Consider the following 57,671-nt stretch of genomic DNA (forward strand, 5'->3'; position numbering starts at 1 on the left):
AATCCCCTGCCCCACGCCCGGCGTTGGGCGAGAGCATCGGCGATCCATCCCGCCAGCCCGGCAGCGGCAAGCACGAGGAGCAGTTGCACCCCGGCGAACGAGCCTGCGAGGGTAATTGCGAGCAGCGACTGTCCCGCGACAAGAAGGAACAACGCGAACAGCAGCGTCCGCCGCCGGTCGGCTGCGGGAGCGTCACGTTGCCACCAGCCGAGCAACAGCATGGGAAGCATCAGCAGCGGCACCGCGAGCGCCGGATCGATCCGGCCGAGCAGCGCCTGCCCGCCCGCTGTCCACGCCAGCAACGCAGCCAGCACGGCGACGACGACAGCGCGCAGCATCGGCGGCCGCCAAGCCGCCATCACTGCTTCGACTGGCGCGCGCGTTCGAGGGTGGGATCGGGCTCGAGGTCAGGCACGGTCGAGGTGGTTGCCGGCGCAGCCTGCGGCACCTTCACCGATGTGACGGCATTTTCGTCCTTGGATACGGGCTGGACGCCCAATTCCTCCAGCGGCGTGCCGCTACTCTTTTGTTCGGCGCCGGGCATCTTGACCTCTCCCGTCGCCACGGCTTCGCTCGTCGCCCGTTCGCGCGCGCGATCGCCGATCAGCCCCGCCATGCCAACGAGCAGCAACACGGTCAGCACGCCGGCGATGCCGATCTGCAATCGCCGCATCGTGTCATTGACGGGCGCCGGCGCAGGCTGCATCGCCGCAGCGGACGGAACCTCCGCCTTTCCGTTCGTCATGCCGCCGTCTCCGCCAAGCCTTTGCTCGCCAGCCATTCGGGGTTGTAGAGCGTCGAGAGATAGCGAAACCCGCTGTCGCACAGGATCGTTGCAATACGCTTGCCCGGCCCCAATTGCCGCGCCAGCGCCATGGCCCCGGCGACGTTGATCCCCGACGACAGGCCAAGGCACAGGCCTTCTTCGTCGAGCAGGCTGCGGACGACCGCCAGCCCCTCGGCATCCGAAATGCGAAACTGGGTGTCGATCGGCGCGCCTTCGAGATTGGCGGTAATGCGATTCTGGCCGATGCCTTCGGCGACGCTCGATCCTTCGGGCTTCAACTCGCCGCACTGATAATAATTATAAAGCCCCGCGCCGTACGGATCGGTGAGCGCAATGGTGATGTCGGCGTTCTTCGCCTTCAGCCCCAGCCCGGTTCCCGCGATCGTGCCGCCCGTGCCGGCTGCACAGGTAAAACCGTCGATACGGCCGCCCATCTGGTCCCAGATTTCCTCGGCAGTGCCGTACACATGCGCCTTGCGGTTGGCGATATTGTCGAACTGGTTGGCCCAGATCGCATTTTCGGTTTCCTCGGCTATGCGGCGCGAGGTGTGGACGAAATGGCCGGGGTTGGCGAAGGGCGCGGGCGGAACGAGCACCAGTTCGGCGCCCAGCGCGCGGATCGTCGCCATTTTCTCGGCACTTTGATTATCGGGCATGACGATGATCGTCTTGTACCCCAGCGCGTTGGCGACAAGCGCGAGGCCGATTCCGGTGTTGCCAGCCGTGCCCTCGACGATCGTGCCGCCGGGCTTCAGGCTGCCGTTCGCCTCGGCATCGCGGACGATATAGAGTGCCGCGCGATCCTTCACCGATCCGCCGGGGTTGGCATATTCGCACTTGCCCCAGATTTCGCAGCCCGTGGCCTCGCTCGGGCCGCGCAGCAGCACCAGCGGCGTGTTACCAATCAGCTCGAGGCTGTTTTCAGCAATAGTCGTCATGCCCCTGATCTAAGGCCGCACATGGGACGCCGCAAGACAGCTTCGCTTGCCGCGGCCATGTTCGGCCTTTGTCGACCAACAGCATCCTGGCTCCGACCAACGCCTTTGAAGCGGCGTTTCGGGGCTTGCCATTGTAACAGTATATCATTACTGACCCCGGCAATATCTTATCCAACTGACAGGATTTTCCGCCGATGCGACTCCTCTCCTCCGCCGGTTTCACGCTTGCCATCCTTCTTTCCGCCCCAGCTTTCGCCCAGGATAGCGGCACGACGGGTAGCGAAGACGATGTCCATGGCGGCGGGCCGATCGTCGTCACCGCCCCCTATGTCCGCAGCCTCGACATTCTCGGCAATGTGTCGGTGCTGGAGGGCGACGAGCTGGCGCGCGACATTCGCGGACAGATTGGCGACACGCTCACGCGCCAGCCCGGCGTCTCGGCGACCAGCTTTGCGCCCGGCGCCTCGCGCCCGGTACTCCGCGGTTTTTCGGGCGAGCGCGTCCGCGTGCTGACCGACGGCATCGGATCGATCGACGTGTCGAACACGTCGGCGGATCATGCCGTCACGATCGACCCGCTGACCGTCGAGCGAATCGAAATATTGCGCGGCCCCGCCGTGCTGCTGTTCGGCAGCCAGGCCATCGGCGGCGCAGTCAACCTGTTCGACCGCCGCATCCCGCGCAAGGTTCCCGCCGACCATGTCCATATCGACGCGATCGGCGGCTATGCCACCGCGGCCAATGACCGCAATGTCGGTGCATCGGTCGACGTCGCGCTCAGCCCGCAGATCGTCGCGCATGTCGACGGCAGCTGGCGCAAGAGCGGCGACGTCCGCGCGGGCGGCTATGTCTTTGCCCCCGAAATCCGCAGCGACCTGCTCCACCTCGCCGAACATGCGGTCGAGGACGGTCATCAGGACGAAGCCGACGAACTCACCACACAAGCCAATTCGCGCGGCAAGGTCGCCAACACCGCCAGCGAAACCTGGACCGCCGGCGGCGGACTGTCGCTGATCAACGACGGCGGCCAGCTGGGTATCTCGATCGGCTATTTCGACAGCAAATATGGCGTGCCGAGCCGCCCGAATACATCGCACGACCATGGCGGCGAAGAAGGCGAAGAGGGCGGCCACGACCATGGCGAAGGTCCGGTGACGATCGGCCTGAAGCAGTGGCGCGCGGATCTTCGCGGCGAAGTCGAACTGGGCGACGGTTTTTTCAGCAAGCTGCGCCTGCGCGGCGGTTTTGCCGATTATGAGCATACCGAGTTTGAAGGCGACGAGGTCGGCACCGTCTTCACCAACCAGGGCGTCGAAGGCCGGCTGGAACTCGCGCAGAACGACCGCGGCGGCTGGCGCGGCGCGAGCGGCGTACAATATAGCCACCGCGATTTCAACGCGGTCGGCGCCGAAGCCTTTGTCCCGCGCAACCTGACCGACCAGTTCGCGCTGTTCACTTTGCAGGAATGGACGCTGGGATCGCTCGGCCTCGAGGCCGCAGCGCGCTTTGAAACCACTGACGTGCGCGCGCCGACACTGGGCATCGCGCGCAAGTTCGACACCTTCTCGGGCGCGCTAGGCGCCAATTACGAGATCGCCGACGGTATGAAGTTCGGCGTGTCGCTCGCCCGCGCAGTGCGCGCACCGTCGGCCGAAGAACTGTTCTCGAACGGCCCGCATATTGCGACCCAATCGTTCGAAGTCGGCAACCCCGACCTCAAGCGCGAGGCGAGCTGGGGCGGCGAAGCCTCTTTCAAATATGCAAGCGACGCCTTCAATCTCAGCCTGACCGGCTATGCCAACTGGTTCGACAATTTCATCTATTCGGAGGCGACGGGCGCCGAAGAGGATGAGCTGCCCGTCTTCCAATATTTTCAGCGCGACGCGCGCGTCTATGGCTTTGAGGCCGAGGCGAGCGCGCGACTGGCGCAGATCGGCGGTTTCAACATCGTCGGCGACCTCACCGCCGACATGACGCGTGCCAAAATCAAGGGCGGCGACCATGTTCCGCGTATCCCGCCGCTGCGCGTGCTGGGCGGGATCGAGGCACAGGGCGAACGGATCGATGCGCGCGCCGAGGTCGAATGGACCGATGACCAGAACCGCAATGCCGCGTTCGAAACCCCGACCAAGGGCTTTACGCTGGTCAATGCGTCGATCAGCTGGCGGCCGCTGCCCGATACGAAGAATCTGACGTTGTCGCTCGCCGCGAACAATATCTTCGACGTCGATGCCCGGCGCCACGCCAGCTTTACCAAAGATTATGTGCCGCTGGCAGGCCGCGACTTCCGCATCACGGCTCGGGCGAGCTTCTGACCTCAGCTGACGGAGCGGGCTCCGGTGATGACACCGGGGCCGCTTCGGCCGGTGGCGGCGTGACGGCAACCGGTTCGGGCGTCGGTTCCGGCACGGGAGCCGGGCTCGCTTCGGTCGGTGGCGGCGGAGCAATGGTCGGCTGAGACACTGGCTCCGGCGCTGGTTCGGGAACCGCCTCCGTCGGCGGCGGCGCGGCGATGACCGGTTCAGGCTCCGGCACGGGGGCATCGACCGCTTCAACCGGCGGAGGAGCCGGAATAACCGGTTCGGGCGCAGACACTGGCGCCGGAGCCGCCGGTGAAGGCGATGGTGCAGCGACGACGGGCTCGGGAACCGCTGGCTGTTCGGCACGGGCAGGCTTCGCCGATTCCGGCACGGCAAGCAGCGAGAGGGGCATCACCGTCCATGCGGACAAGGCCTGCCGCTGGCGCCAATAGATCGACGACACCGCTGCATAGGTGCCGACGCTTTCCCACGCCGGCGAGCTCAGACTTTCGGTATCGACCCCATTTTCCATGAAGGCCTGAACCAATATCTTGACCTGATCTTCGCTCATTTCGCCCGACAGGCGCGGGTTGCTGCGGCCCGGTCCGAAATCGAGCGCTGTGTCGATGGCCGTGGCAGAAAGGCCATAGCTGGCCAACCGCCTGATCAGCCATTCGTGCAAGACGCTGCTGACTCCATAGTCGAGATAGGCTTTTTTCTGCGCGACATCGAGCGTGAAGCCCGCGGCACAGCTGTCGGCGATGGTCGAAAACTGGCCCAGAAGCAGTTCAAAGCCCAGATTGTCGCCGTCGCCGATCAGCGCCTCTGCCAGCAGATTCTTGAACGGCGGCTCGGCCCTCTCGACCGCGCAATCGAGTTTGTCCCCCAGCTGCGCCGACGCCGCGACCGGCATCGCTGCCGTCGCCAGCGCCGCACCGCACACCCAGAATCTGATCATGCGCTTCCTCCCCCACCGGGGCCTTCGCCCCATCTGGCTCAGGACAGCATGGCCATCCCGCCGTTCACATGCAATGTCTGGCCGGTGACATAGCCTGCTTCCTTCGAAGCAAGATAGACGACTGCGGCAGCGATGTCGCTCCCCTCGCCCATCCGGCCGGCGGGGATGCGCTGGTTCAGCGCTTCCTTCTGCGCATCGGGCAGGTCATCGGTCATCGCAGTGGCGATAAAGCCCGGAGCGACGCAGTTGGCGGTGACGCCGCGGCTCGCAAGCTCCTGCGCCAGCGCCTTGGTCATCCCGGTCACACCCGCCTTCGACGCCGCATAATTGGCCTGCCCCGGATTGCCCGTCGCGCCGACGACGCTGGTGACCGAAATGATGCGCCCGAAACGCGCCTTCATCATCGGCTTGGCCGCTGCACGCGCCAGACGGAAATTGGCCTCCAGATTGATGCGGATGACATCCATCCACTCCTCATCCTTCATCCGCATGATCAGATTGTCGCGGGTGACCCCGGCGTTGTTGACGAGAATATCGAGCTTGCCGAGCGCATCGACCGCCGAAGGCACCAGCGCATCGACGGCCGCGCCATCGCCCAGATTGCACGGCAGCGCGACATGATCGCCGCCAAGGCTATCGCGAAACACATTCAACTTGTCGGCGTTGGAACCCGACACCGCAAGACGCGTCCCCTGCGCCGCCAGTGCCTGCGCAATGGCCGAACCGATGCCTCCCGAAGCGCCGGTAACGAGAGCGGTCATGCCTGTGAGATCGAACATATTGGAGAACTCCTATTTTTACCGGTTCACGCGGAGACGCGGAGGGTTTATGGTCGTTGACGATGCGGCGGACGCCTTCCTTGAGCGTTGCGCCGCCAAAATTAATGAGCAGACCGACGGATTGGCCGGTCAGACGAAGGTAGGTCAATAGCTGCTTTCCATGAGCCGGGTTCAACCGCTCGACGGATTTGATCTCGACCAGCAAACGATTGTCGACGAGCAAATCGATACGGAAGGCAGCATCGAAGCGAGTCCCTTCGAAGAGTATATCGACTGGCATTTGTCGATCGACCCGATATCCAAGCTCAATCAGCTTGCCAGCGAGAACCGTCTCATAGACGCTTTCCAGCAATCCGGGGCCCAAGTCTCGATGCAAGCGGAGGGACAAATCCAGCACATCGCCGCTCACGACATCTATGTCCTGCACTACCCCTCCGCGTCTCCGCGTGAACTTGTTTTCTGCTACTCTGCGCTCATCTATTAAAGCGCTTTGAGCAGTGCCTCGATATCGTCCATCGAAATGACGCTGACCGTCTCGACCTCGCCCGACGCGCTGCGCTTGACCATCGGCGACAGCACTTTGCCGCCGAATTCGACGAAGTGGGTCACGCCGATGCCTTCCATCGCGCCCACGCTCTCGCGCCAGCGAACGCGGCCGGTGATTTGCTGGACGAGCAGGTCGCGGATCGTGCTTGCGTCGCTCACCGGGCTTGCCGTGACATTGGCGACGACGGGAACCAGCGGCGCCGCAGGCGGATTGGCACCGAGCGCTTCGGCCATCGCGTCGGCGGCGGGCTGCATCAGCGGGCAATGGAAGGGAGCGGATACGGGCAGCAGAATGCCGCGCTTGATGCCATAATCCTTGACCAGCGCGACCGCGCGTTCGACCGCGCCCTTGTGACCGGAGATCACGACCTGCGACGGGTCATTGTCGTTGGCGACGGTGCAGACTTCGCCCTCGGCGGCGGCATCGGCAAGCTTTTGCGCGGTTTCAATATCTGCGCCGAGCAGCGCCGCCATCGCGCCAATGCCGACCGGCACCGCCGCCTGCATCGCCTGCCCGCGCGTCTTCAGAAGCCGTGCGGTGGTCGCGAGGTCGAAGGCGCCGGCGGCGCAGAGCGCGCTATATTCGCCGAGGCTGTGGCCCGCGACATAATCGGCCTTGGCGGCGAGCGTCACGCCGCCCTCCTTTTCGAGCACGCGCAGCGTCGCGATGGCATTGGCCATGATCGCGGGCTGGGCATTTTCGGTGAGCGTCAGCTGATCCTCGGGCCCCTCGCTCATCAGTTGGAACAATTTCTGCCCCAGCGCGTCGTCGACTTCCTGAAAGACCTCGCGCGCAACCGGCGATGCGTCGGCGAGCGCCTTGCCCATGCCGACCGCCTGACTGCCCTGACCCGGAAAAATAAATGCGCGCATGACCCTGCCCTCTTATTCGTCGCCCCCGCGCAGGCGGGGGCCGTTGGCGTTCTATACTTCACCGTCGGCGTCGTGCCGACAGCGGCCCCTGCCTTCGCAGGAGCGACGGAAAGGCCCGCGCCTATTCCCTCACCCGGCGCGATGCAAGCCGAAGGGGACGACCTTGTTGCCTGCATCATGGCCGATGTCAGCGCGGCCGAGCCAGGGGACGCCGGTGCGTGCGCACCAGTCCTGCGCTATTTCTTCGGCCTCCGCGCCAAAAGGCCGGTCGTTTTCAGGCACGTCGCTGACCCGGCCAAGCCGCAGGCCCGCAAGCCCGCGCGGCGCCAGATAGCTCGCGACGTGGAAAAAGGCGCGGTCGAAGGCGTAAAGATATTCGCTGACCTCCTCGACCAGCAGCACATGACCCGAGAGGTCGGGTTCGAGCGGGGTGCCGAGCAGCATCGACAGCGTCATCAGATTGAACGCCGCGTGACGCGCTCCATGCTGCAACCCCGGCTCGCACGCGGCAGGATCGCGCGCCACAAGCCAGTCGAGCGCACGCAACACCGCTGCGTCGCCTCCCTCGCGGCGGATATCGGCAACCATCGGGCCATGGGCGACATGATCGAAACCGTCGCGATAGAGCGCGCCGAGCAGATTGCCCTGATCCGAATAGCCGAGAAAGGCTTTATGCCGCGCCACCGGGGTCATCGCCGCGACGGCGTCCTCGGCGATCCGGCAGGCGCCATAGCCGCCGCGCGCGAACCAGACTGCGTCGATATCGGGGCGGTTCGCCATCTCAACCAGCGCTGCGAAACGGTGCCCGTCCTCGCCCGCGAAATGGCCGTGGACGGCGAAGCATTGCGGGTCGAATTCCAGTTCGACCCCCGGATAGCCGAGGCTTGCGAGAGCACGGACGGCCTCGGCGTCATCCGGGAGAATAGGAGTGGAGGGAGCGACGATTCCGATGCGCATGATCTAAGCCAGTCTCTCTGTCGGTTCGCACGAACGGGATTTGCGGTGGGCGCTGGTTGCAAACCCTTCGCCGAGGCCATAACGCCGGGCCATGACCGAAAACAAATCCTATTTCTTTTGCGGCATCGGCGGGTCGGGCATGTTGCCGCTGGCGATGATCGTCGCGGCGCGCGGAGCCAAGGTTTCCGGATCGGATCGCAGCCGCGATCAGGGCCGATCGTCCGGGAAATTTCAATGGCTTGCCGATCAGGGGATCACATTATTCCCGCAGGACGGCAGCGGCCCGAAAGCCGGACAAATCATCGTCGCCTCGGCTGCGGTCGAAGATAGCGTGCCCGATATCGCCGCCGCAAACGCGCTCGGCCTGCCGCGCATGACGCGCGCCGACCTCAACGCCGCACTGTTCAACGCCGCCGACAAGGCCATCGGCGTCGGCGGGACGAGCGGCAAGTCAACCGTCACCGGGATGATCGGCTGGATTCTCGAAAGCGCAGGCCGCAAGCCGACGGTGATGAACGGCGCAGTGATGCGCAATTTCGCAGGCGATGACATGCCCTTCGCGAGCGCACTGGTCGGCGATGCCGCCTCTTACGTGAGCGAAGTCGACGAAAGCGACGGTTCGATCGCGCTTTATCAGCCCGACGTCGCGGTGGTCACGAACATCAGCCTCGACCACAAGAGCCTTGAGGAGCTGCACCAGCTGTTCGGCGATTTCGCCGCGAAGGCGCGGATCGCGGTGATCAATGCCGACGATGCGGAATCGGCGCCGTTGCTGGCGGGCCACAATGTCATGCGCTTCGGCTTTTCGGATGCGGCGGCGATCCGCGGCGGCGATTTCGAGGCGCTGCCGGACGGCTGCCGCTTCACCGTCAGCTTCGCGGGAGATCGCCACGACGTGCGCCTGCGCATGCCCGGGCGCCACAATGCCGCCAATGCCCTCGCCGCGATCGCCGCAGCGCGCTCGGTCAATATATCGGTCGGGCAATCGATCGCGGCGCTCGCCGAATTCACCGGCCTCGCCCGCCGCTATGAGGTGCTGGGACAGGCAAACGGCGTCACCGTCATCGACGATTTCGCGCATAACCCGGATAAAGTGGCCGCGACCCTCGCCGCCGTCGCCGAACTCCCGGGCCGCGCTTTGCTGTTCTTTCAGCCGCACGGCTATGGCCCGCTGCGCCAGATGGGCAAGGAGCTGGCGGCGAGCTTTGCGGGCGGGATGCGCGACGGCGACAGGCTGTTCGTCTGCGACCCCGTCTATTTCGGCGGCACCGTCGACCGCAGCATCGGCAGCGAGGCGCTGGCCGCCGATATTGTCGGCGGCGGCGGCGATGCCATGCACCTGACGACGCGTGCGGCGTGCGGTGCGGCGATGCTGGAGGAAGCGAAACCCGGCGACCGCATCCTCATCCTCGGCGCACGCGACGATACGCTGACCGAGTTTGGCCGGGAATTGCTGGAAAAGCTGGCCGTCGGCGCTTGATTATTCCCCGCGAATCTGTATAGGCGCCCGCATTGGGGCGAGGCTCTTTTGCCGTCGCCCCATTTGCTTTGCACCCATTCGCACAGCAACGACGACAGCCGGAGGGGTGACGCGATTGGCGCGGCACCAGCGATCGGCCAAATTGAGGAAGCGCACCATGCCGTTCTACGAGCATGTTTTTATTGCGCGTCAGGACCTGAGCCAGGCTCAGGTCGACGCGCTGGCGGAAACCGTCACCAACGTTATCGGCGAGTATAAGGGCCAGGTTCACAAGACCGAAACCTGGGGCCTGAAGCAGCTCGCCTACAAGATCCAGAAGAACCGCAAGGGTCATTATGTGATGCTGTCGGCCGAAGTGTCGGGCGAAGCGATCGCAGAGATCGAGCGTCAGGCTGCGATCAACGAAGATATCATCCGCTGGCTCACCATCAAGGTCGATGAACTCGAAAAGGGTCCGTCGGTGATGATGCGCAAGCAGGAACGTCGTGGCGGCCGCGGCCGTGACCGCGACGGCGAAGAATAAGGAACAAGCACCATGGCACGACCCTTTTTCCGCCGCCGCAAGACCTGCCCCTTCAGCACGAAGGATGCACCGGTCATCGATTTCAAGGACGTCCGCCTGCTTCAGGGTTACCTGTCGGAGCGTGGCAAGATCGTCCCGTCGCGGATCACCGCGGTGTCCACCAAGAAGCAGCGTGAGCTGGCGAAAGCGATCAAGCGCGCCCGCCACATCGGCCTGCTCCCCTACATTGTGAAGTAAGGAGCGCGGAACGATGGAAATCATCCTGCTCGAACGTATCGAGAAACTGGGCGGTATCGGCGATGTCGTCACCGTCAAGAACGGCTTTGCCCGCAACTTCCTGTTGCCCAACAACAAGGCGCTGCGCGCGAACGAAGCCAACCGCAAGCTGTTCGAAGCCAACCGGTCGAAGATCGAGGCCGACAACGCCGAACGTCGCACCGACGCCGAAGGCCGCGCCAGCGGCATTGACGGCCAGCAGGTCGTCCTGATCCGTCAGGCGTCGAACACCGGCCAGCTTTACGGCTCGGTTTCGGTCCGCGACATCGTCGATGCGCTGGCTGAAAACGGCGTCGAAGGCGTTGGCAAGGCGATGATCGAACTGGAACGCCCGATCAAGTCGCTCGGCCTCGTCGACGTCAAGGTCAAGCTGCACCCCGAAGTCATCGTGACCGTCAGCGTCAACGTGGCTCGTTCGCCTGACGAAGCCGAAATGCAGAAGCAGGGCATCGACGTCATCGCCGCGATGTTCGAGGAAGAACAGGCCGAGGCTGTTGCCACGGCACTGGAACCCGACAGCGAAGACGAGTTCGAAGAAGGCACGCCTCCTTCGGAAGTCGCTGCCGAAGCACCGGCCGCGGACGAAGAAGCCTAAACAGCTTCCTCTCGCGAGAGACAGAAAAGGCTCCGGAACGTCATGTTCCGGAGCCTTTTTCTTTGGTGGCATTGAAGCTGGAAGCAGGCTGGGCTAGCTGGCCGCGACCCCGACGCCCCTGTCCGCAACGAACGAGTGACGCCAGATGACCCATGCGAGCTTCTATCCCGTAGGCACCTTCGGCCAGCCCTGGGGCGAGACAGAACGCGACCAATGGCGAAGCCGGCAGCCGCGCCTGCGCCGCTATGACGTGGATGTCGTGCCGCGCATCGAGGCTTTGGCCGATCGCTATGAGACGATCGCTTATGGACAGCTCGACTATGCGGGCGAGCGGTATACGCTGTTCGCGCTGCGCGACCGGCATTTTGATCCGGCGCTTCCCACCGCGCTCGTGACCGGCGGCGTGCACGGATATGAAACCAGCGGCGTTCTGGGCGCGCTCGATTTTCTTGAGACATGCGCGGCGGATTACGCCGGCAAGGTCAACCTGCTGGTGGCGCCCTGCGTCAGCCCCTGGGGGTATGAACGCATCAATCGCTGGAACTATGACGCCATCGACCCCAACCGGAATTTTCGTGCCGATGGGCCGGCGCGCGAATCCACCGCGCTGATCGAGCTCGTCACATCGGTGCAGGGCCCGTTTCTGGTGCATGTCGATCTGCACGAGACGACCGATAGCGACGCCAGCGAATTCGGCCCCGCGCTCGCCGCCCGCGACGGCAAGGATTATCAGACCGAACTCATCCCCGATGGTTTCTATCTGGTCGACGACAGCGACAATCCGCAGCCCGAATTCCACCGATCGATTATCGCGGCGGTTGAACGGATAACCCACATCGCCCCCGCCGATGCAAAGGGCGAGATCATCGGTTCGACCGTGGTGGCGCATGGCGTGATCGAATATCCGATGAAAAAGCTGGCGCTGTGCTGTTCGATCACGGGCGCGCGCTACACGACGACCACGGAAGTCTATCCGGACAGCCCGCGCACAACGCCGGCCGAATGTGTCCGGGCGCAGGTCGCTACCGTGCGCGCGGCGCTGGACTTCGCACTCGCTCACCCCTGACGACGCCTCCACCATCCGCATCGTCTGTGGGTGTGACGAACGCAAAAAATCAAAAACCAGTCTCGGGACATTCCAGAACATGCTTTGGAAATGATCTCGCTGGCGGATTCGAACGCCGCCCCGTAAGGGGCGGCCATGAGGATCGCGATCATCGACACGAGTACAACGCGCGCGGCGATCATTTCCGATGGCCTGCGCGAGGCCGGTCTCGACGATCTGGTGCTGATCGATCCCGCGGGCCCGCTGGTCGCGCAGGTGGAAGCCGCAAAGCCCGAAGTCGTTCTGATCAACCTCGAAAATCCCAGCCGCGACCTGCTCGAGGATTTCTTCGCCATGTCGCGCGCGCTCGCCCGGCCCATCGCGATGTTCGTCGATCAGAGCGACGCCGAGGTGACCGGCGCGGCGATCGACGCGGGCGTGTCGGCCTATGTCGTCGATGGACTGTCGAAACAGCGGATAAAGCCCGTCATCGAACTGGCGGTGCGGCGCTTTCAGGCATTTTCCCGGCTGCAACGCGAACTGGATGAGGCAAAGAACGCGCTGGTCGAGCGCGCGGCGATCGATCGCGCCAAGGCGATTTTGATGAAGCGGCGCGGGATCGACGAGCCTGCAGCCTATGCGCTGCTGCGCGGACAGGCGATGCGCACCAATCGCCGCATCGCAGAGATCGCCGAGGCCATCGTCACGAGCGACGCGCTGTTGGGAGACATGGAATGACGGCCGAGACATTCCGCATTGGCTTCCTGCCGCTGGTCGATGCCGCGCTGCCGATCCTCGCGCATGAACTCGGCTTTGCGGCGCGTGAGGGCGTGGCCATCGAACTGGTCCGCGACATGACATGGGCGACGGTGCGCGATCGCCTGCTCTACGGTCACACCGACGCCGCGCATATGATCGCGCCGCTGGCGATCGCGACCGCGCTTGGTCGTGACCGGCCCGCAGTGCCGATGGCGGTGCCGTTCGTGCTGGGACTCAATGGCAATGCCGTAACCTTTTCGATCCAACTCGCGCGCGAAGTCGGGCTGGGGGACGCGCTCGGCGATCCTGCGGTCATCGGCGCAGCGCTCCGGCGCGTCGCTGCGGCGCACAAAGCGGCGGGCAAGTTGCTGCGGTTCGGCGTCGTCCACCGCTACTCCAGCCACAATTATATGCTGCGCTATTGGCTCGCGGGGGTCGGCATCCGGCCCGACAGTGATGTCGAGATCGTCGTCACCAGCCCGCCCTTCGCCGCCGATGCGCTCGCTGCGGGGGAGGTCGACGGCATTTGCGTCGGTGAGCCGTGGAACTCGATCGCGGTCGATCGCGGCGTCGGACAGATAGCCCTCGCCACCGCGCAAATCTGGCGCCGTGGCGTGGAAAAGATACTGGCGATGCGCGAAGCCGTCGCCGGGGAACGACGCGATGCGGTCGAGGCGCTGCTGCGCGCCCTCCACGCCGCCGCAGCACATTTCGTCGAGCCCGGCACTGCGGAAGATTGTGCAACCATCCTGGCGCGCGCTGAATATCTCGATGCACCGCGCGATGCGGTGCTGCGCGCGATCACCGATCGCATTCGCATCGTCCCCGGCGGCGATCCGATCCACTATCCCGATTTTATGTTTCAGCACCGCGAAGCCGCGAATTTCCCGTGGCGCAGCCAGGCCGCCTGGCTCTATTCGCAAATGCTGCGATGGGATGGCACCGCCTATTCGGCCGTCGATGCCGCGACAGCCGCAGCCGTGTTCCGGCCCGACATCTATCGCGCGGCACTGGTGGGCTCCGGCGCGCCGCTTCCGGGGGCAAGTTCAAAACTCGAAGGCGGGATCGACGCGCCGCTCGGCGCGGGATCGACACAGGGTCGTTTGATGCTCGGCAGTGACCGCTTTTTCGACGGACGCGCCTTTGATCCCGACGATATTCAGGGATATCTCTCTGATCTTGTGTGATTTTCCTTTCCGTCCGATTTTATGCTGCACCTGCGAAATAAATCATTGCACGGTCAGGGCGAATCAGGCAGTTTAAACGAACCCGGCAAGGATGCCGGGACAGAATAGAGCGGCTACGTCTCCAACGAAGGGGCCGGTCCGCGCGGCAGGCAGGGGGCCTTTTCCCTGCACTCCAACAGGCAATGAAGCCGTCAGGATGCGCCCGCGTGGCCGCCGTCCTGGCGGCTTTTTTATTGCCCGTCGCACAAAGGGACGGACGATGACGGACATGACGAGCGGCGCCAGCGCCCCGGGAAAATCCAGTTTCTGGTCGAGCGGGCACTGGCCCACACTGGTCGCAGCCTTTCTCTACTTCGACCTCGCCTTCATGGTCTGGGTCATCCTCGGCCCGCTGGCGCCGACCATCGCGCAAGACCTTGGCCTGACCCCCGCCCAAAAGGGATTGATGGTCGCGGTGCCGACCCTGGCCGGCGCGCTGCTCCGGATCACCAACGGGATCCTCGTCGACGACATCGGGCCCAAGCGGGCGGGCGCGATCAGCCAGATCGTCGTCATCGGCGGTCTTTTCTATTCATGGTTCAACGGGATCGACAGTTTCGAGGGCATTCTCGCTCTGGGGCTGATCCTGGGATTTGCCGGGGCGAGCTTCGCGATCGCGCTCCCGCTGGCGAGCCGCTGGTATCCGCCCGAACATCAGGGCAAGGCGATGGGGCTTGCCGGCATGGGCAATTCGGGAACGGTGATCGCCGCCCTCCTCGCCCCTGCCCTTGCCAAAGCTTTCGGCTGGAACGCGGTACTCGGCCTCGCCTGCATTCCGCTCACGATCGTCTTCATCATCTATATGGCGATGGCGAAGGACGCCCCGGCGGCGGCGGCGCCGAAGAAACAGACCCGCTATTTCGCGCCGCTCAAGACCGCCGACGCCTGGTGGCTGATGGGTTTTTACGCGGTGACCTTCGGCGGCTTCGTCGGGCTGGCAGCATCGCTGCCGATCTATTTCACCGACCAGTTTCACCTCACCCCGATCGTCGCGGGCTATTGCACTGCGGCGTGCGTATTCGCCGGCTCGCTCGTGCGTCCGCTGGGCGGGGCGCTTGCCGACCGGATCGGCGGGATCAAGGCGCTGATGATCGTCTTCGTCGTCGCGGCGCTGGCTCTCGCCGGCGTTCCGCAAGCCGCCAGCCTTCCCTCCGCGCTCGGGTTGTTCGTCATCGCAATGCTCGCTTTCGGTATCGGCAACGGCTCGGTGTTCCAGCTGGTGCCGCAGCGTTTCTCGGCCGAGATTGGCGTGATGACCGGGCTCGTCGGCATGGCCGGTGGCATGGGCGGCTTCTATCTCGCCTCCTCGCTCGGTTTTGCCAGGCAATGGTCGGGCAGCTTTGCACCGGGCTTTTATATCTTCGCGGGGCTGGCGGTGGCGGCGCTGCTCGGCCTGATCTTCGTCAAGGGTCAGTGGCGCAGGGCGTGGGCTGCCGCCGAAGGCGTGCGGATATGATCATGGACCGCGCCCTCATCCTCGTGGCGGCACGTACCCCGGCCCCCACGGCTGATGCCGATACCGACAAATTCTGGCTGCAACTGGACTGGATGCTTTGATGAAACTGAGCCCCCTCAACGTCGAAACCGACACTCGCGAGCATCTGGTCGTCATCGGCAACGGCATGGCCGGCTGCCGCGCGGTCGAGGAACTGATCGCGCGCGATCCGACGCGCTATCGCGTCACGATCTTTGGCGCCGAGCCGCGGGTGAACTACAACCGCATCATGCTCTCCCCCGTGCTGGCGGGCGAGAAATGCTTTGACGATATCGTGATCAACGATGCGGACTGGTACGCGACCAACGGCATCGCGTTGGTCGCGGGTGATCCGGTGCTGGCGATCGACCGGGCTGCCAGGACAGTAACGACGCGCGGCGGCCTCATCGAGACTTATGACCGGCTGTTGATCGCGACCGGCTCCGATCCCTTCGTCATCCCCGTCCCCGGCAACGACTTGCCCGGCGTCATCGCCTTTCGCGACATGGACGATGTCGAAACGATGCTGGCCGCCGCCGATGCCGGCGGTGCAGCGGTGGTGATCGGCGGCGGCCTGCTCGGGCTTGAAGCGGCGCATGGCCTCAGCCTGCGCGGAATGAAGGTCACTGTCATCCATCTGATGCCGACGCTGATGGAACGCCAGCTCGACGAGGCGGCGGGGTGGCTGCTCAAAAATGCGCTCGAAGCGCGCGGCCAGACGATCCTGACCGGCGCCGACACCGCCGAGATCGTCGGCGACGGCAAGGTCGAGGGTGTGAAGCTCAAGGACGGCACGCTGATCCCCGCCGGGCTCGTCGTGATGGCGGTCGGCATCCGTCCATCGACCCGGATCGCGCGCGATGCCGGGCTCGCGGTCGGACGCGGAATTCAGGTCGACGACCATATGGTCACCAGCGACCCCGCCATCCTCGCGGTCGGCGAATGCGTCGAGCATGACGGACAGGTCTACGGCCTCGTCGCGCCCTTGTGGGACATGTGCCGCAGCCTCGCCGACGGCCTGGTCGAGAAACCCAGCAGCTATCGCGGCTCGGTCACCTCTACCAAACTCAAAGTGTCGGGCATCGACGTTTTCTCCACCGGCGATTTCTCCGGCGGTGACGGTTGCGAGGATATCGTCCTCCGCGACGCGAGCCGCGGCGTCTACAAGCGCGTGATCGTCAAGGACGACCGCATCGTCGGCGCCGTCCTCTATGGCGACACCGCCGATGGAGGCTGGTATTTCGACCTGCTCAGGAAACAGGAGGATGTCTCCGGCCTTCGCGACCTCCTGATCTTCGGTCAGGCTTTCGCCTCGGGAGGGGGCGCCGCGGACCCTAAGGCAGCCGTTGCGGCGCTCTCGGACGATGCCGAGATTTGCGGCTGCAACGGCGTCACCAAGGGACAGGTGGTTTCGTGCATCGCGAGGGGCGCGCACAGCCTCGACGCGGTACGCAGCTCCTGCAAGGCGTCGGCAAGCTGTGGCAGTTGCACCGGCCTCGTCGAAAATCTGCTGGCACTGACCCTCGGCGACGAGGTGCAGGCGGGGGCCAAGACGATGTGCAAATGCACAAGCTTCGGTCACGACGATGTCCGGCGCGAGATCGTCGCGCAGTCGATGCGCTCGATCCCCGAGGTGATGCAGAAGCTCCACTGGACCACCCCCGACGGCTGTTCCTCATGCCGTCCGGCGCTCAACTATTATCTGCTCTGCGCGCTTCCCGGCGATTATGTCGACGATCAGCAGAGCCGTTTCGTGAACGAGCGGATGCACGCCAATATCCAGAAGGACGGCACATACTCGGTCGTCCCGCGCATGTGGGGTGGGCTCACCAACCCGCGCGAACTGCGCGCGATCGCCGATGTCGTCGAAAAGTTCAACGCGCCCATGGTCAAGGTGACCGGCGGCCAGCGGCTCGACATCTTCGGGATCCGGAAGGAGGATCTGCCCGCGGTCTGGGCCGACCTCAATGCCGCCGGCATGGTTTCGGGCCACGCCTATGGCAAGTCGCTGCGTACCGTGAAGACCTGCGTCGGGTCCGAATGGTGCCGCTTCGGTACGCAGGATTCGACCGGGCTTGGCGTTAAGATCGAGCGGATGAGCTGGGGCAGCTGGATGCCGCACAAGTTCAAGATCGCCGTGTCCGGATGCCCGCGCAACTGCGCCGAGGCGACGATCAAGGACTTCGGCATCGTCTGCGTCGACAGCGGATACGAACTCCACGTCGGCGGCAACGGCGGCATCCATGTCCGTGCGACGGACCTGCTGTGCAAGGTCGCGACCGAGCAGGAGGCGATGGATACTTGTGCCGCCTTCATCCAGCTTTACCGCGAGGAAGCCCGCTATCTGGAGCGCACCGCACCGTGGATAGAACGTGTCGGGGTCGATTATATAAAGGGCCGGATTGCCGACGACACCGAAGGCCGCGCGGCGCTGCACGCGCGTTTTCTCTTTTCCCAAAGCTTTTCGCAGGACGATCCCTGGGCGCAGCGCGCCGAGGGCGCCGAGCGCGAACATCATGCGCCAATGGCGCACTTCACTCCGCAGGAGGAACCGGCATGACGACCGCGGACTGGCTGGACATCGGCTGGGTAGATGAAATTCCGGTGCGCGGCAGCCGTACCGTGCAGGTCGCGGGCGGCGATGACATTGCCTTGTTTCGCACCGCCGAGGGCAAGGTGTTCGCCCTGCTCGACCGTTGCCCGCACAAGCATGGGCGGCTGAGCCAAGGCATAGTCCATGGCGGCGCCGTCGCCTGCCCGCTGCACAATTGGCGGATCAGCCTGTCGACGGGCGAAGCACTCGGTGAGGACAAGGGCTGCACACCCACCATCCCGGTCAGAATCGACGGCGGCCGCGTGCTGATTTGCCGCGCCAGCACATTGAAGGCCGCCGCCTGATGGACGCCGTCCGCACCACCTGCGCCTATTGCGGCGTCGGTTGCGGTATTCGCGCAACGGTGACGGGAACACGCGCAGTCCAGATCGCAGGAGACCCCGACCACCCCGCCAATCGCGGCAGGCTTTGCTCCAAAGGCACCCACCTCGGCGAGACCGTCGGGCTCGAAGGTCGCCTGCTCCACCCCATGATCGGCAACAAGCGCGCGCGGTGGGACAAGGCGCTCGACCTCGTCGCCCGGCGTTTCAGGGAAACCATCGCGCGCCACGGTCCGGGCAGCGTCGCCTTCTACGTCTCGGGCCAGCTGCTCACCGAGGATTATTACGTCGCGAACAAGTTGATGAAGGGCTTCATCGGAACCGCGAACATCGACACCAATTCGCGGCTATGCATGTCGAGCGCGGTTGCAGGCCACATGCGCGCCTTTGGCGAAGATATTGTTCCCGCCACCTATGACGATCTGGACGCTGCCGATCTGATCGTCCTCGTCGGCAGCAACACCGCCTGGTGCCACCCGATCGTCTATCAACGCATCCGCGCGCGCTGCGAAGCGGGGGCAAAACTTGTCGTCATCGACCCCCGCAAGACGGAGACGGCCGAAGAGGCCGACCTCCACCTGCCCATCCGTCCGGGCAGCGACGTCGCCCTGATGACCGGGCTGCTGCAATATTGCCGTGAAACCGGTGTGGTCGACCATAACTATCTCGCCAACCATGTCACCGAGCCCGAGGATTTCTGGAGCCAGCTTGGCGAAGGAAACGACCTGTGGTCGGTGGCACGCACCTGCGACGTCCCTGCCGCCGACCTCCGGCGTTTCTATGAACTGTTCGCGGCGACCCCGCGCACCGTCACCATGTTCAGCCAGGGGGTCAATCAGGCGACCGCCGGCACCGATCAGGTCAATGCGATCACCAACCTCCATCTTGCCACCGGCCGCATCGGCAAACCCGGCGCCGCGCCTTTCTCGATCACCGGCCAGCCCAATGCGATGGGCGGACGCGAGGTTGGCGGGCTCGCATCGACCCTTGCTGCGCATATGGATTTCGCGCCCGACAACCGTGCGCGCGTTCAGCGTTTCTGGGCGGCGCCGACGATCGCGGAAAAGCCCGGACTAAAGGCCGTCGATCTGTTCCGCGCCGTTGGCGAGGGCCGGATCAAGGCCCTGTGGGTGATGGCGACCAATCCCGCAGTGTCGATGCCCGACGCAAACCGGGTGCGCGAAGCCCTCGCGACCTGCCCCTTCGTCGTCGTCAGCGATGTGATCGAGCACACCGATACCGGCACCTTTGCGCACGTCCGCCTGCCCGCCGCCGCATGGGGCGAAAAGGACGGGACGGTCACCAATTCGGACCGCACCATCAGCCGCCAGCGTGCACTCTTCGCGCTGCCCGGCGAAGCAATGCCCGATTGGTGGATCGTCAAGGAGGTCGCCAGGCGCATGGGCTGGAAAACCGCCTTCGCCTATGACCGGCCCGCCGACATCTGGCGCGAACATTGCCGCCTGTCGGCCTATGACAATGACGGCGCCCGGCTGTTCGCGCTTCCCGGTGCGGGCCAGGGCGGCAATGTCGCCTATGACGGGATGGCGCCCTTTCGCTGGGGCGGTGACCATGTCTTCGCCGATGGACGTTTCCCGACCGACGACGGCCGCGCGCGGCTGGTGCCCGTGGTGCAAAAGCCCCTGCCCGAACCGCTCGCCAAATGGCCGCTGACACTCAATAGCGGGCGATATCGCGACCAGTGGCATGGCATGACACGCACCGGCCTCGCGCCCAAACTCGCGCGTCACCGCGCCGAACCGCTGGTCGAGGTCCATCCATCCGATGCCGCCGAACTGGGCCTGACCGATGGCGGGCTCGCGCGGGTCGAAACGCCGCAGGGCGACAGCCTTTTCCGCGTCGCTTTTTCGAGCGGCCAGCGGCCGGGCGAATTGTTCGTGCCGATCCACTGGACGGACCGCACGTCGAGCGGCGGGCGCACCGGGCTCTTGCCGCGTCCGCTCGTCGACCCGGTTTCGGGCCAGCCGGGTTTCAAGCGCACGCCCGCAAAGATCGAGGCTGTGGCGGCGCGCTGGCGCGGCTTCCTGCTGCTGGCCGACGAACTTTCCGGCCCCCCGCCGTGCCTGTGGGCGACGCGCGTCGCGGTGCCGTCGGGGGTCATGTGGGAACTCGCGGGCAACGGCGATATCAAGCGGATCGAGGCCTTGCTTCCCAAAGGCGAGCGTATCGAGGCGCAGGATGCCGCGCGCGGGACGCGGCGGGTCGCCGTAGTCGCCGATGCCCGCCTTGCGGGCGCCTTGTTCATCACCGAAAGCGGCGAGCTGCCGCCGCGCGACTGGCTGATCGCTCAACTCGCCGCGCCAGCCGTCGCCCCGACATTACTCGCCGGACGCGCGCCGGGGGTACAGGTCGATCGCGGGCCGATCATCTGCGTCTGCTTCGACATCGGTCTCAAGACGATCGCCGCCGCGATCCGCGACCAGCAACTGGCCAATGTCGCGGATATCGGCGGAGCGCTGCGGGCTGGCACCAACTGCGGTTCCTGCCGTCCCGCACTCGCGCGCATATTGGCCGAGGAGACAAGCCATGCAGCATGACGATTTTCCTTCCGGCACGGTATGGCTGGTCGGTGCCGGCCCCGGCGATCCCGAATTGCTGACGATGAAGGCGGTCAGGCTGATCGAAGCCGCCGATATCCTATTTTACGATGCGCTGGTCGGCCCCGGCGTTCTTGCGCTGATCCCGCCGCACATCGAGCGGGTCAGCGTCGGAAAACGGTCGGGACGCCATTTGAAGGACCAGCAATCGATCGATGCGCTGCTGGTAGCAGCCGCCGGTGCCGGGCGCCGCGTCGTCCGTCTGAAGGGCGGCGACCCCTCGCTCTTTGCGCGGGCGGCCGAGGAAATGGCGGCGCTGCGAGCGGCGGGTCATCGCGTCCACATCTGCCCCGGCATTACCGCCGCGAGCGCGGCAGCGGCGTCCGCCGGAGTTTCGATGTCGCTGCGCGGGGTCGCGCGCGACGTCCGTTTCGTCACCGCGCACAGCCGCCGCGGCGCGGCGCTCGACATCGACTGGGCTGCGCTTGCGGCCTCCTCTGCGACGCTCGCCTTCTATATGGGACGCGAAGCCGCCGGTGACATCGAGCGGGGCCTGCTTGCCGGAGGAATGCCCGCTGCGACGCCCGTATTGATCGCCTGTAACATCAGCCTGCCCGGCGAGCAGCAGCTCTCAACGCGCCTCGACCTGCTGGGACTTGCAACACGCACCCTTGCGGCCGACGCGCCCACGCTGATCCTCGTGGGTGAAGCGGTGCGGCATGCCGGTCGGGGCCAGCCTGTTACCATCCCGGCCACCGCAACCACCGATGAGTAAAGTCGGAACGGTCGTGGCCTACCAAAGGAGCCTGCGGATGGCAGAGCTCAGGGCATGGGTTCCAGAAACTCCAGAATCGCCTGCTTTGCCGCCGCTTCGGATAGCAGCGGCGCATGCCCGACGCCGGCCACTTCGGCATAGGCCATATGAGGCGCGGCGCGGCGCATTTTTTGGGCGATCGACGGCGACAACAGATCCGAAATTTCGCCCCGGATCAACAGCGTCGGCCGCGACCGCGCGAGTCTCAGGAACAACAGCCATGCCAGCAGCGATCGGCGCGGCAGCGGCTTTGCCATGATCGGAACCGCTATCGCCGGGTCATAATCGAAGACCGGCCGCCCCTGCCCGTCGGCGACGCAGGCGCGTTCGGTGAGCGTGCGCCAGTCGTCGTCAGTCAGGTTCGGGAAGGCGACGGCGCTGGTGCGTTTGAAATGGGCGATCGCATCGTCCCATGTCTCGATCGTGATCGGCCGCCCCGCATAGCCGGCGATGCGCGCGATCCCCGCAGGGTCGATCTCCGGCCCCACATCGTTGAGGATCGCGCTGGCGATCGCGCGGCGACGGCGGGCTGCGAGCATCACGGTGATCAGGCCGCCCATCGACGTGCCGATGAAATGCGCGCGCGAAATGCCCAGCGCGTCGAGCAGCGCCGTCATGTCCCGCGCATAGACCGGCAGTTGATAGCGCATCGGATTGACGCTGCGCCCCGACCGCCCCCGCCCGCGAACATCGACCGCGAGCACGCGTCGTCCCGTCGCCGCGAGCCAGGGGGCCACCTCCTCGAAATCGCGCGCGTTGCGGGTGAGTCCGTGGATACAGATCACCGGCAACCGCGCCCCGCCATCGGCGGCGGGATAATCACGGGCAAAAAGCGGCACCCCGTCGGGTGCGGACCAGTGCCGCTCCTTGAATTCCGTCATCGTCAGAACCGGTATTCGGCCGAGAAACGGGCGGTGCGCGGCGGCCCGTAAAATCCGATCACCGATTGCGCGAACTGGTTCGACGGGAAATTATATCCGCCGGTGCGATAGGCCACGTCGAACAGGTTGCGGCCATGCACACCGAGCCGCCAGCGTTCGTCGGGCGACGTCCATGTCACGCTGAGGTCGACAAGCGCATAGCCGTCCTGATCGATCGAGGGGATCGGGATTTCGAACAGATGCGTGTCGCTGCGGAACGATATCGACGGCAGCACCGCCATCCGCCCGCCCATGAAATCGGCCTGCCAGTTGAGCGAGACGCTTCCCGTGAACTTCGGCGTATTCTGGAAACGCCGAAGGTCCGCGACATCCACATTCTGCCCCGTGGCAAGGTCGTAGACGATGAACTCGTTGAATTTCGCATTGATGTAACCGAAGCTGAAATTGGCGCTGAAATCGCGGCTGAGAACCGCCTGCGCCTCGATTTCGGCGCCCCAGATCCGCGAGCTGCCGACATTGTCGACAAAGCTGACCACGCCCGGGGGCGGCGTGAATTTGGGTACCTGCGTCGTGACCTGCTGCCCCGCATAATCGGTGTAAAAGACCGCAGCGTTCATCCGGAACTGGCCGTCGAGGAAGTCGCCCTTGAACCCGAGTTCGTAGGAGTCGACGATCTCGGCGTCATAGCCGTCCTTCGTCGCCGGGGTTTCGGTGGCGTCGCCGCGCATGTCGAACCCGCCCGATTTGAAACCACGGCCATAGGCGGCATAGATGTTCACATCTTCGCTGGCGGCATAGGTCAGGCTGACGCGCGGGGTGAATTCTTCGAAGGTGCGGCTGTTGCTATAGTCGGTCAGAATCTGCGGGACATTGAACGGCGCCGGCAGGACCGGGACATAGGGTTTCAGCAACGGGCTTCCCAGCGTGCCGAAATAATTGGCCTTGAAGACCACGCCGTCCTTTTTGTCGCGCGTCCAGCGCGCACCCAGCGAAAGCTTGAGCCGCTCGGTCAGATCATAATTCACGTCGCCGAAGATCGCGAAGCTCTCGGTATCGACCGACCCGCTGGTCAGCTGGGTCAAGGCGGTCCCGGCACTCGGCCGCGGTATGAGCAACGGTTCGGGAACGAGCCCGCGGCCGAGGATGGTATCGAAGGCGCCCGAGGCCCGGGCATCGAGATAATAGACGCCCAGCACGCCTTGCAGCGAATCCGTTTCGATCTGCGCCTGGAACTCCTGACTGAACTGGCGGTCCTTATAGACCTTCCCCTTTGACGCGATGTCGAGAAAGGGTTGCTGCGTACCGTCGAAGTCGATCCCCGATCCGCTGGAATAGCCGTCGCGATAGGCCGTGATCGACTTCAATGTGACCGCGTCGGATACGCTCCATTCGCCGGTCAGCGACACGCCCTGAGTGACGACCTTGCTATCGTCGCCAAGCCCGGCGAGCGTGTCATAGCGGCCCGGCAGGACTGCGGTGTTGCTGTTGGGCTCGCGCAGCTCGCGGTGGCCGTGGTTGGTGTTCGAGCGATCTTCGGTACGGTCGGCGGCAAGGCGGATGAAAATGTCGTCGGAGGGCGCGATTTCGACCGACAGGCGGCCAGCAATCACATCCTTGTTGTTGGTGTCCGCGCCGCTGAAGTGGTTTTTGCCATAGCCGTCGCGATTATACCAGGCGAAGGCCGCGCCGACCGAAATCGCATCGGAGACGGGCAGCGCGACCGATCCGGTCAGATTATATTCGTTATAGCTGCCCACTTCGCCGCGGACTTTGCCGCTGAAATCATGGCCAAGCCGCTTGGTCACATATTTGACCGCCCCGCCGATCGTGTTGCGGCCGTACAGCGTACCTTGCGGCCCGCGCAGCACCTCGATCCGTTCGATATCGAAAATGTCTAGAACCGCACCCTGCGGCCGCGCGATGTAAATATCGTCAACATAGAGGCCCACGCCGGGCTCAAAACCCCACAGCGGGTCCTGCTGGCCGATGCCGCGGATGAAGGCAGTCAGCGTCGAGTTGGTGCCGCGCGATACCTGGAGCGTCAAATTGGGGGTCGAACGCTGGAGCGCTGTGATGTCCGGCGCGCCCTTAAGGTCGAGCGCGTCGGCGGTAAAGGCGGTGACCGAAATCGGAACATCCTGCAGGCTTTCCTCGCGGCGCCGCGCGGTGACGATGATCTCTTCCACCTGCCCCGTGGCCGCGCCATCGGGCAGCACATCCTGCGCGGCAGCACTGTTTGCGCCGCCCATGGCAGCCAGCGCCGACCCGGCAAACAGCATGCATTTCAGCGCCCGGCGATATTCGGTCATCAAATCGTCCCTCCCATGCGAATCATTTAATACGATTCCGTATGAGATATGAATAGGCATCATTGACAAATTTGGTCAAGTATTGAAGGATAAATTGCAAATTTCATTCGACTACGGATGAAAAATACGGTCACCATTGACCTCGGCCGAAGCGCGCCCTACGCCATGGTCATGTCGTTGCCGCCGCTCCCGCTTCAGCCGATCCTTCCGGGCACGACCGCGGCACCGGTCAAGCGCGGCCCCAAGCCCAAGGTTACGTCCGAACGCTGGTTCATTGCCGCACTCGAACGACTCGCGCTCGGCGGGATCGACGCGGTGCGCGTCGAGTTGCTCGCCGAAACGCTCGGGGTCACCAAGGGCATGTTCTATGCGCGCTTCGATACGCGCGAGGCTTTTCTCGACGCCATGGTCGATTATTGGCGCCAGCGCACGACGACCGGGCTCGTCGGAGAATTGACCGCGATGGACTCGAGTCCTGAGGACCGGTTGATGCGGCTGTTCGCCATCTCGCGAATGGATCGCGCCAAGACCGGCGCATGGATCGAGGTCGCAATGCGCAGCTGGGCGCTGACCGATGAGCGGCCCAGGCGGGCTATGGAAGAAATCGACCGGCACCGGCTGGTCTATTTTGAATCGGTGCTGGCCGCAAATGGCGTGCCGCAGGAAAAGGTGCGAGCCCGCGCCTTTCTGATCTATAGCTATGTGATCGGCGACACGCTGCTTTCAGGCGATCGCGCGGCGATCCGCGATATGTGCCACGCGCTCCTGACGTCAGCCTGAGCGCTCCCCGCTATCCGGACTAGCCAAGCTTGCTTCGGCGTTGCCCATAGAGAGCATAGAGGGCGAGCCCGATCAGATTCCAGACGAGGCACCACAAGAGGGTTTCCACGGGCAAGCTCAGGAAAAGATAGAGGCAGCCGCCAATCGTTCCGAGTCCGACCAGCCAGACCGCGCGAACGCGAAATGGCCGCGGGGCATCGGGCGCGCGGCGGCGCAGGACGAGCAGGCAGACGCCGACCGCGATGAAGGCGATCAGCGTTCCGGCGTTGGCGAGCGCCGCGACCTTGCCGATCGGGAGCAGCCCGGCAAGGACGGCGACGATCGCAGCCGTGAGCAAAGTGATGCGCGTCGGGGTGCCGCGCTTCGAAATATGCGCGAGCCGCTCCGGCAGAAAACCGTCGCGCGCCATCGCCAGAAAAACGCGGCTTTGCCCATAGAGGAAAGCGAGCAAGACGGTCGGAAGCGCCACAACGGCGGTCGTCGCCACAACTTGCGCGATACCGCCCTGCCCGATCGAACGCAGGATCAGCGCCAGCGGCTCGGGACTGTCGGCAAAGTTGGTGTACGACGTCGCCCCGACCGCCGCGGCCGCAACCAGCATATAGATCACCGTGCAGACGGTCATGGAGCCGATGATAGCAATCGGCAAATCCCGCGCCGGACGTTTTGCTTCCTCCGCCGCGGTTGAAATCGCATCGAAACCGTAAAAGGCAAAGAAAATGATGGCTGCGGCCGCCATCACCCCGCGCTGAACGCCATCGCTGTCGACGTTTGCGGCGTAGCCATATGGCATGAAGGGAGCGAAGTTCGCGGCGTCGAAATAGGGCAGCGTATAACCGACGAAGAGCAGCAGGGTTACGATCTTCACGACGACGAGTATCGAATTGATGCGCGCGCTTTCCCGCGTCCCCAACAGCAACAGGCCTGCAACGACCGCGATAATCGCGATGGCGGGAAGGTTGATCAGCCCACCCAGTTCGGGACCGCGCGTCAAGCTTTCGGGAAAGCCCATCCCCATCAGGAGTGGCGACGCATATCCCGACCACCCCACCGCAACCGTCGAGACGACGAGCGAATATTCGAGGATCAGGCTCCAGCCGACAATCCAGGCGAAGGCCTCGCCGAGGCCAGCATAGGAGTAGCTGTAAGCACTGCCCGCGGCGGGCATCATCGACGACAACTCGGCATAGGCAAGCGCCGCGCAGGCACAAACCGCACCGGCGATCGCAAACGACAGCAATACCGCGGGTCCCGCCCGATCGACACCGACACCGATCAAGGTCAGGATTCCCGTACCGATGATCGCGCCGACGCCCATTGCCATGAGTTGCGGCCAGGACAGGCTGGGAGGCAGTGCGTCGGCGCTGCGTTCACCGGCCGGCATGACGGGTTTGCGGCGGGTCCAATTATTCACGATGCTTCTCCCAAATATCCGGCCCGATTGTTCGGGTCCGCCGCTCACCCAATCCGTCAGTTCAGGGCTGTTCGCCCGGGAACAGCAACAACCAGTCGGCTTCGGCCTGGATGCGGGCGAAGAATCCCCAGCTGTCGACGTTGATCGAGCGCTTCAGCCAGGGCTTTGCTTTCTCGGGCTCGCCGCTCAGGATATAATAGTTGGAGAGACTGTAGGCGGTCGATGCCGCGACGCCGTCGGCGGTCGCAAAGGCACGACCGCTGTCCTTGTCGCTGAAGAAGCTGTCGGTGGCGCGGTGGCCCTTGAACAGTTGCAACCCGTCGAAATAGGTGTCCGAACCGCCCTTGGGGTGAACTTCGAACAAGGTCAGGTCATAGTCGTCGAGCAGTTTCTGCGCCTCGCGAAGCTTTCCGGCGCGCGCGAGCGACAGATATTCCCAATAGCCGTTCGCGGTCCGTGCCTCGACGTCGTGCGTGAAAGCTGCCGACTCCGCCGATTTGGCGAACCATTTTGCGGCGTTTTCGAAATCATGCTTGGCGAAATAGGCCTGACCCAGGTGGTAATAGAGATAATATTGAACGACATCGGGGTCGCCGGGAAAATAGTCCGGGCCCGGCTTCTCGCGCTCAAGCGGTTGGTTTTCGTAGAGCTTGGCCGCCTTCAGCCCGAGCTCGATCGATTTGTCGAACTCGCGCAGCGAAAAGGCGCGATGCGCGCGGTGACGCAGCAGCTTCGCCGAACTGGGAAAGCGCTTGAGCGCCTGATCGTAAACCGCCGCCGATTCCTTCGAATAGCCCTGATAGAAAAGGACCCGGCCATACCAGGTCGCGTTATCGACGGTCATATTGGCTTCGAACGCGGCCTTAGCCTCGCGCGCCGCGCGATCGAGCGTTTCGGTTGCGGCGACATTGGCGTTGCGCGTCTGCGTCGTGATCATTGGCTTGCCAAGCAGCGAGGTGCCTTGCACGCTGCCTTCCTGCGCAGCCGCCGACAGCGGCATCGCGATGAACAACAAGCCGGCTGACGCCAGCAATTTCAGTTTCCCGGGGAACATATTAAACCTCCTCCAAACAGATATATTTTAGTCGATGTCGAGATCGAACTTCACGCCTTGAGCTAGCGGGAGCGACGTCGAGTAATTCACCGTCGCAGTCACGCGGCGCATATAGTTCTTCCAGCTGTCCGAGCCCGACACGCGGCCGCCGCCGGTGACCTTCTCGCCGCCGAACGCGCCGCCGATCTCGGCGCCGCTGGTGCCGATGTTGACGTTGACGATGCCGCAGTCGCTGCCCGTCGCCGACTGGAACCGCTCGGCCTCGCGCACGTCATTGGTGAAGATGCACGACGACAGGCCCTGCGGCACGCCATTCTGCAGCGCGATCGCTTCGTCGAGCCCGGTGTAAGACAGGACATAGAGGATCGGGGCGAAGGTTTCTTCGCGAACGATGTCGCTCTGGCCGGGCATTTCGACAATCGCCGGGCGGACATAATAGGCGTCCTGCGCTCCTTCTACGTCGATCCGCTCGCCACCATGGACGATCCCGCCTTCACTGCGTGCCTGCTCAAGGGCGCGCTGCATGGCATCGAAAGCCGCCTTGTCGATCAGCGGGCCGACGTGCGTTTTATCGACCAGCGGGCTGCCGATGCGCAGGCTGTCAACGGTCGCGATCAGGCGCTTCACGAAATCGGCGCGAATGCTTTCGTGAACGATCAGGCGGCGTAGCGAGGTGCAACGCTGGCCGCAGGTCCCCGTTGCGGCAAAAACCGTGCCGCGCAGTGCGAGGCCGACGTCAGCGCTGGGCGCAACGATTGCGGCGTTGTTGCCGCCAAGTTCGAGCACCGCACGGCCAAAGCGCCGCTGGACGCGTACCCCGACATCCTGTCCCATGCGAACGCTGCCCGTCGCGCTGACGATCGCGACGCCCGGATGGTCGGCAATGATGCCGCCGCATTCGGCGCCGCCGATGGCGATCTGCACCAGATGGTCAGGCGCGAACTCATAGTCGGCGGCGGCCTTCTGGAGCAGCTTGCCGAACGCCAGCGCTGTCAGCGGCGTCTTTTCCGACGGTTTCCAGATCGCGCTGTCACCGCAAACGAGCGCGACTGTGGTGCCCCACGCCCAGACCGCGGCGGGAAAATTAAAAGCCGAGATCAGCCCGAGCGGACCCAGCGGATGCCAATATTCGGTCAGCCGGTGCTCGGCGCGTTCCGATGCGATCGTCAGACCAAAGAGCTGCCGTGACAGACCGACGGCATATTCGCAGATGTCGATGACTTCCTGCACTTCGCCCCGCGCTTCGGTCAGAATCTTGCCATTTTCGATGGTCAGCAGGCGCGACAGGGTTTCCTTATGCTCGCGAACCAGCTGGCCGTAGCGCCGTACAAGCTCGCCGCGGTGGGGGCCCGGCACCTGTTTCCAAGCGAGAAACGCGACTTGCGCGTTGGAAACCATCGCATCCATGTCGGCCGGCTGATGCATTTTCAGCCGCGTGAGTTCGGATCCGTCGATGGGCGAAAAGACGCCGAGATCGGAACCGAGATGATCGTCGAGCGACAGCCCGAGATCACCGAAAAGGCCCGCCACGGCGTGACCGAAAGCACCCTGCGCAGCTTTGGCCGATTGGGGGGGGAGAGACGTGTCGATTGCGTTCATCATTATGTCCGTTGAGAGCGTTGCAAGAGAGTTTGTAGAACCGGGAAGGCTTTTAGGGGGGATCTTTCCGATCGTGAACGATGACATGGCCGTCCTTGATGACGGTGGAGACATGCTCCATCACCGAAATGTCGCGTGCGGGATCGCCGCTGACGGCGATCATATCGGCGAGCTTTCCGACCTCGATCGTCCCCAGATTGGCTGACTGGTCGAGGAGCGCCGCCGCGTCGACGGTCGCCGAGCGGAGCGCCGCCATCGGCGTCATCGGCCCCTGCTCGACCATGTGGCGGAACTGCCGGGCATTCTGCCCGTGCGGCGAGACACCGGCGTCGGTGCCGAAGGCGATATTGAGCTTATACTGCACCCCGAGGCGGATGTTGCGCCCGGCCACGCGGCGTGCTTCGGCCATCTTCGCCTGCACCGCAGGGGTGACATCACCCTCTTTCCGCGAATCGAGCAGGCCCAGCGTCGGCACAAGCCAGGTGCCGCGTTTCGCCATTAGCTTCGCCGTTTCTTCGTCCAGATAGGTACCGTGTTCGATCGAATCGACGCCGGCACGCACCGAAGCCGCGACACCCTCGCCGCCGTGCGCATGCGCTGCGACCTTCAGACCCAGGCTATGCGCAGTGGTGACGATCGAGGTCAGCTCTTCATCGCTCAGATGCTGCCCCAGCCCGCGCGCCTGCTGCGACATGATGCCGCCGGTCGAGGTAATCTTGATCAGGTCGGCACCATATTTTGCTGCTTCGCGAACGCGCATCGCGCATTCGACGGCGCCGGTGCAGGCGCCGGTGTAATCATAGGGAAACAGCGCCTCGGTCGTCTTGCGATTGAGTCCTGACATGTCGCCATGCCCTCCGACGATGGACAAGGAGGTTCCGGACAAGAAGATTCGCGGCCCCGTCACGGTGCCTTTGTTGATCGCATCGCGCAGAGCGTGGATCGAATAGCCATCGGACCCCACATCGCGAACCGTGGTGAAGCCGGCCTCCAGAGTCTTTTTCGCATTGGAAAAGGCAAAAAGCGCAACATCTTCCGGCGTGTCGATCGCCGCCGACCACAGCTTCGTTTCCGGCGAAAAACTGAAGTGGACATGGGTATCGATCAGGCCCGGCAGCAGCGTCCGGTCCTTCAGATCTATCGTTCGCGTATCTGGGAAATCGACGTACCCCGCCCTGATTTCGGCGATCTGATGATCCCGAACGATGATCGTCGTGGGACCAAGCACGCGCTCGCCCGGTATCGCTATGACAGCGCCCGCGTGGACCACGAGACTTTCCGCAGCGGGTGATGCGGGCGCTGCTACGGCCGCGCCAGATAGCAACAGAGCCAGCGCCGATAGCGGCAGCATGGCCGTGCGACGTGTCGCTCCGCAGAGTGCGGACGGTTTGGCAATGCCCATCAAGAAAAAGCTCCCGTCGACCGGGTTCGAAGATCGCCTTCGGCCCCGCATCCTTCTCATAGGAATATTTTGCTGGTTGGGCAATAAATTTTATGATAGGAAAATTATCAAGAATAAGGTGGACTCCGGAAATTCAAAGATTTCCGGGTGGGAAATTGGGTTACCAAGGAGGGAATAATGTCGAAGTTCGTTTCACGCCTGCTGCTGTCGTCGGCTCTCGCATTTGCGATCGCGCCTGTCGCGCAGGCCCAAGCGCAGCCGTCAGAGGCAGAGGGCGCCGATACCGATGGAGGTGGTAGCGACATCGTCGTCATCGGGACGCGTCGCAAGGATCGTTCGGTCACCGACAGTTCGGTCGCGATCGACGTCATTTCGCCGGAGCAAATCGCCACCACCGGCTATACCGACGTCAACGACGCGTTGCGGACGCTGGTACCCGCATTCAATGCCCAACGCCTTCAGGGCAATGACGGATCGTCTTTCGTGCGGCCGATCACGCTGCGCGGCTCGCCGGCCGACCATGTCCTCTTGCTGATGAACGGCAAGCGTCGCCACCGCGCATCGATCGTGCAGATCGGCACCGGCCACGCTTCAACGTCAGGCTCGCAGGGACAGGATTTCAACGTGATCCCGCCGATCGCGCTGGCGAACGTCGAAGTGCTGCGCGACGGCGCATCGGCGCAATATGGCTCTGACGCCATCGCCGGCGTGATCAACATGGACCTGAAAAAGGCCCGAAGCGGCGGTTCGATCATCGGCCAGGTCGGTCAATATTATGAAAGCGGCGGCCGCACCTATGACATTCAGGGCCACATCGCCGTCCCGGTAGGCGACAACGCCTATTTCAACTTGGCTGCCCAATATACCGATCAGGAAAAGGCCTATGCCAAAAAGGCCAGCCATGCCGGTGCAGTGGCACTGAGGGCTGCGGGCGTACCGGGGGTCCCGGAACATCCTGAAGGCAATCTCGATCCGCGCTACATGGCCTTCAAAGCCGTCTGGAACGCCGGTATCGAATTGGGTGACGAACTCGAAGCCTATTCGTTCGGCAACTATATGACCGGTAAAAGCGCGGTCACCTTCGGCCTGCGTCAGCCGTTTACCGCCGGCGGCGTGAATGGCCATGGCACCTATGCCAATTCGGCCTTCGACCTCTCGCCGGCCCACCCGCAGGAGTTCAACCTGGCCACCATCTATCCCGGCGGCTTCACGCCGGAATTCTCGGGGAACCTCGAAGATTTCAGCGCTTTGGTGGGCTTGCGCGATCAGGTTGGTCCGTGGAACTGGGACCTGTCGGCGCGTTACGGCACCAACACCGTCGACTACACCATCACCGGCACGATCAACGCCTCGATGGGTGTGAATTCGCCGACTTCGTTCAAGCCGGGCTCGCTGACCCAGCGCGAACTCCAGTTCGACGCCGAAACCTCTTATGAACTGACCGAAAACATCCTTGCCTTCGCTGGCGCCAGCTATCGCAAGGAAACCTATGTCATCGGACAGGGCGATGTCGCCAGCTACACCACCGGTCCGTTGCGCGACTTGCCCGCCGGTTCGAACGGCTTCCAGGGCTTTTCCCCGGAATTTGCAGGCACCTTTGACTCGGCAAGCTACGCGGTTTTTGCCGAAGTCGACGCCGATATCACGTCCTGGTGGAACCTGTCCGTCGCCGGCCGCTACGAAGATTACGACCAGTTCGGTACGAACTTCAGCTACAAGGCCGCCACCCGGTTCGAGCTGAGCGATGCCTTTGCCTTGCGCGGTTCGGTCAGCACCGGCTTCCGCGCCCCAGCCGCCGGCCAGGTGTTCGGTACCAGCCTCACCTCGCAGCTCGATGGTCTGGGCGGCTTCATTCTCGACGCCGTGCTGGTTCCGGGTTCGCCCGCGGCAAAGGTCTTCGGTTCGAACTCGCTGAAGCCGGAAACCTCGTTCAACATGTCGGCGGGCGTCGTCTTCACGGGTCTCGATGGCTTCCTGACCACGCTCGACTTCTATCAGATCAAGGTCGATGATCGTTTGTTGCTGACGCCTTCGCGGAAAACCACCCCGGCCGAACGCGCGGCGCTGGCCGCGCTGGGCTTCCCCAATGGCGCGGACATCGAAGATGTGCGCTATTTCCAGAACGAAATGAACACCCGCGTTCGCGGTTTCGATCTGGTGAGCACCTACCGCCACAGCTGGTCGGACAATGCCTCGACCGATTTCAGCCTTGCTGTGAACTATAATGAGCAGCAGCTGCGCGGCGCACCGCCGGTGGGCTTCACCTCGGCGATCGTCACCGAATTTGAACGCGGCACACCGCGCTGGCGCGGCAATTTCTCGGCAACGACGAAGGTTGGCGACTTCGGCTTCATGGCGCGCGCCAATCACTATGGTGCGTGGCGCCGTCTGGATGGCGCAACCTTCCTGCCACGCAAAGCTGTGACGCTGTTTGACGCCGAAGTGACCTATTCGGGTATCGAGAGGGTCGATCTCAGCATCGGTGCGCGTAACCTGTTCAACATCTATCCGCCGGGTCGCGGCGCGGCACGCGCACGTTCGGGCCTGATCTATGACAACCACAGCGTATTTGGCGTCGCCGGCGGTTTCTATTATCTGAATGCCAAGTATAAATTCTGATCTCACCTATTCGAGATCGGCTTATATTTCCGATGGGCAAAAACGGTGGGGCATTGCGGATATGCCAATATCGTAGCCCATCGGAAATTTCTGCATTATAGATCGCAGCGGCTGATTGGCCGGATTCCACCCCCAATCGCCGATGCCGTAATGATCTCGAGCAAGTTAAGGATTGGAGACTTATGCCGCCCAGAAATGGAGACGAGCCGGAAGTATTGGGAGCCGTGCGCAAAGCGAAACGGCCCCGGTCCGAAGGCTTTCATCTGGGGGAAAGACTGCGCCAGTTGCGCCGCGAACGCGGAATGACGCTGGAGGATGCGGGGCGCCTGACGGCACTTGCGGCATCAACGCTGTCAAAGATCGAAAACGACCAGATGTCGCCGACGTTCGACGTCGTGCAGAAGCTTGCAACCGGTTTCGACATCGACATTACCGAACTTTTCGCGAGCAATATGGGACAGGATGCCGCCGGGCGCCGCAGCGTTACGATGGACGGCGCGGGCCGCCTGATGGAAACCGCGGTTTATCGTCACCGGCTGATCGCAGCAGAGCTCAAGAACAAAAAGATCCTGCCGTTCGTCACGACGATCAAGGCGCGCAGCCTGGAAGATTTCAAAGTCTGGTCGCAGCACAGCGGGGAAGAGTTTCTCTATGTGCTCGAAGGCGAAGTCTGTTTCCAGACCGAGCATTATGAGCCCGCAATCCTCGGCGTTGGCGATAGCATCTACATCAACAGCAGCATGGAGCATGCCTGCTATTCGACGAGCGAAGAAGATGCCGTCGTATTGTGGGTCAACACCGCCTGATTTCACGGGCTGGCCCGCTCCATCTATGAGCTTGCAATAATTTTCCTATCGGCTAATTTCTTTCCAATAGAAAAATTGGAGAGGGTGTAAAGCTATGGATAGACGGAAATTCATCCTGTCGGGCGCGGCGCTGTCGACGGCTGTCGCATTTGCGCCCGGCGTTGCGGCGCGAGCGACGGCACGCCCCCTCACCTTCGATGCGATGGGCGAGGTGCGCTTCGAATATGACGCGGCGCTGATCGGACAGATGCGCGCCAGCGGGCTCGATGCGATCACCGTGACGCTCTGCGACCCCAAACATTATGAGGGGCAGGCCTATGAGGATGCGGTGCAGGCGGTCCTCGACCATGACGCGCATATCGCCAAGCATCCAGAGCTGTTCCTGAAGGCCACCAAGACCAGCGACATCGACATCGCGCGCAAGAACGGTCAGCTCGCGCTCTTCTACCTGTTCCAGAACAGCACCCAGTTCGGGCGCGACCTCGACAATGTCGACCTGTTCCGCAAGCTCGGGGTCACATCGGCGCAGATCACCTATAACGACCAGAATTGGGCGGGTGCAGGGTGCAAGGAACTCGGCGCGAACGGCCTCACCCTTTTCGGACGCGAGTTGGTCGGGCGGATGAACGAGCGCGGAATGCTGATCGACCTGTCGCATTCGAACATGCAGACGATGGCCGACACGATCAACGCGTCCAAGAAACCCGTCATCGTGTCGCACACCGCGTGCATGGCGGTGCACAGCAATATCCGCAACACGACCGATGCGAACCTCCGCCTGCTCGCCGACAAAGGTGGAGTCGCGGGCATCTGCCAGATGCGGCCGTTCCTGACGACCAAGCGCGGCAGCGACGCACTGCCCGAATATTTCCGCCATATCGATCATGCGGTCAAAGTGATGGGCGCCGACCATGTCGCGATCGGCAGCGACCGCGACCACCGCGTCGTCGAAATGACCGACGCCTATATCGCCGAACTGAAGCGCGAAGAGGGCGCCAATTTTCACGAGCCTGACTGGCCGCTCTTCATCGACGAACTCAACGGTCCGCGCCGAATGGAGGTCGTCTGGGATGGCGTTCGCAAGCTCGGCTATCCCGAAACTGTCGTCGAGAAGATCATGGGGACGAATGTCCGCCGCATTTATCAGGAAGTCATCGGATGAGCCCCGCTATCGCCGCCTGCCGTTCTGGCCTCGCTCTTGTCTTGCTGCTGATGGCAGCCTCCGCGTCGGCGGTCGTCCCTGGCGCCGACGCGGGGAATTGCGCAACCAGCCTGATCGGCACCGCGCTGACGATTCCGAAATTTTCACCCGCGACTCAAAAGATGCTCGATGAGGATATCGCAATTGCCGAGGCGGCGTTGCGGATCGCGCCAGACCGCGAAGATTCGCACATCTGGTATGGTCGCCGCCTCGACTATGCGGGTCGCATCTGCGAAGCGGTCGATGCCTTCTCCGCCGGGATCAAGCAGTTCCCTGACAGCTATAAGCTTTATCGCTTCCGCGCCCGCGACCTCACCCGAGCGCGCCGGTTCAAGGAAGCGCTCGCCGATTATGAAAAAGCGCTGGAACTGATGGGCGACACGCCCGACACGTTCGAGCCCGACGGGATGCCTAACCCGATCGGTCTGACGATCAGCACATATCGCGGCAACATCGTCTATTATCATGCGCAAACGAGCTTCGCGACCGGCGACTATCCCACGATGGTTGCGGGCATGGCCAAATCACTGGAGCTTTCAGCCGATTTCGCGCGCGACGACATGCGGGTGCCGACTGCCTATTGGACCTATCTCGCCTATCGAAAGATGGGGCAGCACGAGAAGGCCCGCGCGGCGATCGACGCGATTGAACCGGGGCTGAAGCTGATCGAGAATTTCACCTATTATCAGGCGGTCCAGATCATGCAGGGACGGCTCGACCCTGCCGAGGTCAAGGACACGCGCGACAGCACGATCAAGTTCGCCATCGCGATGGAACGCCGCTTTGCCGGAGACGAAAAGGGTGCGAAGGCGCTGCTTTCGCAGATCGTCCAGGAGAATCCGCAAGGACATTGGCCATCGGAAGCCGAACTGGCGCAGCCGGATCGCAGGGATTATTGATCTCGCGCCCGGCGACACGCCAGCGGCCACGATCAAACCGGCGGCAGGCCCAAGTTTCTGGCATTCCCGGAAACCTCCAGCGCAACAGCGGTGGCGATCGGATCGGTGCAGGGATCAGCGAAGGTCAACAGCAGATCCGTCCCCCGCGCCTGCAAGGAAACGGGGCTGTCGTCACACAGGCGGCGCGCCGTACCCGGCATGGGCAGATCCTTGACCAAAAGCTGGGTGGATGAAACGCGTCCCTTGAAGATCAGGTTCAGACGTCCCGGCGCGGCAGTGAAGCGCACCGCTTGCCCGCATTCGGTTTCGCCATCCGACCGCGTCCACGGCCTTGTGCTATAAATGGCGTCGCCGTTCCTGCGCAGCCACGCGCCGAACTGCTTGAGACGGCTGAGCTGCTCGTCCGGGATGCCCGCGTCGGTCGCGCGCGGCCCGACGTTGAGCAGCAGATTGCCGTTACGCGACACGGCATCGATGAAATCATGGATCAGCGTTTCCGCGCTGGCATAGTCGGCCTCACTATCGTTGCGGTTGAAGCCGAAGCTATGACTCATCCCGCGGGTTGCCTCCCACTTCTTGACCTGAATTTCGGCGAAGGCGGCATATTCGGGGGTACGAAAGTCGCTGTGCGGTATCTCCGGCGGAATGATGCCCTTCGATTGCTCGCCGCTCTGCCGCGCGATCGCGGCCTTGATCTTGCGATCGGCATAGCGCCGCACCGGTCCGAACTTGAGCAGGTCGCGTTGCAGGCTGCCCGCGACCCAGCGATCGTTGACCACCCCTTCGGGCACCGCGCGATAATAGTCGGCGAAGAGCTGGTAGAGCGGTCCGGGCCGTGTCGGCCACGAAATATCGTTCCACAGCACCGACGGCTCATAGCGGTCGATCAGTTCGCGGACCTGCGCCATGGCATAGGCCGGATAGTCGCCCCCCGGGGTCGAAGCGATGAAGTCGCCGAGCGTCCGCATCGGGCGCCGGTTGAAGGTCCAGTCGATCCCGCCCGAATAATAGACCCCGAAGCGCAACCCCACCGCAAGCACGGCCTCGGCCAGTTCGCCAACCAGATCGCGGCGGGTGGTCCAATCCTTCTGATGGCGGTTGGCAACCTCACTGGGCCACAGACACAGTCCGTCATGATGCTTGGTAACCAGCACGACATAACGCGCACCGGCATCGCGGAACGCCTCCGCCCAAGCGGCCGGATCCCATTGCTTCAGCCCCTCTTCGAACGGCTGTTTGAAATCGCTGTAGGGGGCATCGCCATAATGCGTCTGGTGAAATTCGGCGGAGGGCGTTCCTGGCACCTTGATCGCGTTACAATACCATTCGGTATAGGGAACCATGGCGACCGCACGGTCGTAATCCTTGGCGAAAGCCTCGCCGATCGAACCAAGGCGCGGTGCAAAACCCGGAATGGCGAACGCGCCCCAGTGGATGAAAATCCCGAACTTCGCGTCCTGATACCAGTCGGGCACAGGGCGCGCGTTGAGGTCGGCCAGCGCGGAACCCGTGGACGCCATCAGTTCGCGCTCCCGTTTTTCGGAAAATCTTTCGAGCGGAGTCGTCCGTCCATCCTGTCTCTCCCATCATCCCGCCATCTTCATCGTGGCGCCTGTTGCTTCACAGTTGATTCTATCAACATAGAAAAATCAATGTTATAATTGCAATGTGGACGACATCGGGGGCTTGGAAAGCCGGCTTCACCCGCTTTCCAGGGTCGCGGAATGGCGTTTCCGATGCCACAAAACCCGCAGAAAGAGCCATATTTCCGCCGCGTTTCGGCAAACGCCACAAGTTAAATATATCGTTATAGACTAATATATAAAACACCGATAACAATGTTTCCCGGGGGGATGCTGTGAGGGCATTTCGCTGTAAATAGCGTGGGATCCGTATCAGCGGGCCCATCGCGCCAATAATCGACCAGCAGAATCGCTGGCGGCGGGAGAGGCGTGGTATGCGAAATATTTCTTGGATGTTTGCGAGCGTCGCATTCATTGCGATGCCGGTTGCAGCGCAGACGCAAGGGACAACACCGGCGGCGGATCAACCCGCGGCCACGGAGGGGGCGTCGGGCCTCGCCGAAATCGTCGTCACGGCGGAAAAGCGCAGCGTCAATCTGCAGGACGTGCCGCTGGCGATCTCGGCCTACACCGCCGATGCTCGCCAGCTCGCGGGCATCACCACGCTTCAGGATGTGGCGAACTTCACCCCGGGGCTCAGCTATTCGGCGAGCAACGACCGCGTCTTCATCCGCGGCATCGGGCGTCAGACCAACACCAACGGCAGCGACCCCGGCATCTCGACCTATACCGACGGCATTTACGATGCTTCGACCAGCTCGATCGCCGCGTCGGATTTCTTCATCGAGCGCATCGAAGTGCTTCGTGGCCCGCAAGGCACGCTGTACGGGCGCAATTCGATCGGAGGCGCAATCAACGCGATATCGAAGCGGACGACCGAAGAATTTGAAGCCGATCTGCGCGGCACGGTCGGCAATTACGGCCTCTACACGCTGGAAGCCGCGGTTTCGGGGGAGCTCACCAATGGGCTTCGTTCGCGGCTGGCGGCGGCTTACTCCAAGCAGAATCGCGGCTATTTCAAGAATGATGCAGGCGGGGTCAGCGAGGGCGGCCGCGGGAAGCGCCGCTATCTGGAACTTCAGCTGGAGGCGGACCTCGGCCCCGATATCGTCGCCTGGGCGAAAATCTTTACCGGCAGCACCGACCTCAATCCACGCAATCTCAACCGGATCGGCGGCTATGACTTCGCCCCCTACCCCACCGGCGCGATCATTCCGGGTGCGGCCTTTGGCTATCTCTTCCCGGGAGTCGTCGCGCTCGATCCCAGCCCGCTGCCGCCGGGTGTGACCGACATACGGCATTTCAGCGCCGATACGACGCAGACCGAGAAGATGCGCGGCAATTTCGGCGCGACCGGCGACATCAAATGGAGCCTGCCGGGCTTCGACGTCCGCCTGCTGGGCGGCTATCAGAAATATCGCATCGACAACACATATGAGCTCGATGGCACCAGCGTGATTTCCTACGCCTTCCCGCTGAATCCCAACGGCAGTGTTTGCGCCTTCATTCCGGGCTGCGGACCGCTCACCGCCTTTCCGTCGACGGCGCTCAACTTGCACAATAAGAAAAGCTTCGGCAGCGGCGAGCTTAACCTGACGTCGAACACCGATGGTCCGTTCCAATGGGTCGCCGGCGTCTATTATTATCAGGAAAAGCTGGCACAGGAATCGCACTTCAACGCGCCCAACCAGCTGCAACTTCGCGCGCCAGCCAACGGCCCCGCCAACCCGCTGGGCGATTTTGTCTATGCCGCTTCCACGTTGACCACCAAATCGGCCGCAGTGTTCGGCCAGATCGATTACCGGATCACCGACACGCTGCGGCTGACCGGCGGCCTGCGCTACACGCATGACAAGAAAAGCGGGGACGAGTTCTTCCGCATAGTCTGCCTCGGCTGCGCCCCTGGTTTTACACCCGACCTCTATGGTTCGGCGACCCCGGCACTCGACATCACCGCATCGCAAATCTCGCTCGCCGCCGCGCCGGGCGTAGCCTCCCCCGTCACGATTGATCCGGCGACGGGCATCGCCAGCCGCGGCTTGTCCAACAGCTGGGATGCCGTGACCGGAACCGTCGCAGTCGAGTGGCAGCCGACCGAAGATCAGCTGGCCTTTCTGCGCTACAGCCGCGGCTATAAATCGGGCGGCTTCAACGCGGGCGGCATTTCGGCGCTACCACAGACCGGCGCCGAACATATCGACGCGTTCGAGGCGGGGTATAAGCACACGATCGGCAACCGGTTGCGCGTCAATCTCGCGGGCTTTTATTACGACTATCAGGGGCTTCAGGTGCCGCTGACCGTGTCGCAACCCGGCGGCGCCCAACTGACCCAGTTCTTCAACCTCGCCAGCTCGAAAAGCTATGGCGCCGAAGTCGAACTGGCGTGGCAACCGGTCAACCCGCTGCAACTGTCGTTCAACTATGGCTTCGGTCATTCGCGGATCGACGAAGGATGCTGCTTTGTAGATGGACAGGACCCGCTGGCGGTCCAGCCGGGGGCACAGCCGTCGGGTCCGGCCGTCAATGGCCAGCAACCGCAAAGCGTCGCCGGGGCGCGGCTGTCCGACACGCCGCGCCACAAGATTGCGTTGAATGCGATGTACAGCATCGCGTTCGAACCGGGCACCTTCTCGCTGTCGGGCAATTATGTCTGGCGCAGTTCGGCGTACAGCAACATCTTCAACCGCGACTATAACCGTATGCCGTCCTGGGATCAGGTCGACCTGCGCGCGATCTGGTCAGGGCGCGACGACCGCTATCGCGTGATCGCCTATGTGAAAAATCTGTTCGACAGCACGGGATATGACAGCGCGCTGGGCAATCTGCTCGCCTCCTCGCCCACATTGGATGTCGCGCAAAGCCATTCGTTCACGCCGCCGCGAACCTATGGCGTCCAGCTCGAATATCGGTTCCGATAGGCGCGGCGGGTGGCCAACTCTCCCTCGCCCCCGGCCGGAGCGCTACCGCTTTCGACCCGGCTGCTCTATGGCTCGGGCACGATCGCGTTCGGCATCAAGGATCATGGCTTTAACGCGCTTTTGATGCTGTTCTACAATCAGGTCATCGGGCTTCCGGCCGCCTGGGTGGGATCGGCGATCATGATCGCGATGATCGCCGATGCCCTGTTCGATCCGTTGCTCGGGCAATATTCGGACAATGTCCGAACACGCTGGGGCCGCCGCCACCCTTTCATGTACGCGGCGGCACTGCCGATCGCCCTCTCCTATCTTTTGCTGTGGATGCCGCCCGAAATGGCGCATGGCGCGCAATTCGCGTGGCTGGTCGTCACGGCAATCCTCGTGCGTTTTTCGATCAGCCTCTATGAAATTCCGTCGACCGCGCTGCTCGCCGAATTCACCAGCGATTATGACGAACGCACCAAGCTTGTCGCCGCGCGCTTTTTCTTTGGCGTGTGCGGCGGCATCGCGATGACGGTGATAACCTTCGGCTATTTCCTGCAGCCGACGGCCGCACAACCCGTCGGTCATCTCAACGCCAACGGTTATGTCACCTATGCCTGGGTGGCGGCGGCGATCATGATGCTGTCGGTGCTGATCTCGACGCTTGGAACGCAGAAAGAGGTGTTGAAACGCCCGCCGCCTCCACCTGCGTTGAAGGTTCCTGCCCGGCAAATGCTGCGCGAGATGCTCAGCATATTGGCGCACCCCGCCTATATTTCGATCCTGCTCGCCAGCCTGTTCTTTGCGGTGGCGTCGGGGCTCAACATGTCGCTGGCCGTCTATTTCTCAACCTATTTCTGGGAATTGAGCGCCAGCCAGATCGCCACCGTGGCGTCAACCGCGATCATCGGCATCCTGCTCGCCTTTGTCGTGGTGCTGCCGCTGTCGGCGCGTTTCGGCAAGAAGCCCGCGGCGATGATGATGTTCGGCCTGTCGCTGATTTCCAGCGTCACCCCGCTGATCCTGCGCCTTGCGGGCCTTTTCCCCGCCAATGGCGACCCGATGCTGCTGTGGCTGCTGATGGGGCAATTTTCATTCGGGATGATGACGACCATCGCCGGCGGGATCCTGGCGGTGTCGATGGTTGCCGACGTCACCGACCAGATCCAGCTCGAAACCGGCCGCCGGTCCGAAGGCCTGCTGTTTTCCGCCGCCACCATGGTCAACAAGGCGATATCGGGAATGGGGATCATGCTGGCGGGACTGCTGCTCGCCTTCGTCAAATTCCCCGAGAATGCCCAGCCCGGCCAAGTCCCCGCCGACGCACTGCACGGACTGGCGAGCATCTATATTGTGGCGCTGTCGATCGCGACGATCATCGCGATCATCTGCCTCGCCTATTATCCGATCAGTCGATCGCGCCATCTGGAAAATATCCGGCAGCTGGGCGAAGCGGCGGCAGAATGATCGGACGATCAGTCCCGGATATCATGGGGTGTCGCGCCGGATCAGCGGCAAGCCGCCAGCGAGCACGGCCTCAGCGGCGTCGAGCAGCCGCTCATTCTCGGCAACCAGATCGCCCGCGCGGCCGCTTTCCATCCAGCTGTCGAACGCCATGCGTCCGCCCGCAACGAGCATTGCGGCCGCCATCTGCGCGCGGCGATCCTTCGCCGGGTCGATGCCCAGTTCGTCGGCGATGTAATCGGTCATCAAATCGATCTGAAGCCGCTGATGCCCGTACCACACCGGCAGCAGCTCGGGCTCGCCCGCAAGCGCGCGGCCAAGGTTTATCTGACCATCGCCATCGCGTTCATAGGCATGCGCGATCCGCGCGACCTGGTTGCGCCAGAAAGACAGCACCGGCACGCCTTGCGCGCGCTGCATCGTCACCACTTCCTCGAAACGCTCGCCCGCCCGGACCGCGATCGCGGCGGCAAGGTCGCGCTTCGACGCGAAATGGGTGAACAAGGTGGTGATGTGGATGTCGGCCGCCTCGGCGATCGCCGCCATCGTCGCATCGCCATAGCCCAGCGTCACGAACAGTCGCCGCGCCGCCTCTTCGATGCGCTGACGCGTTCGCGCTTTCGCCGCTGTCCGCCTTGGAAAACTGACTTTGGATGCTTCGCTCATGCGCAGATTATAATCATTGCGACGCGAAGCGCCAGCTATATAAGTTGATCATTCTATTCTTATAGTGCAATCTCGAAAGAGATGAACAGGGAGGCTATGGCCATGATCGACATGTCGATGCGCAACGAGTTTGAAAAATGGGTCGAGACGGCTCGCCCGCCACTGGCGGAGGAGCCGGTACTGGGAATCGCCGCGCTGATGACGACCGCTGCCTTCGTCGATCCCGTCGCGCAGGTGCCGATCTTCGACGCCATCGCAGCGGCCACCGCGGCGAGCAACGACGGCGCCGAGCGCGCCGCGCATATCACCAAAGCCTTACCATGGGTTGTGGAAGGCAAACCGCGCATCGCGCTGCCGCGTGTCCTATGGGACGATTTTTGGGCAATCGCCTCCAAACCGCCGTCACCAAGTGCTGGCGAACTCGATCTGACAATTGCGGTCGTCGCGCTCGGCAATCATTATGATCAACGGATGATCGACTGCTGCGAGGCAGCGCTGCTCGAATTCGACGGGGTGCACGACCTGATCGCCCAGCCCGAAGTGCGGTTGACCACCGCCGACCTCGAAAGCCACGCAACCGACAGCCTCGCGACCGACCTGTTGTCGATGCTGAACGCGAATGGATATGACATTGAGGTGATCGACGCCGATACCGTCGTCCTGCCTGGCGACTATCCGGCGCAGAACCGTACCAACCGCCGCATTCTACAGCTTCACGACATCTGGCATCTGGTTGCCGGCTACGGCTTCACCCCGGCAGGTGAGGTTGCGATTTCGGGCTTTCAAATGGCGCAGTTCGGGCAGAATTACTCGACGCGCTTTCTGGCGACGGTGGCAACCACCGCCGCAATCCATTCGCCCATGCTGACCGACATTCTGTTCACGGTGATGTTCGACGGCTGGCGGCACGGCCGCGCTACCAAAGAGCTGATCGCGGTTCCCTGGCACCAGCGTATTGCCGATCCGATCAGCCGCATTCGCGCCGATCTCGACATTCGACCGATCGACAGCGACGCCGTGCGGATGATGGAAGCCTTTACTCCGGCGCCGTGAACAGCGGGCGCCCGGTGGGCGCCCCGCATCACTCTGCTGGAACGGGGGACGCCGACGGGCGGTATTGCGCGGCGTCAGTCGTGAACTCGGCATGGCCATAGCTGACGAGCTGCGCTCTGAGCTTCGCGATGAGTCGGCGGTCGGCAATGCCCCGTACCCCGGGGATATAGGCCGCAAACGCGTAGAGGCGCATCCGCGCATAGATAAACAGACCCGCGATTGCCGCCAGCGCGACATCGCCCGAAGTCAGCGTCACGCCGATCGATGCCGCTTTCGCCTTATCGCCGCCCATGAAACTTTTGACGAAGAACAGCTTGGCGAAAGCCAGCTCGAAAATCTCATGGACACGCGCGCCCCGCGAATTGTCCGGGCGCAGATCGGCCGCCATCGTCGCGCGCAGCAATTCACCGCAGGTGCTGTCATCATATCCGCTGCGTAATGTGCCGCTGCGCGCATTCATCAGGTCGACAATCCCCTGCGGCGTATCGGCGAGCAATTCCTCCGGCAGGCCGAGCAGGAAGCAGCGATAGCGCGCAAGTTCGACCATCGCGCGTTCGCGCGCCGTAAACTCGGTGCGCCCTTCCTCGATCATCTTGTAGGAGAGAAGGAAGACCGAGATCAGCCCGGCGGGCATCTGGTCGACCTGCGGGATGGGAATGCCATAGACGCCCATGTCCCAATCCTTCGGACGCCGCAGCACGTTCGCGCGCACCATCGAATGCATCAATCGGACCATCGCCGCCGATTTAAAGCCGGGTCCGAAACGTTCGAGCGCGCCCGGCAATACCGAGGTGGTGAAGAAGGTCGCGGTATCTTTGACGCGCCGGCCCGCAGTCTGGCTCGACAGCGTGCCCGTGACCGCCATCGGCAAGGCCGCATATTTGTTCATGAAGGTTGCGATGAAGGCGCCGCGGATGATGAACGGACCCAGATTGGCGGCCGCATTGCGATCGACCCGCGCGCCCTCTTCCACCAGCTTCATGTCGAGCCAGTCGGGGATACGTTCCATATCCTTGATAAAGGCCACCAACTCCGGCGGCGCTCCGGGCACATTCTCGACGCCATGGTCGCAGGCCTGCGTCAACATATCGACCAGCGCGCGAAAGCCATGTTCGCGCATCAGTCCGGCATAGGCATCAGCGGTGGCATCGCCGATCATCGTATAGGCGCGAATAAACTCGACCCGGTCGGGATCGGCGAGAAGCGCATCGCGGTCGCGATCATATTTCCCCGACAGCGCGGTCGGATCGCCCGGGGTCGCAGTGAAACGTTCGGGAACGGCGCGAAAATCGACTTTTCCGTACATCGTAGGAACCCGTTCCCGCTGTGATTCCACCTTGGCCCAAAGGCCATCGAGCGCCGCACGTGTCGTCAATGTCCATCCCCCTCTCGACGAGATCACGCCCATCATATATATCGCTTGATATAAATTCAAGCACAACGGACGAAACACCCTCGATGGCCCGACCCGCATCTCCCGTCACACCGCTGCGCACCGCCGCCGACGGCTATCGCAAGGGCGAGGAAACGCGCGCGCGCATCCTCGACGTCGCACTGACCGCCTTCGGCAACAGCGGCTTCGCGACGGTCACGACGCGACAGATCGCGAAGGAAGCCGGGGTCAATTTGCCTGCCCTCACCTATTATTTCGGGAATAAGCGCGGCCTGTATCTCGCCTGCGCGCACGCGATCGTCGCGCGCTATCGCGAAGGCATGGGCGCGGTAGCCGAAGTCTCCTACGCAGCGCTCGGCGGGCCACTGACGCCGGACGAAGCCCGCATCCTGCTCAAGCGCCTCTTCGCAGCGCTAGCGCGCTTTCTCCTGTCGGCACCCGAAGCGCAAAATCCTTCGCTGTTCGTCCAGCGCGAAATCGCAAGCCCCGGCCCCGCCTTCGAGATTCTCTATGCCGAACTTTGGCGACCGGGCATCGAACTCGCCACCAACCTGATCCTGCAGACGACGGACGGCCGGCTTGCCGAGACCGAGGCGCAAGTCCGTGCGATCCTGATGATATCGAGCCTGACAGGCTTTCTCTCGGGGCTCCCCGTCATTGCCCGAACGGCGGGCAAAGCCGATTACACAGCGCTCGTCATCGCGGCGCTGGAGGGGCAGATCGATTCTCTTTGAACCGCGATCCGTGGCGGCCATCCCGGACGAACCTTGAAGGTTCGTCCGGTCACGCTGTCATCGACGGTTTCGGTGGCCCGTTTTTGGGTCAGATTTTTCCCAACTGCCGCAACGTCAGCGGGCGACGCGGTATGCTCACCGTCTTCTGGCGGGTGTAGAAAGCTTCGCAGGCGTTGCCACCATCAGCGCCGACGCCCGATTCCTTATAGCCGCCGAAGGGCGCGCGCAGTTCGCGCATCATCGGCGTGTTGCACCAGACGATGCCCGCCGCGATACGTTCCTGTGCCTCCATGATCCGCGCGATATTCTGCGACCAGACATAGGACACGAGGCCGAAGCGGCTGCGATTTGCGATCTCATAGGCCTCTTCGTCGGTGTCGAAGACGATGAAGGCCCCGAACGGACCGAAGATTTCTTCCTGCGCGATGCGGCTGTCGTTGGTGGTTTCGACGAGCGTCGGCGCGACATAGCAGCCCTTTTCGAGCCCCGCGACGCGGCCACCGCCGGTCAGGATGCGATCGGAGCTACTTTCCCCCGGAACGAAACTGAGCACATGCTGCATATGCCGCCGCGATACCAACGGACCAACTTCGGTCGCGGGATCGCGCGGATCGCCGACACGGATCGCCTCGGCGCGCGCGACAAAGGCCTCGACGAAGCGTTTCGCGATGCTGCGCTGGACGAGAATGCGCGAGCCGGCGAGGCATTGCTGGCCATTGTTGGTAAAAATGCCGAGCAATGCTCCATCCAGCGCCTGATCGAAATCGGCATCGTCGAAAATGATGTTCGCCGACTTGCCGCCCAGTTCCACGGTCGCGGGCTTCAGATGCTCGCCCGCCGTCCGCATGATGATGCGTCCGGTTTCGGTGCCGCCGGTGAAAGTGACAACATTGACGTCGGGGTGGCGTATCAACCGGTCGCCGGTCGAGGCGCCCCGGCCGTTGACCAGATTGACGACCCCGTCGGGAAGTCCCGCGTTGCGCAGAAGCGACGCGAGCAGGCTGATCCCGAGCGGAGCTTGCTCCGAAGGCTTGAGAACGCAGGAATTGCCGAAGGCGATCGACGAAGCGATCTTCATCGACCCCAGCGCGAGCGGCGAGTTCCACGGCGAGATCAACGCCGCGACACCCACCGGCTCACGGCGAACGAGGGTCAGATAGTCGGGATTCTGTTCGTACAACTGTCCGACGCTCTGCCCGATATAATCCGCGAAGAAGCGGAAATTATCGGCTGCGCGCAAAACCTGACGGCTGCGGATCTGTGACAGCGGGATACCGGTATTGCTGCATTCGATATCGGCGAGTTGGTCCGCCGCCGCCTCGATCGCATCGCCGCAGCGACGCAGCACCGCCTGCCGCTCCTCGACCGGCTTGTTGCGCCACACACCTTCGTCAAAGCTGCGCCGTGCCGCCGCCACAGCGCGATCGACAGTGTCATCGTCGGCCTCAGGCAATTCGACGACCAGTTCGTCGTCGGCGGGGTTGATGATGGCGATCGGCGCGGTGCCGGTTTCAACGATTTCGCCGTCGATGATAGCGGTAATGATGGTCATGGAAACTCTCCCAGAAAGGTCAGGAAATGGCGGCATGGCAGCGGGCGCGCCAGCCGAGTGCCGCCGGAGACGCCGGATCGAGCAGGTCGCCGAGCCCGAGCAGGTCGGCGATCCGCGCAGCGAGGCACAGGTTCGAGGACAGGAGCGGCACGCCGATATCGGTTTCAGCGATTACCGGTAGCGACGGCATGCCCGTCCCGCTGAACACCACCGCGTCGACGCCGGAGATATCGATCGCGGCCAGCGCCTCGGCGGCATCGACGCTCCCAAGGTCGTAAATCCCCCGCGTGTCGGCGCCGGGCGCGAGCGCCCCCGCGCTGCCTGCTTCGGCCAGCACATAGCCGCGCGCCTGCCAATAGGCATGGGCCGGCCCGGCGAGATCGGCCGGATAGGGCGAAAGCAGTGCGATCCGGCGTGCGCCCAGCCGGTCGAGCGCCCACGCAATGGCATCGGCCGCACCGAGCACGGGATAGCCGAAGCGCGCTTCGCACGCGGCATAGACCGCGACCTCCTGATCACGATCGACCAGATAGGACGACGCTGTGCATCCAAAGCCAAAGACATCCATCTTCAGCGTGTCGAAGGCGCAAAGTGAATCCTCCAACCGCAGCAGATAGTCGCGGAGGCGATCGGCGGACGCTGCCGCCGCGCTGGTCAGTCGCGTCACCGACAATGCCGCCCGCGGCGGGATCAAAATCGCAAACTCGCTTTCGACCGTCGGGTTGGCCTGCGGCGTTCCGATGCCGACCCTACCGGCGCGGCCATAATCATATCGCGCCGTCATGCGACCTCCGCCGCGGCCCGCAGGCCGGCGATCATCGATGTCCGCAGCAGATGTTCGCGTGCGCGTATCGGGTCGGCGGCAAGCGCCTGCAACTCGGCGAGCATTTCGCGGCGCCGCGCATCGTCGCGCTCCTGCATCCGCGCGCGGTTGCGGTCCGACTGCGCCAGCACTTCGCGTTCGGCGATCGGGCGGCGGCGGCGCGTGTAGCGATCGAGCAGCTCCAGCGGGGCGCCGTGCCAGATCTCGTTCAGCGTCGCGACGAGTTCGAACGCATCATGGACGCCGCCGTTCATCCCCATCCCGCCCGACGGCGAATTGATATGCGCGGCATCGCCCGCCAGCGCGATGCGGCCGACCCGATATTCATCAACGAGGCGCATATGAATGCGATACGGACGCACCTCCAGAAAGCCCTGCTCCGATGCACCCGGAGCGATGACTTCGAGTTTGCGCGCGATGCTTTCGGGAAGCAGCGCATCCTCAATCGTTTCGCCCTCGTCGGGATAGAGGCTGCACCGCCAGAGGTTCGGTAAACGCAGCAGGCTGAAGGTGCCCCCCGCTTTCCAGACATAATTGACGTTCGACAGTCCTTTTAGATGATCATGAAAAGGAAAGTGCGTCGTCACAAGGATGGTCGTTTCAGGATAGGTTTTGCCCTCGAACTTCATGTCGAGCGACCGCCGCACGGCGCTGCGCGCGCCATCGGCACCGATCACGAAACGGCCGGTGAAGACTTCAGGATCGGCATCGTCAGAGCTACCGAGCGGGCGCGCCGTGACGGTCACGCCATCATCATCCTGCGCAACGGCGTCGACACGCAGGCCAAGGCGGATTTCTCCTTTGCCCTCGCGCTGCAAACGGTCGAGCAACAACCGACACAGCTTCGACTGCTCGCACTGCAAGCGGAAGGGATGACGCGTGTCGCCCGCGATCGCCGCAAGGTCGAACTCGGCCCGCTCGCCCGTGCCGTGCATGCGAATCTGCCACGTGGGGGTGCGCAGCCCCTGTTCGATCAGCGAGTCGGCAAGACCATATTCGTCGAGAAAGTCGAGCGTCGGCGGGTGAAAAGTCGATGCGCGCAGGTCGGTTTCGAGGACCGGCTCGGACGCGATCAACAGAAAGGGAATGCCGCGCTCGCCTAGCAAAAAAGCAGCTGTAAGCCCGACCGGTCCGGCACCCACGATGATAATCCGATGCTCCATAGCCGCCATGATGTCCTTCCAAAGCCCCCGCCTGATGCGCATTTTAATTGTACTACTTTTAATAGTTATGTAGCGATAGCAAACGATCTGTGGCAAGACAGGAATGATGAAAAACCCGGCCGGATAGCCCGTTGTCAGCGCCGTCCGTTCAATGCTAGGGTTTGATTCGGAACATCGTTCCGCATTTTGGAATGGTAGGGAGCGAGGCAAATGACAGCGACCGAGCGAGCGAATTCGTCCATCGATAATATCGAGGCGATTCCGCAGGCGACGCATGACGAATATGCCCGGCAGCGCTTCTGCAGCACGTTGCGCCGCCACGCGATCCAGGAATTTGCCGCGTCGCTGGAGGATGACTATCGCACCCGCGTCGGACCGCACCTGAGTGCGACGGGCAATTCGCCCGAGACCTGGCGCGACATTGATGCCGCGATGCGCGGCGAGAATAGCTATCGTTTCTACAGCACGCTTCGTTACAACGCGCAGGAAATGTGCTTCCTGTCGGTGCAGGAACCGGTCGAGCGCGCCCTGCCGGACCTCATCTCCGTGGCGCGCGACGCGGTCGAGCGCAATCCGGCGAACGGATCGCTGCGCACCGATCCCGATTTCGAAGTCCCTCCCTATGTCAGTGCCATTGACGTGCATCTGACACCCGGCTGTTTCCACAGCGAATATACCGAAGACGATGTTGCGCAGGGCGCGGTGGTCAGCCTCGGCGCGCGCGTCTTCACCGCGCAGCAGAGCCACCGGTCGTGGGGCGGCGTCGCCAGAGTGGTCAGCCGCTGGATAAAGGCCGCCTACCCCGATCTGCAACCGGCGCGCATGCTCGACATCGGCACCTCGTCGGGCAAAAATCTTCTGCCCTATGTCGAGGCCTTCCCCGGGGTCGAAGCGCATGGCATCGACGTTGGCGCGCCATTGCTGCGCTATGGCCACGCGATCGCTGGGCATGAAGGCATTCCAGTGCATTTCAGCCAGCAGAATGCCGAAAAGACCGATTTCGCCGATGGCAGTTTCGACCTCATCGTCTCCAGCTTTTTCTTTCACGAAATTCCGGTCTGGGCGACGAAGAAGGTGCTGGCCGAATGCCACCGCCTGCTGAAACCCGGCGGCCTGATGGTGCATCAGGAGCTGCCCGCGCATGATCTGGTCGATGCGTGGGAGAATTATTTCTGGAACTGGGACACGCGCAACAACAACGAACCGTCCTATACGGCCTTTCGCGATCAGGACCCGATCGCGCTGTGCGTGAACGCCGGTTTCGATCGCGATGCCAGCTTTGCGCATATTCTGCCCGACATCGGCGCCTATCCCGACCGCAACACTGCCTTTGGCTGGAACGAACCCGGCCGTCCGCGGCACGGGCGCGGTGGCTGGTACGTCTTCGGCAGCCGGAAACCCCTTTGACCTTTTTGCAATTGGCTCCCCTCGGAGTCCTCGTGGGAGCGAACATGTGATCCTGGACAGGAATGGCAACGGCTACCGCTGGTATGTCGTCGTACTGCTGCTGGCTATCTTCATCCTGTCCTATTTCGACAGGTATATCCTCAGCCTGCTGATCGAACCGTTGAAAAAGTCGATCGACCTCACCGACTTTCAGGTCGGCCTGTTGCTCGGCCCAGCCTTTTCGCTGTTCCATGTGATCGTCGGCATTCCGCTCGGCTGGTATGCTGACAGGACCAACCGCAAATATCTATTGATCGCGGGCATCCTCATCTGGTGCGCGATGACGACCGGCAACGGCTTCGTCACCACCTTCCTTGCGCTCTTCCTGCTGCGCCTCGGCCTCGGCCTCGGCGAAGCGGTGGTCACGCCGGCATCAATCTCGATCATCAGCGACTATTTCAACCGCACCGAACGGGGCCGCGCGATCAGCATCTATATGGCAGGCCCCTATCTGGGGGCGGGCCTCGCCTTCCTTGCAGGCGGCTTCATCGTCAGCCACCTCGAATCGCTCGGGCATGTCAACTGGCCGCTGATCGGCGAACGCGCGCCCTGGCAGGCCGCTTTCATCTTCGTCGGCATTCCCGGATTCCTGTTCGCGCTGATGATGCTGACGGTACGCGAACCCGAGCGTCAGGAGCGAACGGGCTCGGCGCAGGGTATAAGCGTGGCGTTCAAATATATCCTGCAACGCTGGCGCGGGTTTGGCGCGCTGTTCGTCGGTTCGAGCTGCAATTTCGCGATGATCGCAACTACCCTGTGGACGGTCCCCCTGTTCCAGCGCGTCTATGGCTGGAATATCGCCGAGGTCGGCGCCGTGACCGGGCTCTTCTATTTCACCGCCGGCCCGCTGGGGACCGCACTTGCCGTGTGGGCGCAAAAGCGGTTTGAGGCGAAATATCAGGACGCCTCGATGCGGCTGCTGCTGCTGGGCCTCCTCATCGTTATTCCGACGAGTGCACTTTACCCGATCATGCCGACAGCGGAACTTGCGATGGTTCTGATGTTCATCACCTTTATCGGTAAGTCGGTCGCGACTGCGGGCGGTCCCTCCTCGATGATGCAGATCACACCGGGCGAGATCCGCGGCCAGTCGATGGCGATCTTTAGCACGGTCATCGCATTGGTCGGTCCCTTGCTCGGTCTGCCGCTGATTGGTCGGGCAATTGATGCAACGGGCGACCCCACGTCGATTGGTATCGTACTGTCGGCCTATGTCCTGATCATCGGCGTGCCATCAATCATCCTGCTGTGCCTTGGCCTGCGCCATTATCGCGCGGCGGTCCACGATCTGGAACAGGCTCTCAAGGCCTGATAGGACCAAGTTCATGGACAAAACCATCGTCAAGGGAATGGGGTTGCTGGAGGCGGTGATCACGGCGCGCGATCCGGTCGGCGTATCGGAACTCGCGCGCGAGCTCGACCTCACCAAAAGCAACGTCCACCGCTATCTCCAGACTTTCGCCGCGCTGGGCTATATTTCCGCCAGCAACGGCCGCTACGCCCCAACGCTGAAGATATGGCAACAGGGCGCGCGGGTGATCGAGCGGCTCGACCTGCGCCGGACGATCCGCCCGATCATGGACCAGCTCGCCCGCGAAACGCGGGAGACGGTCCATCTCGCGATTTCGGAAGGGCCGGAGGTCATCTATATCGACAAGGCCGAAGGCGTTCATTCGGTGCGCGCCTTCTCCGAAATCGGCGAACGCGCGCCCGCGCATTGCTCTGCGGCGGGCAAGATATTTCTGGCCTTTCACCCCACCGCGATGCGCGATACGCTGGCCGGTCCGCTGCGCCATTATACCCCGCTGACGATCGTCGAGCCCAATGCGCTGGCGAACGAAGTCGAAGAGGTGCGCAATACCGGCGTCGCAATCAATCGCGGCGAATGGGAAACCAGCGTCGGCGGCGTCGCAGCGCCGGTCTGGGGCCCCGACGACCAGATCATCGCGTCGATGGGCCTGACCGTGCCGCTTAGCCGCTATAATGACGAATATTGCGCGACACTGGTGGCGCATGTTCGCACGGCCGCAGCCGAAGCATCACGCGCACTCGGCGCCTCGCCGTCCCCGACGGGCCCTACCGGCAACGCCTGAACCGCCTTACAGATATATCCAGGGGCGCGCCTTAGCATCCGTTATGCGGAACGCCTCGATCGCGCCCTTGCGCGACAGCGTCAGTTCGATCGCGTCCATGCCGTTCAGCAGCATCTGCCGCGCCTCACCATCCATCGCGAAGGGCCACGAACCGGCGGGCGACGACACCAGACATTGTTCGAGGTCGACCGTCACCGGCGCGGCGCCCGCCTGCTCTGCCAGCGCAGCGATGGCGGTAGCGTCGAGTTCGACCGGCACGATGCCATTATTGACGCAATTGCTGCGAAAAATCGGATTGAAGGACGGCGCAATAATCGCGCGAAAGCCATATTCGACCAGCGCCCACGCGGCATGTTCGCGGCTCGACCCGCAACCAAAATTGGTGCCGGTCAGCAATATCTGCGCCGATGCGTAGGCGGGATCGTTCAGGATGAAATCGGCGCTGGGATCGCGACCACCAATCGCCTGATAGCGCCATCCGGCAAACAGGCCATCGGCGAGTCCGCGCTTTGACACCGACTTCATCTCGCGCGACGGGATGATCGCGTCGGTATCGACATTATCGCGCAGCAGCGGCGCCGCAACGGCGGTCAAGCGGTCGAATTTATCCATTACGCAAAGGTCCTTGGGTCGGCAATCATGCCGGCAATGGCCGATGCCGCGACCGTCTCCGGCGAAGCGAGGTGCGAGCGGGTTTCGGGGCCTTGACGGCTTTCGAAATTCCGGTTGGTCGAACTGATCACGCGCTGCCGATAGCCAAAGCTTTCGCCCCCCGAAAAGAAGCACATCGAGCAACCCGATTCACGCCACTCGAAACCGGCGTCGGTGAAGATTTTGTCGAGCCCCTCGGCTTCGGCCGCTGCCTTGACGCGCGTAGAGCCCGGAACGCAGATCGCCTTGACGCTGGCTGCGACTTTGCGTCCTTTCAGTATCGCCGCCGCGCGCCGCAGATCCGAAAGGCGGCTGTTCGTGCACGAACCGATAAAGGCCGCTCCGATCGGCAAGCCGACCAGCGATGTTCCAGCAGCGACATCCATATAGGCAAGCGCACGATCGTAGAGCTCGCGCGGGTCGCGCGCCGCAACCGCGTCGAAGCTTGGCACGCTGCCATCGAGTGAGACCGCCTGCTGCGGGCTGATCCCCCATGTCACCATCGGCGCGACCTCCGCCGCATCAACCTGATGTTCGGTATCGAAAACCGCATCATCGTCGCTGCGAAGGTTGGCCCATGCCGCAACGGCACGGTCCCAATCCGGACCGGAGGGCGCAAAGCGCCGCCCCTTCAGATAGGCAAACACCTTTTCGTCGGGCGCGATGATCGCAGTGAAGGCCGCGAATTCTGTCGCCATGTTGCAGAGCGTCAGCCGCGCCTCGACGTCGAGCGCCGACACTGCCTCGCCCGCATATTCGACGATATGCCCAGCCCCGCCGGAAGATCCGAACCGGGCAATCAGGTGAAGCGCCAGATCCTTCGCCGTCACGCCGGGCACCAACGTCCCGTCGATCGTGATGCGCATCGTCTTCGGCCGTTTCACGCGAAGCGTCGAACTGGCGAGCGCATGCTCGGCCGCCGTCGATCCAATCCCCCACGCGAGCGCACCGAGCGCGCCCTGCGAACAAGTATGGCTGTCGGGACAAACCAAAGTCGCGCCGGGCAGGACGATCGCCATTTCCGGTGAGATCACATGCACGATGCCCTGCGCCGGATCGCCAAGGTCGAACAATGTCAGGCCCGCAGCCTGCGCGGCTTCGCGCGTCGCCGTGATGAACGCCTTGCCGGTCGGCATGATCGTATCGTCGGTCCGACCGGGACGCGTGTCGACGACATGGTCCATCGTCACGAAGGTCTGGCGCGGTGCAAGAACGCTCCGCCCCGCCTCGGCAAGACTCTTCAACGCAACGCCGCCCGTCCGTTCGTGCAGCAGTACGCGGTCGACGAGGATCAAGTCAGTGTCGGCGTCGATCGCATCGATATGATGCGCCCGCCAGATTTTTTCGAAAATGCTGCTGCCCACGGTCCGTACCTTATGCGCGCTCAGTTCAGGCCGAAATCGCGAAAAACCGATGCGCGATCGGCGTCGACTGCGGGCACATCGCGCCGCACGTCCATCCGTTCGCCATCGATTTCGAGCGGAAGCGCCGGCAGGCGCGTCGCGTTCCCGCCCGGGATCTGAATATCGACAAGCCCGCCCTGTGCATTGAGATGCGGATCATCAAACAGCTCGTCAGGGCGCGCGATCGGCGCGAACGGCAGACCGATCCCATCCAGCTTCGCCACCAGTTCATCGCGCGTCATGCCCGCAAACAATTCCCGGATGCGCGGCACGATGCGATCGCGCGCCAGAACGCGTTCATTGTTGAGCGCCAGCGCCGTATCGGCCGCCAGATCGGCCAGTTCGAACGCCTTGCAAAATCCCACCCACTGGCTGTCGCTGACGACGCCGACGAACAATTGCTCATCGGCATTGCGGGTGTCGAAGACGTCATAAATCGCCCACGCCGACAGCCGCACTGGCATCGGCTGCGCCGCCTGTCCGGTCACTGCCTGCTGCGCCATATGTTGTCCGACGAGGAAGGCGGTCGTTTCATAAAGCGAACATTTCACCTCGGCGCCGCGACCGGTGCGATGGCGTCGTTCGAGCGCGGCAAGAATGCCGATTACCCCGAACATCCCGCCCGTCACGTCGATCACCGACGCGCCGGCGCGCAAAGGGCGTCCCGGCGGGCCGGTCATATAGGCGAGCCCGCCCATCATCTGGGTGACTTCATCGAGCGCGGTGCGGTGCTGATAGGGCCCGCTGAGAAACCCCTTCGCCGAACAATAGATCAGCCCGGGATTACTTTCCGCAAAAGACGCATAATCGAGGCCAAGCCGATCGAGCGCGCCGGGGCGGAAATTTTCCACCAATATGTCGGCGCCGTCGACCAAAGCGCGCGCGCGGGCAAGATCGTCCGCGTCCTTCAGATTCAGACAAAGGCTGCGCTTGTTGCGGTTGAACATCGGAAAATAGCCCGCGCCCGACCCGAGCAACTTGCGCGTCGGGTCGCCGCCCTCGGGCTCGATTCGCACGACATCGGCACCAAGATCACCCAGGATGACCCCGACCGACGGCCCCATCACCATATGCGTGAATTCGATCACTTTCAGTCCGGCCAGCGGATATGCGTCCTGATCCATCATTCCTCTTTTTGATTCTCAAACCATGCTCGACAAGCTCGGCTCATTTGATATAGAAATAATACAATAATGCAACGCCACAACGTCAGGAGCAGATCTTTGGACGTGGATATTTTGATCAGTGAAGTCGGGCCAAGGGACGGATTGCAAAGCATTTCCGCCATTATGCCGCTGGAAGCAAAAAAAGCGTGGATCGATGCCGAAGCCGCCGCGGGGGTCCGCGAAATCGAGGTCGGCAGCTTCGTTCCCGCCAAGCTGCTGCCGCAACTCGCCGACACTGCGGAGGTTGTCGCCCACGCCCGGACCATCCCCGGATTGGCGGTCGCGGTGCTGGTTCCGAACGCGCGCGGCGCCGAAGCCGCGATCGCAGCCGGCGCGCACAAGTTGACGCTGCCGCTGTCGGTTTCGGAAACCCACAGCCTCGCGAACTTGCGACGCACCCATGATCAGGTGATCGCAGAGGCCCGCAGCATCGCACAGATGATCGGCGCATTGCCCGAGGGTCAACGTCCGCATTTCGAAGGCAGTCTGTCGACGGTTTTCGGCTGCACGCTGGAAGGTGCTATCCCCGACGCCCAGATCGAACGGCTTGCCGGCGCGCTGATGGATGCGGGCTGCGACGAAGTCGGCCTGTCCGACACCACAGGCTATGCCGATCCCGCCGCGGTCAAGCGGCTGATCGCGCTGGTGCGCGGTGTCGTCGGCGACGCGGCGCTGACCGGCATCCACCTTCATAACACGCGCGGCCTTGGCCTCGCCAATGTGCTGGCGGCGATCGACGCGGGGCTGACCACGATCGACAGTTCGCTGGGCGGCATCGGCGGCTGCCCCTTCGCC

General features: G+C 63.2%; 48 protein-coding genes and 1 pseudogene (2 of these 49 only partly in view). 26 read left to right on the top strand and 23 right to left on the bottom strand.

The window, feature by feature from the left end; genetic code table 11:
* The 3 genes in view from ACSYDV_RS01010 to ACSYDV_RS01020 are tightly spaced (each overlapping or abutting the next) and all read right to left on the bottom strand, a layout consistent with a single transcriptional unit that may run on beyond the window.
* Nucleotides 1-359, bottom strand: the start of a protein-coding gene (locus tag ACSYDV_RS01010) for a motility-associated ABC transporter substrate-binding family protein (protein WP_438321880.1). Its footprint begins 805 nt before the window's first position; only the first 359 of its 1,164 coding nucleotides appear in the window; it begins with the start codon at nucleotides 357-359; its stop codon lies off the left edge, out of view.
* A complete protein-coding gene (locus ACSYDV_RS01015) occupies nucleotides 359-745 on the bottom strand; it encodes a hypothetical protein (RefSeq protein ID WP_438321881.1) in 387 nt (128 codons plus the stop codon). The genes ACSYDV_RS01010 and ACSYDV_RS01015 overlap by 1 nt, the downstream gene beginning before the upstream one ends.
* Nucleotides 742-1,725 carry a cysteine synthase A gene (locus ACSYDV_RS01020; protein ID WP_438321882.1) on the bottom strand — a complete coding sequence of 328 codons (984 nt, stop codon included), beginning with the start codon at nucleotides 1,723-1,725 and terminating at the stop codon, nucleotides 742-744. Before ACSYDV_RS01020 ends, ACSYDV_RS01015 begins: the two co-directional genes overlap by 4 nt.
* A gap of 194 nt (nucleotides 1,726-1,919) precedes the next feature.
* Between ACSYDV_RS01020 and ACSYDV_RS01025 the strand changes: the two genes are divergently transcribed.
* Nucleotides 1,920-4,040, top strand: coding sequence for a TonB-dependent receptor (locus ACSYDV_RS01025; RefSeq protein ID WP_438321883.1), 2,121 nt, complete (start codon nucleotides 1,920-1,922; stop codon nucleotides 4,038-4,040).
* Here the strand turns inward: ACSYDV_RS01025 and ACSYDV_RS01030 are convergent.
* From ACSYDV_RS01030 to ACSYDV_RS01050, 5 genes and pseudogenes are all read right to left on the bottom strand, one after another.
* Complete coding sequence (locus tag ACSYDV_RS01030) at nucleotides 4,018-4,983, bottom strand: hypothetical protein (RefSeq protein ID WP_438321884.1); 966 nt, start codon at nucleotides 4,981-4,983, stop codon at nucleotides 4,018-4,020. The genes ACSYDV_RS01025 and ACSYDV_RS01030 overlap by 23 nt on opposite strands.
* 38 nt (nucleotides 4,984-5,021) lie before the next feature.
* Nucleotides 5,022-5,762 carry a 3-oxoacyl-[acyl-carrier-protein] reductase gene (gene fabG / locus ACSYDV_RS01035; RefSeq protein WP_438321885.1) on the bottom strand — a complete coding sequence of 247 codons (741 nt, stop codon included), beginning with the start codon at nucleotides 5,760-5,762 and terminating at the stop codon, nucleotides 5,022-5,024.
* A gap of 28 nt (nucleotides 5,763-5,790) precedes the next feature.
* A pseudogene (locus tag ACSYDV_RS01040) lies at nucleotides 5,791-6,189 on the bottom strand (GxxExxY protein); the annotation flags it as partial.
* A gap of 53 nt (nucleotides 6,190-6,242) precedes the next feature.
* The gene (gene fabD / locus ACSYDV_RS01045) at nucleotides 6,243-7,181 is read right to left on the bottom strand and encodes an ACP S-malonyltransferase (protein WP_438321886.1); all 939 of its coding nucleotides are present in this window, start codon (nucleotides 7,179-7,181) and stop codon (nucleotides 6,243-6,245) included.
* 129 nt (nucleotides 7,182-7,310) lie between these two features.
* Nucleotides 7,311-8,138, bottom strand: a complete 828-nt coding sequence (locus tag ACSYDV_RS01050) for an LD-carboxypeptidase (protein WP_438321887.1) — start codon at nucleotides 8,136-8,138, stop codon at nucleotides 7,311-7,313.
* Nucleotides 8,139-8,229: 91 nt separating this feature from the next.
* Here ACSYDV_RS01050 and ACSYDV_RS01055 point away from each other — a divergent pair, with 91 nt between their 5' ends.
* The 12 genes from ACSYDV_RS01055 (at nucleotide 8,230) to cobA (ending at nucleotide 21,783) form a co-directional block, all read left to right on the top strand.
* On the top strand, nucleotides 8,230-9,618 hold the full coding sequence (locus ACSYDV_RS01055) for a Mur ligase family protein (protein ID WP_438321888.1): 1,389 nt from the start codon (nucleotides 8,230-8,232) through the stop codon (nucleotides 9,616-9,618).
* 157 nt (nucleotides 9,619-9,775) lie between these two features.
* Nucleotides 9,776-10,141, top strand: coding sequence for a 30S ribosomal protein S6 (gene rpsF / locus ACSYDV_RS01060; protein WP_095386440.1), 366 nt, complete (start codon nucleotides 9,776-9,778; stop codon nucleotides 10,139-10,141).
* A 12-nt stretch (nucleotides 10,142-10,153) separates the two neighbouring features.
* On the top strand, nucleotides 10,154-10,378 hold the full coding sequence (rpsR, locus tag ACSYDV_RS01065; protein WP_438321889.1) for a 30S ribosomal protein S18: 225 nt from the start codon (nucleotides 10,154-10,156) through the stop codon (nucleotides 10,376-10,378).
* Between the two features lie 13 nt (nucleotides 10,379-10,391).
* Nucleotides 10,392-11,012 carry a 50S ribosomal protein L9 gene (gene rplI, locus ACSYDV_RS01070; protein ID WP_438321890.1) on the top strand — a complete coding sequence of 207 codons (621 nt, stop codon included), beginning with the start codon at nucleotides 10,392-10,394 and terminating at the stop codon, nucleotides 11,010-11,012.
* Between the two features lie 145 nt (nucleotides 11,013-11,157).
* A complete protein-coding gene (locus tag ACSYDV_RS01075; RefSeq protein ID WP_438321891.1) occupies nucleotides 11,158-12,078 on the top strand; it encodes a M14 family metallopeptidase in 921 nt (306 codons plus the stop codon).
* Between the two features lie 135 nt (nucleotides 12,079-12,213).
* Nucleotides 12,214-12,795 (top strand): ANTAR domain-containing response regulator, encoded by a 582-nt coding sequence (locus ACSYDV_RS01080; RefSeq protein WP_438321892.1) that lies wholly within the window; start codon nucleotides 12,214-12,216, stop codon nucleotides 12,793-12,795.
* A complete protein-coding gene (locus ACSYDV_RS01085) occupies nucleotides 12,792-14,003 on the top strand; it encodes a CmpA/NrtA family ABC transporter substrate-binding protein (protein ID WP_438321893.1) in 1,212 nt (403 codons plus the stop codon). Before ACSYDV_RS01080 ends, ACSYDV_RS01085 begins: the two co-directional genes overlap by 4 nt.
* Nucleotides 14,004-14,262: 259 nt before the next feature.
* Nucleotides 14,263-15,498: a nitrate/nitrite transporter gene (locus ACSYDV_RS01090; protein WP_438321894.1), complete on the top strand. Its 1,236-nt coding sequence runs from the start codon at nucleotides 14,263-14,265 to the stop codon at nucleotides 15,496-15,498.
* Nucleotides 15,499-15,598: 100 nt separating this feature from the next.
* On the top strand, nucleotides 15,599-18,076 hold the full coding sequence (nirB, locus tag ACSYDV_RS01095; protein WP_438321895.1) for a nitrite reductase large subunit NirB: 2,478 nt from the start codon (nucleotides 15,599-15,601) through the stop codon (nucleotides 18,074-18,076).
* Entirely contained in the window at nucleotides 18,073-18,414 is a 342-nt protein-coding gene (gene nirD / locus ACSYDV_RS01100; RefSeq protein WP_438321896.1) for a nitrite reductase small subunit NirD, read from the top strand. The genes nirB and nirD overlap by 4 nt, the downstream gene beginning before the upstream one ends.
* Nucleotides 18,411-21,008, top strand: a complete 2,598-nt coding sequence (locus ACSYDV_RS01105; RefSeq protein ID WP_438322816.1) for a molybdopterin-dependent oxidoreductase — start codon at nucleotides 18,411-18,413, stop codon at nucleotides 21,006-21,008. The genes nirD and ACSYDV_RS01105 overlap by 4 nt, the downstream gene beginning before the upstream one ends.
* Nucleotides 20,998-21,783 (top strand): uroporphyrinogen-III C-methyltransferase, encoded by a 786-nt coding sequence (gene cobA, locus ACSYDV_RS01110; RefSeq protein ID WP_438321897.1) that lies wholly within the window; start codon nucleotides 20,998-21,000, stop codon nucleotides 21,781-21,783. The genes ACSYDV_RS01105 and cobA overlap by 11 nt, the downstream gene beginning before the upstream one ends.
* Before the next feature lie 47 nt (nucleotides 21,784-21,830).
* On the opposite strand, the gene ACSYDV_RS01115 is transcribed toward cobA, so the two are convergent.
* Together ACSYDV_RS01115 and ACSYDV_RS01120 are read right to left on the bottom strand one after the other, a co-directional pair.
* Nucleotides 21,831-22,703, bottom strand: a complete 873-nt coding sequence (locus ACSYDV_RS01115) for an alpha/beta fold hydrolase (protein ID WP_438321898.1) — start codon at nucleotides 22,701-22,703, stop codon at nucleotides 21,831-21,833.
* Between the two features lie 2 nt (nucleotides 22,704-22,705).
* The gene (locus ACSYDV_RS01120; protein ID WP_438321899.1) at nucleotides 22,706-25,012 is read right to left on the bottom strand and encodes a TonB-dependent receptor; all 2,307 of its coding nucleotides are present in this window, start codon (nucleotides 25,010-25,012) and stop codon (nucleotides 22,706-22,708) included.
* Between the two features lie 117 nt (nucleotides 25,013-25,129).
* Here ACSYDV_RS01120 and ACSYDV_RS01125 point away from each other — a divergent pair, with 117 nt between their 5' ends.
* On the top strand, nucleotides 25,130-25,792 hold the full coding sequence (locus ACSYDV_RS01125; RefSeq protein WP_438321900.1) for a TetR/AcrR family transcriptional regulator: 663 nt from the start codon (nucleotides 25,130-25,132) through the stop codon (nucleotides 25,790-25,792).
* A 19-nt stretch (nucleotides 25,793-25,811) separates the two neighbouring features.
* Here ACSYDV_RS01125 and ACSYDV_RS01130 read toward each other — a convergent pair whose 3' ends face one another.
* From ACSYDV_RS01130 to ACSYDV_RS01145, 4 genes are all read right to left on the bottom strand, one after another.
* On the bottom strand, nucleotides 25,812-27,176 hold the full coding sequence (locus ACSYDV_RS01130) for an amino acid permease (protein ID WP_438322817.1): 1,365 nt from the start codon (nucleotides 27,174-27,176) through the stop codon (nucleotides 25,812-25,814).
* A gap of 91 nt (nucleotides 27,177-27,267) precedes the next feature.
* Nucleotides 27,268-28,260 carry a hypothetical protein gene (locus ACSYDV_RS01135; protein WP_438321901.1) on the bottom strand — a complete coding sequence of 331 codons (993 nt, stop codon included), beginning with the start codon at nucleotides 28,258-28,260 and terminating at the stop codon, nucleotides 27,268-27,270.
* Nucleotides 28,261-28,287: 27 nt separating this feature from the next.
* Complete coding sequence (gene amaB, locus ACSYDV_RS01140) at nucleotides 28,288-29,859, bottom strand: L-piperidine-6-carboxylate dehydrogenase (protein WP_438321902.1); 1,572 nt, start codon at nucleotides 29,857-29,859, stop codon at nucleotides 28,288-28,290.
* Between the two features lie 52 nt (nucleotides 29,860-29,911).
* The gene (locus ACSYDV_RS01145; protein ID WP_438321903.1) at nucleotides 29,912-31,087 is read right to left on the bottom strand and encodes a metal-dependent hydrolase family protein; all 1,176 of its coding nucleotides are present in this window, start codon (nucleotides 31,085-31,087) and stop codon (nucleotides 29,912-29,914) included.
* Between the two features lie 351 nt (nucleotides 31,088-31,438).
* On the opposite strand from ACSYDV_RS01145, the gene ACSYDV_RS01150 reads away from it, so the two are divergent.
* From ACSYDV_RS01150 to ACSYDV_RS01165, 4 genes are all read left to right on the top strand, one after another.
* Complete coding sequence (locus ACSYDV_RS01150) at nucleotides 31,439-33,880, top strand: TonB-dependent receptor plug domain-containing protein (protein WP_438321904.1); 2,442 nt, start codon at nucleotides 31,439-31,441, stop codon at nucleotides 33,878-33,880.
* A 182-nt stretch (nucleotides 33,881-34,062) separates the two neighbouring features.
* Nucleotides 34,063-34,686, top strand: a complete 624-nt coding sequence (locus ACSYDV_RS01155) for a helix-turn-helix domain-containing protein (protein ID WP_438321905.1) — start codon at nucleotides 34,063-34,065, stop codon at nucleotides 34,684-34,686.
* Nucleotides 34,687-34,780: 94 nt separating this feature from the next.
* Nucleotides 34,781-35,848 (top strand): dipeptidase, encoded by a 1,068-nt coding sequence (locus tag ACSYDV_RS01160; RefSeq protein ID WP_438321906.1) that lies wholly within the window; start codon nucleotides 34,781-34,783, stop codon nucleotides 35,846-35,848.
* A complete protein-coding gene (locus ACSYDV_RS01165) occupies nucleotides 35,845-36,786 on the top strand; it encodes a tetratricopeptide repeat protein (RefSeq protein WP_438321907.1) in 942 nt (313 codons plus the stop codon). The genes ACSYDV_RS01160 and ACSYDV_RS01165 overlap by 4 nt, the downstream gene beginning before the upstream one ends.
* Before the next feature lie 32 nt (nucleotides 36,787-36,818).
* On the opposite strand, the gene ACSYDV_RS01170 is transcribed toward ACSYDV_RS01165, so the two are convergent.
* Complete coding sequence (locus ACSYDV_RS01170; RefSeq protein WP_438321908.1) at nucleotides 36,819-38,306, bottom strand: alpha-L-fucosidase; 1,488 nt, start codon at nucleotides 38,304-38,306, stop codon at nucleotides 36,819-36,821.
* Nucleotides 38,307-38,743: 437 nt separating this feature from the next.
* Between ACSYDV_RS01170 and ACSYDV_RS01175 the strand changes: the two genes are divergently transcribed.
* Nucleotides 38,744-41,287 (top strand): TonB-dependent receptor, encoded by a 2,544-nt coding sequence (locus ACSYDV_RS01175; protein ID WP_438321909.1) that lies wholly within the window; start codon nucleotides 38,744-38,746, stop codon nucleotides 41,285-41,287.
* 9 nt (nucleotides 41,288-41,296) lie between these two features.
* On the top strand, nucleotides 41,297-42,736 hold the full coding sequence (locus ACSYDV_RS01180; RefSeq protein ID WP_438321910.1) for an MFS transporter: 1,440 nt from the start codon (nucleotides 41,297-41,299) through the stop codon (nucleotides 42,734-42,736).
* A 21-nt stretch (nucleotides 42,737-42,757) separates the two neighbouring features.
* Here ACSYDV_RS01180 and ACSYDV_RS01185 read toward each other — a convergent pair whose 3' ends face one another.
* Nucleotides 42,758-43,399 carry a TetR/AcrR family transcriptional regulator gene (locus tag ACSYDV_RS01185; RefSeq protein ID WP_438321911.1) on the bottom strand — a complete coding sequence of 214 codons (642 nt, stop codon included), beginning with the start codon at nucleotides 43,397-43,399 and terminating at the stop codon, nucleotides 42,758-42,760.
* A gap of 102 nt (nucleotides 43,400-43,501) precedes the next feature.
* Between ACSYDV_RS01185 and ACSYDV_RS01190 the strand changes: the two genes are divergently transcribed.
* Nucleotides 43,502-44,452 (top strand): Coq4 family protein, encoded by a 951-nt coding sequence (locus ACSYDV_RS01190; protein WP_438321912.1) that lies wholly within the window; start codon nucleotides 43,502-43,504, stop codon nucleotides 44,450-44,452.
* Nucleotides 44,453-44,480: 28 nt separating this feature from the next.
* Here ACSYDV_RS01190 and ACSYDV_RS01195 read toward each other — a convergent pair whose 3' ends face one another.
* The gene (locus tag ACSYDV_RS01195) at nucleotides 44,481-45,827 is read right to left on the bottom strand and encodes an oxygenase MpaB family protein (protein WP_438321913.1); all 1,347 of its coding nucleotides are present in this window, start codon (nucleotides 45,825-45,827) and stop codon (nucleotides 44,481-44,483) included.
* Between the two features lie 83 nt (nucleotides 45,828-45,910).
* On the opposite strand from ACSYDV_RS01195, the gene ACSYDV_RS01200 reads away from it, so the two are divergent.
* A complete protein-coding gene (locus ACSYDV_RS01200) occupies nucleotides 45,911-46,579 on the top strand; it encodes a CerR family C-terminal domain-containing protein (RefSeq protein WP_438321914.1) in 669 nt (222 codons plus the stop codon).
* 88 nt (nucleotides 46,580-46,667) lie between these two features.
* Here ACSYDV_RS01200 and ACSYDV_RS01205 read toward each other — a convergent pair whose 3' ends face one another.
* Genes ACSYDV_RS01205 through ACSYDV_RS01215 form a run of 3 tightly spaced genes read right to left on the bottom strand, consistent with a single transcriptional unit; the run spans nucleotide 46,668 to nucleotide 50,117 of the window.
* Complete coding sequence (locus ACSYDV_RS01205) at nucleotides 46,668-48,131, bottom strand: aldehyde dehydrogenase (protein ID WP_438321915.1); 1,464 nt, start codon at nucleotides 48,129-48,131, stop codon at nucleotides 46,668-46,670.
* Between the two features lie 19 nt (nucleotides 48,132-48,150).
* The gene (locus ACSYDV_RS01210; protein ID WP_438321916.1) at nucleotides 48,151-48,915 is read right to left on the bottom strand and encodes a maleate cis-trans isomerase family protein; all 765 of its coding nucleotides are present in this window, start codon (nucleotides 48,913-48,915) and stop codon (nucleotides 48,151-48,153) included.
* The gene (locus ACSYDV_RS01215) at nucleotides 48,912-50,117 is read right to left on the bottom strand and encodes an FAD-dependent oxidoreductase (RefSeq protein WP_438321917.1); all 1,206 of its coding nucleotides are present in this window, start codon (nucleotides 50,115-50,117) and stop codon (nucleotides 48,912-48,914) included. The genes ACSYDV_RS01210 and ACSYDV_RS01215 overlap by 4 nt, the downstream gene beginning before the upstream one ends.
* A gap of 210 nt (nucleotides 50,118-50,327) precedes the next feature.
* Between ACSYDV_RS01215 and ACSYDV_RS01220 the strand changes: the two genes are divergently transcribed.
* From ACSYDV_RS01220 to ACSYDV_RS01230, 3 genes are read left to right on the top strand one after another with little or no spacing between them, the layout of a single operon-like run.
* Nucleotides 50,328-51,524, top strand: coding sequence for a class I SAM-dependent methyltransferase (locus ACSYDV_RS01220; protein WP_438321918.1), 1,197 nt, complete (start codon nucleotides 50,328-50,330; stop codon nucleotides 51,522-51,524).
* Between the two features lie 46 nt (nucleotides 51,525-51,570).
* A complete protein-coding gene (locus tag ACSYDV_RS01225) occupies nucleotides 51,571-52,875 on the top strand; it encodes an MFS transporter (protein WP_438321919.1) in 1,305 nt (434 codons plus the stop codon).
* 13 nt (nucleotides 52,876-52,888) lie between these two features.
* Entirely contained in the window at nucleotides 52,889-53,656 is a 768-nt protein-coding gene (locus ACSYDV_RS01230; protein ID WP_438321920.1) for an IclR family transcriptional regulator, read from the top strand.
* 6 nt (nucleotides 53,657-53,662) lie between these two features.
* On the opposite strand, the gene leuD is transcribed toward ACSYDV_RS01230, so the two are convergent.
* The 3 genes from leuD to ACSYDV_RS01245 are packed head-to-tail and all read right to left on the bottom strand — an operon-like array spanning nucleotide 53,663 to nucleotide 56,834.
* Nucleotides 53,663-54,268: a 3-isopropylmalate dehydratase small subunit gene (gene leuD, locus ACSYDV_RS01235; RefSeq protein WP_438321921.1), complete on the bottom strand. Its 606-nt coding sequence runs from the start codon at nucleotides 54,266-54,268 to the stop codon at nucleotides 53,663-53,665.
* Nucleotides 54,268-55,671, bottom strand: a complete 1,404-nt coding sequence (locus tag ACSYDV_RS01240) for a 3-isopropylmalate dehydratase large subunit (RefSeq protein WP_438321922.1) — start codon at nucleotides 55,669-55,671, stop codon at nucleotides 54,268-54,270. Before ACSYDV_RS01240 ends, leuD begins: the two co-directional genes overlap by 1 nt.
* A 20-nt stretch (nucleotides 55,672-55,691) precedes the next feature.
* Nucleotides 55,692-56,834, bottom strand: coding sequence for a CaiB/BaiF CoA transferase family protein (locus ACSYDV_RS01245; protein WP_438321923.1), 1,143 nt, complete (start codon nucleotides 56,832-56,834; stop codon nucleotides 55,692-55,694).
* A 69-nt stretch (nucleotides 56,835-56,903) separates the two neighbouring features.
* Here ACSYDV_RS01245 and ACSYDV_RS01250 point away from each other — a divergent pair, with 69 nt between their 5' ends.
* Nucleotides 56,904-57,671: the 5' portion of a hydroxymethylglutaryl-CoA lyase gene (locus ACSYDV_RS01250; RefSeq protein ID WP_438321924.1), read on the top strand. 210 nt of this gene lie beyond the right edge of the window; 768 of the gene's 978 nt are visible here — the first part of the coding sequence; it begins with the start codon at nucleotides 56,904-56,906; its stop codon lies beyond the right edge, outside the window.

Origin of the sequence: Sphingopyxis selenitireducens (assembly GCF_051550705.1) — a bacterium.
GTDB lineage: Bacteria > Pseudomonadota > Alphaproteobacteria > Sphingomonadales > Sphingomonadaceae > Sphingopyxis.

Bases quoted from the DNA above. Each gene is read 5' to 3' on its own strand.
- ACSYDV_RS01170 (WP_438321908.1), bottom strand. From the start codon at position 38,306: ATGGCGTCCACGGGTTCCGCGCTGGCCGACCTCAACGCGCGCCCTGTG.
- fabD (WP_438321886.1), bottom strand. From the start codon at position 7,181: ATGCGCGCATTTATTTTTCCGGGTCAGGGCAGTCAGGCGGTCGGCATG.
- ACSYDV_RS01155 (WP_438321905.1), top strand. From the start codon at position 34,063: ATGCCGCCCAGAAATGGAGACGAGCCGGAAGTATTGGGAGCCGTGCGC.
- ACSYDV_RS01210 (WP_438321916.1), bottom strand. From the start codon at position 48,915: ATGACGGCGCGATATGATTATGGCCGCGCCGGTAGGGTCGGCATCGGA.
- leuD (WP_438321921.1), bottom strand. From the start codon at position 54,268: ATGGATAAATTCGACCGCTTGACCGCCGTTGCGGCGCCGCTGCTGCGC.
- ACSYDV_RS01220 (WP_438321918.1), top strand. From the start codon at position 50,328: ATGACAGCGACCGAGCGAGCGAATTCGTCCATCGATAATATCGAGGCG.
- ACSYDV_RS01245 (WP_438321923.1), bottom strand. From the start codon at position 56,834: ATGGATCAGGACGCATATCCGCTGGCCGGACTGAAAGTGATCGAATTC.
- ACSYDV_RS01130 (WP_438322817.1), bottom strand. From the start codon at position 27,176: ATGCCGGCCGGTGAACGCAGCGCCGACGCACTGCCTCCCAGCCTGTCC.
- ACSYDV_RS01085 (WP_438321893.1), top strand. From the start codon at position 12,792: ATGACGGCCGAGACATTCCGCATTGGCTTCCTGCCGCTGGTCGATGCC.
- ACSYDV_RS01160 (WP_438321906.1), top strand. From the start codon at position 34,781: ATGGATAGACGGAAATTCATCCTGTCGGGCGCGGCGCTGTCGACGGCT.
- ACSYDV_RS01230 (WP_438321920.1), top strand. From the start codon at position 52,889: ATGGACAAAACCATCGTCAAGGGAATGGGGTTGCTGGAGGCGGTGATC.
- ACSYDV_RS01200 (WP_438321914.1), top strand. From the start codon at position 45,911: ATGGCCCGACCCGCATCTCCCGTCACACCGCTGCGCACCGCCGCCGAC.
- ACSYDV_RS01215 (WP_438321917.1), bottom strand. From the start codon at position 50,117: ATGGAGCATCGGATTATCATCGTGGGTGCCGGACCGGTCGGGCTTACA.
- ACSYDV_RS01190 (WP_438321912.1), top strand. From the start codon at position 43,502: ATGATCGACATGTCGATGCGCAACGAGTTTGAAAAATGGGTCGAGACG.
- ACSYDV_RS01080 (WP_438321892.1), top strand. From the start codon at position 12,214: ATGAGGATCGCGATCATCGACACGAGTACAACGCGCGCGGCGATCATT.
- fabG (WP_438321885.1), bottom strand. From the start codon at position 5,762: ATGTTCGATCTCACAGGCATGACCGCTCTCGTTACCGGCGCTTCGGGA.
- rplI (WP_438321890.1), top strand. From the start codon at position 10,392: ATGGAAATCATCCTGCTCGAACGTATCGAGAAACTGGGCGGTATCGGC.
- ACSYDV_RS01115 (WP_438321898.1), bottom strand. From the start codon at position 22,703: ATGACGGAATTCAAGGAGCGGCACTGGTCCGCACCCGACGGGGTGCCG.
- ACSYDV_RS01030 (WP_438321884.1), bottom strand. From the start codon at position 4,983: ATGATCAGATTCTGGGTGTGCGGTGCGGCGCTGGCGACGGCAGCGATG.
- rpsF (WP_095386440.1), top strand. From the start codon at position 9,776: ATGCCGTTCTACGAGCATGTTTTTATTGCGCGTCAGGACCTGAGCCAG.
- rpsR (WP_438321889.1), top strand. From the start codon at position 10,154: ATGGCACGACCCTTTTTCCGCCGCCGCAAGACCTGCCCCTTCAGCACG.
- ACSYDV_RS01050 (WP_438321887.1), bottom strand. From the start codon at position 8,138: ATGCGCATCGGAATCGTCGCTCCCTCCACTCCTATTCTCCCGGATGAC.
- ACSYDV_RS01090 (WP_438321894.1), top strand. From the start codon at position 14,263: ATGACGGACATGACGAGCGGCGCCAGCGCCCCGGGAAAATCCAGTTTC.
- amaB (WP_438321902.1), bottom strand. From the start codon at position 29,859: ATGAACGCAATCGACACGTCTCTCCCCCCCCAATCGGCCAAAGCTGCG.
- ACSYDV_RS01120 (WP_438321899.1), bottom strand. From the start codon at position 25,012: ATGACCGAATATCGCCGGGCGCTGAAATGCATGCTGTTTGCCGGGTCG.
- nirB (WP_438321895.1), top strand. From the start codon at position 15,599: ATGAAACTGAGCCCCCTCAACGTCGAAACCGACACTCGCGAGCATCTG.
- ACSYDV_RS01075 (WP_438321891.1), top strand. From the start codon at position 11,158: ATGACCCATGCGAGCTTCTATCCCGTAGGCACCTTCGGCCAGCCCTGG.
- nirD (WP_438321896.1), top strand. From the start codon at position 18,073: ATGACGACCGCGGACTGGCTGGACATCGGCTGGGTAGATGAAATTCCG.
- ACSYDV_RS01025 (WP_438321883.1), top strand. From the start codon at position 1,920: ATGCGACTCCTCTCCTCCGCCGGTTTCACGCTTGCCATCCTTCTTTCC.
- ACSYDV_RS01205 (WP_438321915.1), bottom strand. From the start codon at position 48,131: ATGACCATCATTACCGCTATCATCGACGGCGAAATCGTTGAAACCGGC.
- ACSYDV_RS01125 (WP_438321900.1), top strand. From the start codon at position 25,130: ATGAAAAATACGGTCACCATTGACCTCGGCCGAAGCGCGCCCTACGCC.
- ACSYDV_RS01055 (WP_438321888.1), top strand. From the start codon at position 8,230: ATGACCGAAAACAAATCCTATTTCTTTTGCGGCATCGGCGGGTCGGGC.
- ACSYDV_RS01185 (WP_438321911.1), bottom strand. From the start codon at position 43,399: ATGAGCGAAGCATCCAAAGTCAGTTTTCCAAGGCGGACAGCGGCGAAA.
- ACSYDV_RS01020 (WP_438321882.1), bottom strand. From the start codon at position 1,725: ATGACGACTATTGCTGAAAACAGCCTCGAGCTGATTGGTAACACGCCG.
- ACSYDV_RS01135 (WP_438321901.1), bottom strand. From the start codon at position 28,260: ATGTTCCCCGGGAAACTGAAATTGCTGGCGTCAGCCGGCTTGTTGTTC.
- ACSYDV_RS01175 (WP_438321909.1), top strand. From the start codon at position 38,744: ATGCGAAATATTTCTTGGATGTTTGCGAGCGTCGCATTCATTGCGATG.
- ACSYDV_RS01150 (WP_438321904.1), top strand. From the start codon at position 31,439: ATGTCGAAGTTCGTTTCACGCCTGCTGCTGTCGTCGGCTCTCGCATTT.
- cobA (WP_438321897.1), top strand. From the start codon at position 20,998: ATGCAGCATGACGATTTTCCTTCCGGCACGGTATGGCTGGTCGGTGCC.
- ACSYDV_RS01015 (WP_438321881.1), bottom strand. From the start codon at position 745: ATGACGAACGGAAAGGCGGAGGTTCCGTCCGCTGCGGCGATGCAGCCT.
- ACSYDV_RS01165 (WP_438321907.1), top strand. From the start codon at position 35,845: ATGAGCCCCGCTATCGCCGCCTGCCGTTCTGGCCTCGCTCTTGTCTTG.